At 64.9% G+C, this 46,373-nt stretch carries 43 protein-coding genes and 1 tRNA gene; 22 read left to right on the top strand and 22 right to left on the bottom strand.

Going from position 1 to position 46,373, the window contains the following annotated elements; translation table 11 throughout:
* Positions 1 to 309: 309 nt before the first annotated feature.
* From BLEFHOIH_RS01775 to BLEFHOIH_RS01765, 3 genes are all read right to left on the bottom strand, one after another.
* On the bottom strand, positions 310 to 1,518 hold the full coding sequence (locus BLEFHOIH_RS01775) for an alcohol dehydrogenase catalytic domain-containing protein (protein ID WP_088342789.1): 1,209 nt from the start codon (positions 1,516 to 1,518) through the stop codon (positions 310 to 312).
* A gap of 309 nt (positions 1,519 to 1,827) precedes the next feature.
* On the bottom strand, positions 1,828 to 2,436 hold the full coding sequence (locus tag BLEFHOIH_RS01770) for a response regulator (RefSeq protein ID WP_088342788.1): 609 nt from the start codon (positions 2,434 to 2,436) through the stop codon (positions 1,828 to 1,830).
* A gap of 451 nt (positions 2,437 to 2,887) precedes the next feature.
* Positions 2,888 to 3,733, bottom strand: coding sequence for an aldo/keto reductase (locus tag BLEFHOIH_RS01765; protein ID WP_088342787.1), 846 nt, complete (start codon positions 3,731 to 3,733; stop codon positions 2,888 to 2,890).
* A gap of 267 nt (positions 3,734 to 4,000) precedes the next feature.
* Here BLEFHOIH_RS01765 and BLEFHOIH_RS01760 point away from each other — a divergent pair, with 267 nt between their 5' ends.
* Entirely contained in the window at positions 4,001 to 4,684 is a 684-nt protein-coding gene (locus tag BLEFHOIH_RS01760) for a helix-turn-helix domain-containing protein (protein WP_088342786.1), read from the top strand.
* A gap of 132 nt (positions 4,685 to 4,816) precedes the next feature.
* On the opposite strand, the gene BLEFHOIH_RS01755 is transcribed toward BLEFHOIH_RS01760, so the two are convergent.
* The 3 genes from BLEFHOIH_RS01755 to BLEFHOIH_RS01745 all read right to left on the bottom strand — a co-directional run bounded on the left by BLEFHOIH_RS01755 (position 4,817) and on the right by BLEFHOIH_RS01745 (position 6,115).
* Positions 4,817 to 5,269: an SRPBCC family protein gene (locus BLEFHOIH_RS01755; protein WP_088342785.1), complete on the bottom strand. Its 453-nt coding sequence runs from the start codon at positions 5,267 to 5,269 to the stop codon at positions 4,817 to 4,819.
* Between the two features lie 261 nt (positions 5,270 to 5,530).
* Positions 5,531 to 5,863, bottom strand: a complete 333-nt coding sequence (locus BLEFHOIH_RS01750; protein WP_088342784.1) for a PRC-barrel domain-containing protein — start codon at positions 5,861 to 5,863, stop codon at positions 5,531 to 5,533.
* Between the two features lie 160 nt (positions 5,864 to 6,023).
* Positions 6,024 to 6,115: transfer RNA gene (locus BLEFHOIH_RS01745), tRNA-Ser, on the bottom strand.
* Positions 6,116 to 6,342: 227 nt separating this feature from the next.
* On the opposite strand from BLEFHOIH_RS01745, the gene BLEFHOIH_RS01740 reads away from it, so the two are divergent.
* From BLEFHOIH_RS01740 to BLEFHOIH_RS01680, 13 genes are all read left to right on the top strand, one after another.
* Positions 6,343 to 6,861, top strand: coding sequence for an RNA methyltransferase (locus tag BLEFHOIH_RS01740; RefSeq protein ID WP_088342783.1), 519 nt, complete (start codon positions 6,343 to 6,345; stop codon positions 6,859 to 6,861).
* Positions 6,862 to 6,955: 94 nt separating this feature from the next.
* Complete coding sequence (locus BLEFHOIH_RS01735) at positions 6,956 to 7,459, top strand: invasion associated locus B family protein (RefSeq protein ID WP_125461541.1); 504 nt, start codon at positions 6,956 to 6,958, stop codon at positions 7,457 to 7,459.
* Between the two features lie 35 nt (positions 7,460 to 7,494).
* Positions 7,495 to 8,742: a 23S rRNA (adenine(2503)-C(2))-methyltransferase RlmN gene (gene rlmN, locus BLEFHOIH_RS01730; RefSeq protein ID WP_088342792.1), complete on the top strand. Its 1,248-nt coding sequence runs from the start codon at positions 7,495 to 7,497 to the stop codon at positions 8,740 to 8,742.
* Positions 8,739 to 9,182 (top strand): hypothetical protein, encoded by a 444-nt coding sequence (locus BLEFHOIH_RS01725; protein ID WP_088342781.1) that lies wholly within the window; start codon positions 8,739 to 8,741, stop codon positions 9,180 to 9,182. The genes rlmN and BLEFHOIH_RS01725 overlap by 4 nt, the downstream gene beginning before the upstream one ends.
* A 112-nt stretch (positions 9,183 to 9,294) precedes the next feature.
* Positions 9,295 to 9,483: a twin transmembrane helix small protein gene (locus BLEFHOIH_RS01720; protein WP_088342780.1), complete on the top strand. Its 189-nt coding sequence runs from the start codon at positions 9,295 to 9,297 to the stop codon at positions 9,481 to 9,483.
* Between the two features lie 164 nt (positions 9,484 to 9,647).
* Positions 9,648 to 10,229, top strand: coding sequence for an acyloxyacyl hydrolase (locus BLEFHOIH_RS01715; protein ID WP_170936939.1), 582 nt, complete (start codon positions 9,648 to 9,650; stop codon positions 10,227 to 10,229).
* Between the two features lie 35 nt (positions 10,230 to 10,264).
* On the top strand, positions 10,265 to 10,846 hold the full coding sequence (locus BLEFHOIH_RS01710; RefSeq protein WP_088342778.1) for a cob(I)yrinic acid a,c-diamide adenosyltransferase: 582 nt from the start codon (positions 10,265 to 10,267) through the stop codon (positions 10,844 to 10,846).
* Positions 10,847 to 10,879: 33 nt separating this feature from the next.
* A complete protein-coding gene (locus BLEFHOIH_RS01705; RefSeq protein ID WP_088342777.1) occupies positions 10,880 to 11,638 on the top strand; it encodes a rhomboid family intramembrane serine protease in 759 nt (252 codons plus the stop codon).
* Positions 11,639 to 11,805: 167 nt separating this feature from the next.
* A complete protein-coding gene (locus BLEFHOIH_RS01700; protein WP_088342776.1) occupies positions 11,806 to 12,552 on the top strand; it encodes an electron transfer flavoprotein subunit beta/FixA family protein in 747 nt (248 codons plus the stop codon).
* Positions 12,552 to 13,496 (top strand): electron transfer flavoprotein subunit alpha/FixB family protein, encoded by a 945-nt coding sequence (locus tag BLEFHOIH_RS01695; protein WP_088342775.1) that lies wholly within the window; start codon positions 12,552 to 12,554, stop codon positions 13,494 to 13,496. The genes BLEFHOIH_RS01700 and BLEFHOIH_RS01695 overlap by 1 nt, the downstream gene beginning before the upstream one ends.
* A gap of 36 nt (positions 13,497 to 13,532) precedes the next feature.
* Positions 13,533 to 14,465 (top strand): 3-hydroxybutyryl-CoA dehydrogenase, encoded by a 933-nt coding sequence (locus tag BLEFHOIH_RS01690; RefSeq protein ID WP_088342791.1) that lies wholly within the window; start codon positions 13,533 to 13,535, stop codon positions 14,463 to 14,465.
* Between the two features lie 498 nt (positions 14,466 to 14,963).
* Positions 14,964 to 16,166, top strand: coding sequence for a glutamine-hydrolyzing carbamoyl-phosphate synthase small subunit (gene carA / locus BLEFHOIH_RS01685; protein ID WP_088342774.1), 1,203 nt, complete (start codon positions 14,964 to 14,966; stop codon positions 16,164 to 16,166).
* A gap of 304 nt (positions 16,167 to 16,470) precedes the next feature.
* Positions 16,471 to 17,370, top strand: a complete 900-nt coding sequence (locus tag BLEFHOIH_RS01680) for a hypothetical protein (protein WP_125461540.1) — start codon at positions 16,471 to 16,473, stop codon at positions 17,368 to 17,370.
* A 114-nt stretch (positions 17,371 to 17,484) separates the two neighbouring features.
* Here BLEFHOIH_RS01680 and tesB read toward each other — a convergent pair whose 3' ends face one another.
* Positions 17,485 to 18,339, bottom strand: coding sequence for an acyl-CoA thioesterase II (gene tesB, locus BLEFHOIH_RS01675; protein WP_088342772.1), 855 nt, complete (start codon positions 18,337 to 18,339; stop codon positions 17,485 to 17,487).
* A 315-nt stretch (positions 18,340 to 18,654) separates the two neighbouring features.
* Here tesB and BLEFHOIH_RS01670 point away from each other — a divergent pair, with 315 nt between their 5' ends.
* Entirely contained in the window at positions 18,655 to 19,893 is a 1,239-nt protein-coding gene (locus tag BLEFHOIH_RS01670; protein WP_088342771.1) for an FAD-dependent monooxygenase, read from the top strand.
* 67 nt (positions 19,894 to 19,960) lie between these two features.
* On the opposite strand, the gene BLEFHOIH_RS01665 is transcribed toward BLEFHOIH_RS01670, so the two are convergent.
* Positions 19,961 to 20,158 (bottom strand): Trm112 family protein, encoded by a 198-nt coding sequence (locus tag BLEFHOIH_RS01665; protein ID WP_088342770.1) that lies wholly within the window; start codon positions 20,156 to 20,158, stop codon positions 19,961 to 19,963.
* 466 nt (positions 20,159 to 20,624) lie between these two features.
* Between BLEFHOIH_RS01665 and BLEFHOIH_RS01660 the strand changes: the two genes are divergently transcribed.
* The 3 genes from BLEFHOIH_RS01660 to BLEFHOIH_RS01650 all read left to right on the top strand — a co-directional run bounded on the left by BLEFHOIH_RS01660 (position 20,625) and on the right by BLEFHOIH_RS01650 (position 25,274).
* On the top strand, positions 20,625 to 21,608 hold the full coding sequence (locus tag BLEFHOIH_RS01660) for a GNAT family N-acyltransferase (RefSeq protein WP_088342769.1): 984 nt from the start codon (positions 20,625 to 20,627) through the stop codon (positions 21,606 to 21,608).
* Positions 21,609 to 21,719: 111 nt separating this feature from the next.
* Complete coding sequence (locus BLEFHOIH_RS01655) at positions 21,720 to 24,089, top strand: hypothetical protein (protein WP_088342768.1); 2,370 nt, start codon at positions 21,720 to 21,722, stop codon at positions 24,087 to 24,089.
* Positions 24,090 to 24,098: 9 nt separating this feature from the next.
* Entirely contained in the window at positions 24,099 to 25,274 is a 1,176-nt protein-coding gene (locus BLEFHOIH_RS01650; RefSeq protein ID WP_088342767.1) for a VWA domain-containing protein, read from the top strand.
* Positions 25,275 to 25,298: 24 nt separating this feature from the next.
* Here the strand turns inward: BLEFHOIH_RS01650 and lpxK are convergent, their stop codons facing one another.
* The 5 genes from lpxK to ubiA form a co-directional block, all read right to left on the bottom strand.
* Positions 25,299 to 26,336, bottom strand: coding sequence for a tetraacyldisaccharide 4'-kinase (gene lpxK, locus BLEFHOIH_RS01645; protein WP_088342766.1), 1,038 nt, complete (start codon positions 26,334 to 26,336; stop codon positions 25,299 to 25,301).
* The gene (locus BLEFHOIH_RS01640) at positions 26,326 to 28,350 is read right to left on the bottom strand and encodes a glycosyltransferase N-terminal domain-containing protein (protein WP_245296825.1); all 2,025 of its coding nucleotides are present in this window, start codon (positions 28,348 to 28,350) and stop codon (positions 26,326 to 26,328) included. Before BLEFHOIH_RS01640 ends, lpxK begins: the two co-directional genes overlap by 11 nt.
* Before the next feature lie 212 nt (positions 28,351 to 28,562).
* On the bottom strand, positions 28,563 to 28,796 hold the full coding sequence (locus tag BLEFHOIH_RS01635) for a DUF4170 domain-containing protein (RefSeq protein WP_088342765.1): 234 nt from the start codon (positions 28,794 to 28,796) through the stop codon (positions 28,563 to 28,565).
* 22 nt (positions 28,797 to 28,818) lie between these two features.
* The gene (locus BLEFHOIH_RS01630; protein ID WP_088342764.1) at positions 28,819 to 29,643 is read right to left on the bottom strand and encodes a 3'(2'),5'-bisphosphate nucleotidase CysQ; all 825 of its coding nucleotides are present in this window, start codon (positions 29,641 to 29,643) and stop codon (positions 28,819 to 28,821) included.
* Positions 29,644 to 29,662: 19 nt separating this feature from the next.
* Positions 29,663 to 30,604, bottom strand: coding sequence for a 4-hydroxybenzoate octaprenyltransferase (gene ubiA / locus BLEFHOIH_RS01625; protein ID WP_088342763.1), 942 nt, complete (start codon positions 30,602 to 30,604; stop codon positions 29,663 to 29,665).
* 84 nt (positions 30,605 to 30,688) lie between these two features.
* Here ubiA and BLEFHOIH_RS01620 point away from each other — a divergent pair, with 84 nt between their 5' ends.
* Positions 30,689 to 31,456, top strand: a complete 768-nt coding sequence (locus BLEFHOIH_RS01620; protein ID WP_088342762.1) for a 16S rRNA (uracil(1498)-N(3))-methyltransferase — start codon at positions 30,689 to 30,691, stop codon at positions 31,454 to 31,456.
* Between the two features lie 242 nt (positions 31,457 to 31,698).
* Here the strand turns inward: BLEFHOIH_RS01620 and BLEFHOIH_RS01615 are convergent, their stop codons facing one another.
* The 9 genes from BLEFHOIH_RS01615 to BLEFHOIH_RS01575 form a co-directional block, all read right to left on the bottom strand.
* Complete coding sequence (locus tag BLEFHOIH_RS01615) at positions 31,699 to 32,730, bottom strand: P1 family peptidase (protein ID WP_088342761.1); 1,032 nt, start codon at positions 32,728 to 32,730, stop codon at positions 31,699 to 31,701.
* Positions 32,727 to 33,569, bottom strand: coding sequence for a glycosyltransferase (locus BLEFHOIH_RS01610; protein ID WP_125461539.1), 843 nt, complete (start codon positions 33,567 to 33,569; stop codon positions 32,727 to 32,729). Before BLEFHOIH_RS01610 ends, BLEFHOIH_RS01615 begins: the two co-directional genes overlap by 4 nt.
* A 39-nt stretch (positions 33,570 to 33,608) precedes the next feature.
* A complete protein-coding gene (locus tag BLEFHOIH_RS01605; protein ID WP_088342759.1) occupies positions 33,609 to 34,706 on the bottom strand; it encodes a branched-chain amino acid ABC transporter substrate-binding protein in 1,098 nt (365 codons plus the stop codon).
* A 94-nt stretch (positions 34,707 to 34,800) separates the two neighbouring features.
* Complete coding sequence (locus BLEFHOIH_RS01600) at positions 34,801 to 35,172, bottom strand: DUF6867 family protein (RefSeq protein WP_088342758.1); 372 nt, start codon at positions 35,170 to 35,172, stop codon at positions 34,801 to 34,803.
* A gap of 4 nt (positions 35,173 to 35,176) precedes the next feature.
* Entirely contained in the window at positions 35,177 to 35,899 is a 723-nt protein-coding gene (locus BLEFHOIH_RS01595) for an ABC transporter ATP-binding protein (protein WP_088342757.1), read from the bottom strand.
* Positions 35,896 to 36,741: an ATP-binding cassette domain-containing protein gene (locus tag BLEFHOIH_RS01590; protein ID WP_088342756.1), complete on the bottom strand. Its 846-nt coding sequence runs from the start codon at positions 36,739 to 36,741 to the stop codon at positions 35,896 to 35,898. Before BLEFHOIH_RS01590 ends, BLEFHOIH_RS01595 begins: the two co-directional genes overlap by 4 nt.
* A complete protein-coding gene (livM, locus tag BLEFHOIH_RS01585) occupies positions 36,738 to 38,369 on the bottom strand; it encodes a high-affinity branched-chain amino acid ABC transporter permease LivM (RefSeq protein ID WP_088342755.1) in 1,632 nt (543 codons plus the stop codon). Before livM ends, BLEFHOIH_RS01590 begins: the two co-directional genes overlap by 4 nt.
* A gap of 4 nt (positions 38,370 to 38,373) precedes the next feature.
* Positions 38,374 to 39,288, bottom strand: coding sequence for a branched-chain amino acid ABC transporter permease LivH (locus BLEFHOIH_RS01580; protein WP_088342754.1), 915 nt, complete (start codon positions 39,286 to 39,288; stop codon positions 38,374 to 38,376).
* Between the two features lie 177 nt (positions 39,289 to 39,465).
* Positions 39,466 to 39,702, bottom strand: a complete 237-nt coding sequence (locus BLEFHOIH_RS01575; RefSeq protein ID WP_088342753.1) for a twin-arginine translocase TatA/TatE family subunit — start codon at positions 39,700 to 39,702, stop codon at positions 39,466 to 39,468.
* A gap of 559 nt (positions 39,703 to 40,261) precedes the next feature.
* Here BLEFHOIH_RS01575 and BLEFHOIH_RS01570 point away from each other — a divergent pair.
* From BLEFHOIH_RS01570 to BLEFHOIH_RS01560, 3 genes are read left to right on the top strand one after another with little or no spacing between them, the layout of a single operon-like run.
* Positions 40,262 to 42,790, top strand: coding sequence for an acyl-CoA dehydrogenase (locus BLEFHOIH_RS01570; protein WP_088342752.1), 2,529 nt, complete (start codon positions 40,262 to 40,264; stop codon positions 42,788 to 42,790).
* A 12-nt stretch (positions 42,791 to 42,802) separates the two neighbouring features.
* The gene (locus BLEFHOIH_RS01565) at positions 42,803 to 44,821 is read left to right on the top strand and encodes a 3-hydroxyacyl-CoA dehydrogenase NAD-binding domain-containing protein (protein WP_088342751.1); all 2,019 of its coding nucleotides are present in this window, start codon (positions 42,803 to 42,805) and stop codon (positions 44,819 to 44,821) included.
* Positions 44,822 to 44,832: 11 nt separating this feature from the next.
* Entirely contained in the window at positions 44,833 to 46,140 is a 1,308-nt protein-coding gene (locus BLEFHOIH_RS01560) for an acetyl-CoA C-acetyltransferase (RefSeq protein ID WP_088342750.1), read from the top strand.
* The last annotated feature ends 233 nt before the right edge of the window (positions 46,141 to 46,373 follow it).

Here is a 46,373-nt window from a genome sequence, read left to right as displayed (position 1 = left end):
ACTTTCGGCGTCTTGCCGTCCATCAGCGCGACGCAGGAATTCGTGGTACCGAGGTCAATGCCTATCGCCTTCGCCATCGTACACATACTCCGCTTTGAACCGCCGATTGGGGCGAACTGTAACTATGGGCGTCAGTTCGAACTGTTTTTGGCCTCCCGGCCCTGACACTCATCAGCGCCCGAGGGCGGAAATTTGCTTCCCGGAGACCGCAAGAACACGAGCGGCAACGCGCGCGCCGACCGCACACTCATGCAGTCGGCGCGCAATCGCATCGGCGCGTTGCACGGTCCGCGCCCTCTGTTCAGCCGCTCAGGAGAGGCGAGTCGCCATCTTTGTCGTTCCGTGGGGATCGATGACGAATTTCTTGGGCGAGCCCGCGTCGAAGATTCGGTAGGCCTCGATTGCGTCCTCGAGTCCGATGACCTGCACGTTCAACAGCTTGCCCAGATAGGGCATGCGGTCCCACAGAATCGCCTCCATGAGTTCGCGGTGATAGTGCATGACCGGGCACTGGCCCGCCGTGATATGCGGAGACTTGATCCACGCCTTGCCGAAGCCGAGGCTGTACCGCCCCTGCTTTTCGTCCTCGTTCCTGGCCTGCGGATCGCCGGCCGTGTAGATACCGGGAATGCCCATCGCCCCATTGGCGCGGACCACCTCGAACAGCGTGTTGATCACAGCAGTCGGATCCTCCTCCGCGCCGGGGCCGTTGCCGTGGCATTCGAAGCCCACCGCATCGACGCCGCAATCGACCTCGCGCCTGCCGGTGATCTGCTCGATCTGGTCGGCGACCGGCGTCGAGCTGGAGATGTCTACGGTCTCGTAGCCCGCGTTTTTGACGAGAGCCAGGCGCTCCTTATTGTTATCACCGCAAATGATTGCCGAGGCTCCGAGCAGATGGGCGGATGCAACGGCGCACCGGCCCACGGGACCGGCCCCTGCGATGTAGACGGTCATGCCGGGCTGCACGCCCGCGGTCACGCAGCCATGGAACCCGGTCGGCAGAATATCCGACAGAAGCGTCAGGTCCTTGATCCTCTCCATGGCCTGGTCCTTGTCGGGGAACCTGAGCAGGTTCCAGTCGGCCCACGGGACGAGCATATATTCCGCCTGACCGCCATCCCAGCCGCCGAGATTGAAGCCGTAGGCCGCGCAGTCCACCTCGTCGTTGGCGTTCATGCACGTATCGGTATGGCGCTCCTTGCAGTTTCGGCATTTTCCGCAAGAGACATTGAAGGGGATGGTAACGAGATCGCCTGTCTTGATGAATTCGACGGCTGGCCCGACCTCGACCACCTCTCCGGTGTTCTCGTGGCCGAGCCTCATCCCGGACGGGGCCGGGAAGCGCCCGCGATAAATATGCTGATCGCTCCCGCAAATATTCGTCGCGACAAGCTTGACGATCGCCGCGTGATTGATCTTGCGGCCTTTCGGGTCGGCCATGTCGGGATAGGGGTAATCTACGAGCTCGAGCTCCCTCGGGCCCTGGAACACGACAGCGCGATTGCGTATGGCCATGATGGTTATTCCTTTTGATGATGTGAGCCGAGCATCTCGTGCGGCGCGGGGAATGCTTGCCCAATCGCAAGGAGCCACCATTCCAAGCGCGACGAACAATACCTCGCGCCTCACCCCAGCCCTTACATGAGAAGAGCCTAAGGTCAGGGATGGATCGAACCATGATGCGCCGCCCCCGACCATGACGGCTGTCACCTGGGTCATCATTGGAAGCAGCAAGACGGATGGAGGCACCGAGGGCGCGGGGGGCGCAGGCTGCGGCGCGCCGGCCGCGCTCCGCCCGTCTCAAACGGTGTCAGGGATGATGGCCTATGCCAGGCTGGCGAGGACGGCGTAGCGAACGGCCTGGGCCAGCCGCTTGGTGCCGAGACGCTCCAGCATCCGCCCCCGGTGGGCCTCGACCGTGCGCACGCTGATGCCCAGCTCATGGGCGATCATCTTGGTTGTATGGCCCGAGGCGAGCGCTTCCAGCACCTCATGCTCGCGCGGCGTGAGATTGACGATGCGCCTTGCGGCCTCGGCGGCTTCCTCGGGGGCAGAGCGCCGGGCCGAGCCGGCCAGAGCGTTTTCAATGGCGGCGAACAGCCGCTGGCGGTCGACGGGCTTTTCAATGAAATCGGTCGCGCCCCTCTTCATCGCGGCGACCGCCGTGTGCACATTACCATGGCCGCTAATGATGATGACAGGCAGCGCGATATAATTCTGATTGAGCCAATGCTGCACGTCCAGCCCGCTGAGGTCGGGCATTCTCATGTCCAGCAGAACGCAGCCGGCTTCGAGGCGTGGCACCGCTTCGATGAAAGCCCCGCCCGAGTCGAAGGTCAGGACGTTATACCTTGCAGTCTCGAGCAGGCATTGCAGCGACCACCGGACCGCTGGCTCGTCGTCCACGACATAGATCATCGATTGCGCAGACATTATTCACTCCTGGGCGGGAAAAGGGGCGGACGCCGGACCGATGAGGTCGCCGCCCGCCGCCTGCCGGCTGCCGGCGATCACGAAGCGGGCGGACAAGGCCGCCGGCCCCCTGAGATTGCACGCGGGCTTCGTCGAGGATCTCGCGCGGTAAGCGCTGCGCGAGCGGATGGCGCGCGGCCGTCAGTGGATTGGTGATCGCGGTCAGCGGCTGGGTTGGAACATGGGCCAGGGCGGCTGCCGTCGTGGTTGCGGCACCGGTGTCTCGCCGCGTCAAGGCCTCCGGAAACGGAGCCGTGTCGTTTCGATCAGGCAGAAACTGCCGGTACATGGCGCCCTTCAACTCAGCATTCATGCGCGAATCCTACCGCAACACGGCCGGGTCATGCCGTCGGTCGGTGTATATGAACAATAAAGCGTGAATGAAACTGGAAATGGGGTTTACAGAAGGCGGTCAGATCATGGGCAGCGTTCGTGGCCGAGGTCCCCTGGGGAAGGCGCGGTCGATCACCGCCAGGTCATTCTCACTCAGAAGCAAATCGCCAGCCGCGGCATTCTCGATCGCGTGGGCCGGCGTCGACGCCTTCGGAATCGCGAAAACCGTGGGATGCCGGACCAGAAAGGCCAGCGCAACCTGCATCGGGGTAGCGCCGTAAGCGTCTGCGATCTCTTGCAGAACGCGTCCACCGGGATCGTCCGTATCCGGAAAATCGCCGTGGCCGAACGGGCTATAGGCGGTGACCGCCACGCCATGCCGAGCGCACCAGGGCAACACGGCATGTTCAATGGCGCGCTCCTTCAAGTGGTACAGGACTTGATCGCAGGCGATCGTCTCGCCGATCCCCGATGCGATGCCGTAGGCTTCCTCCAGATCGTCCGTATCGAAATTGCTGATACCCCAGGAGCGGATCTTGCCTTCGCTTTCCAGATCGACGAATGCGGCAATCGTTTCCTCGAGCGGGACGGGACCGCGCCAGTGCAGCAAATAGCAATCCAGCCAATCCGTGCCGATGCGGCGCAACGACCGTTCACACGCCCGCTTCGTCTCGGAGCGGGACGCGTGCTGCGGTAATACCTTCGAGACCAGGAAGACGTCGTCCCGCCGGTTCCTGATTGCCTCGCCGACGAGGATTTCCGCGTCGCCATACATCTCCGCGGTGTCGATATGATTCATGCCTGCATCGAGGCCCGATTGAATAGCCTCGATCGCATTTTGCCGGTCCCCGGCGTCGATATACCAGGTACCCATGCCAATGATGGAAACGTCGTATCCTGTCGGCCCGAACGGACGATACCTCATGATCGGCTCCAGCGTTGAAATTTGGAGCTTAGGCTATCGCGCCTCGCCGCTGCGGGCGCTGACGACCGTCACGGAGGCGCGCGCGGCTGCCCGCCGCTGCCCGCCGCCATCTGGCGCTGCGGGGGTTTGCCGGCCGTCTGGCGAGACTGCGTAAATCTACGACAGAACTTCTGCGATATATTATTGCTATACGTATGATGCCAGTGTCCTGTACTCGCTCGATGCAAAGAATGTTGTTTTTTGCAAGTTGAGCGTCAGGAGGCGCAAATGGATGCAGGATACCGATTGCCGACCACGCGACCCGCCGGCGAAGATTGCAGGCAAAGCCTTCCTTCACCGCTCTACAAATTCGACAGCACAGCGATCACCAAGAAGGGGCGGCGAGGTCAGCAGATCTCTTCGCCAAGCGCCCATACAGGGCACATTTTCTTTGTCACCAGTGGCTTGGCGCGGAAATTTGCGATCCAGCCCGACGGCCACCGCCATATTGTCAACCTGCTGCTGCCCGGCGACATCGTCTGTTTAGATGGCGGGATCGAGGAAACATATTTTCTGGAAGCGGCGATCGACGATACCGTCATCGTGGGATACACGCGGCGCCGGATCGAAGAGCTGATCGCCGCCGATCCGCAATTCGGGCGCGAGATACAGAAGATGGTCCTTCATTCTCTCGCACGCCTGGAGCGTCAACTGCTCATACTCGGCCGGATCACTGCGATCGAAAAGGTGGCGGGCTTCCTGCTCGAGTTTGCAGCGCGGCTGAGCCAGGAGAAACCGAACACCCTGACCTTGCCGATTTCGCGCTACGATATCGCCGATTTCATCGGGATTTCATCGGAGACGGTGTGCCGCTGCATGACTGAGTTGACCCGGAGAGGTGCGATCGCCCTGCCGCAGCCGAGGCAGGTCACGATCATCGACCGGGACATCCTGGAGGATACCGAACACTAAAGGCGAGAACCGGCCAGTTTGTCATTGCTGAGGCTCAGCCTATTGCTTGAGATATATTTCAGATTGAGCGCGCCGCGGGCACAATTTGCACGGAATGTTGGAAATCCGTTCGTGACCCGCCGCCTCGTCCCGCTAAACCCGGGCCTTCACGCCAGCGACGATATCCGCAAGGTCGCGCTCCAGCTCATCTCTCACCGTGATCTCCATCATCGGCGTCATGAACGGGTGGACGGCCCGGCCGACCGATGATCTCGGATAGCTCCGGAAGATCAGCAGAATTCGGGAATCGGCGCCGAACACTCGGTCCATTAAGTGATCGAGCTCGTAGTGGATGTCTTGGTTCCAGGCGGCAACCCTCAAGCGATGGGGCCGATCGAAATCCACGACCTCCATCGTGTGGGTGGAGATATGGTTGAATATGACGCGGGTCTCACGGAAGACTGTCCCCCGGCCGACTGGCCCGTTGGTCAATTTCTCGGTCCGCAACACCGAGCGGATCAGTTCCGGCCAACGCGGCACATCGGCGATGGTTTCGAAAATGTCAGCCAGCGGTGCGTCCAGATGATGCTTTACCTCGATCTTCATAGGGCAACTCACGGTTAAGTTCGACGGCGAGCCGCGACCGGAGCTCGCTCATCCGATAGGTCCAGGCGATATTGGGCATCGAGGCTGTTGTATCGGTCAGCGACAATCTGCGGCTGGATAGGTGCCGTGCGGCAGCTTCAGCGGCCCGAGTTCATGCCCCGGCTCTGCCGCATTGCGTTCGATTCGCCCATTGCCGATGTAAAGCTCAGTCGGCGGCGCCCGCAGGCAAAGACCCGCAGGGCGCCGCCGCAGCAGCCAGGGCTAGCTGGCATACTCAAAAGCTGGGAGCGATTTGAGCGCTTCTTTCGTCGCGCCAGGAAGGATGACCCTGAAATCATCGTCCCCCCGCTCGATCTGAAGGCTGTCATATTCGATGGCAACCAGACGGCCGCCAATTCCAAGAAAGCCGCCGACTTCGATCACCGCGAAGGCGATGCGGCCGACTCTCTCGCGATCGACGATCAGATCGTCAATCGTGCCGATCTCCTCGTCCTTGCCATTTTCCACGGAAATGCCGAGAAGCCCGCTTACTCGGAACCCTCTGTGGACGGCTTTTACGTCCACAACGATAATATCAACCTCGTTCACGCTCATTGGTCCTCCTGCATGGCTCGGGCAGCGCCCTTTGCGTATTGCCGTGACGAACCTTAGCGGGCCGGCGCAGGCTTGCCCCTGATGAGCGTCAGTCTGTTACCGACATGACGTGTATGCTGGGGAGCTCTTCATTCAGGAAGACGTTGCTGGCAACAGCATCTGGCGGAGTGGGGGGGATTCGAACCCCCGATACGGGTTTCCCCGTATGACGATTTAGCAAACCGTTGCCTTCAGCCGCTCGGCCACCACTCCATGCGCCCAAATCGCTGCTGGCGGGCCGGTCGAGCCGTCCGTCAGCCATACCGCCGATCCGGGGTGCAGCGGTCCTTATAAAGGCATTCCCTATTGCGTCGCAAGCTTCCTGCAAGGCCGCCACCGCTTTTTGCGCCGCCGCGCCGCAGCCGCCACGCTTGCGCGCAGCCGCCCCCGCGCGCTATCTCTTGCCGCCAGCGCAGGAAAACCGGCGGCGAGCCAGAGCCATGACCATAAACCCGAGCGAAACCAAACGCGTACGCGGCTATTTCGGCATCGGCGCGGAGCGTATTTCCAAGCCGCTGAACCTGGGCAATCTGATCCGCTCGGCCCATGCTTTCGGCGCCAGCTTCGTCTTCACCATCGGCGCGCACCCGAACGCCTTCGATTTCATCTCCGATACTTCCAAATCCGGCAGCCACCTGCCCTATTACCATTGGGACTCGATCGGCGAGATGGCGCTGCCGCAGGATTGCCGGCTGGTCGGCATCGAGCTGATGGCCGAATCGGAAGAGCTGCCGAGCTTCCGCCATCCGGTCAAGGCGGCCTACATCCTCGGCCCCGAAATGGGCTCGCTGTCGCCGGAGATGGTCGCGCGCTGCGATCATCTTGTCCGTATCCCGACGGATTTCTGCATCAACGTTGCCATGGCGGGGGCGATTGTGATGTATGACCGTGTGCGAACGCTGGGGCGATTCGCGCCCCGCCCGCTGACGGCGCCGCCATCGCGGCGGCGGCCTGTATGAAGAGTTGGTAATTTTCCCTTGGCCGACTGGCCAAGCAGAGTGCATATCGATATAGATACCCCTTGCAACGACTAGAACGCGGAGACCTCAGAGAATGCGACTGGCCTCTGCCTGCTTAGCTGCTGGCTTGATAAGCGCCGCCTCGCCTGCGCTTGCTCAAAACGCAAAGCTGCTGAAGACCTTCGACGACTGGCAGGTGTTCGTTCATGAAGCAAATAATGAAAAGGTTTGCTTCGCTGCCTCCGCTCCCAAGGAAATGACGCCCAAGGGCGTCAATCGCGGCTCCGTCTTCCTCTATCTGACCACCTGGCAGAAGGATGGGGTGAGAAACGAAGTGAGCGTGAAGCTCGGCTACACGCTCAAGCCCGAAAGCACGCCGCTGGTCGCGGTGGGCACGACGGAATTCCAGCTTTATCCCAAAGACGACAAGGCGTTCATGCGCGATCCGGCCGAGGAGCGTAAGCTCCTGGAGACCATGCGCAAGGGCCAGGATCTGAAGGTGAAGGGCCAGTCCGCGCGCGGCACGGCCACGGAAGACAAATATTCTCTAAAAGGCCTCAGCGCCGCCTTGAACCATGTCGAGACGGCTTGCCCTTGAGCTTGACCGCCTGACGGCGCATTTAGGCATATATGATGAGTGACGCGTTCGAGATCGGGCCGGAGACGATTGTGCTGCCGCTGGCGGCGGATGGCCGGATTGCGCCCGCAACGCGGCGCCCGCTGATCGGGCTGACGCGGACCGAGCTTGCCGAGGCGCTCGGGCAGATCGGCATCGCCCCCAAGGAGCGACGCATGCGCGTCGCCCAGCTCTGGGGCTGGATCTACGGCCACGGCATCACCGACTTCGCCGCCATGAGCAATGTCGCAAAGGGTTTGCGCGCCACGCTCGCCGAGCATTTCGAGCTGGACCGGCCGGAGATCGTCACCGAGCAGATTTCTCGTGACGGCACGCGTAAATGGCTGCTGCGGCTGAAACCGTCGCGGCCGGGCGAGAAGCCGCCGGAAATCGAGACCGTCTATATTCCCGAAGCCGACCGTGGCACGCTCTGCATTTCGAGCCAGGTCGGCTGCACGCTGAATTGCACCTTCTGTCATACCGGCACGCAGCGTCTCGTGCGCAATCTGACCGCAGGCGAGATCGCCGGGCAGATCATGCTGGCGCGCGACCGGCTGGGCGAATGGCCCGGCGCGCCGCTCCCCGCCGAGACGCACGGCCTGCCCGAGGGCGAGCGCAAGATCACCAACATCGTGCTGATGGGCATGGGTGAGCCGCTCTATAATTTCGACAACGTCAAGGCCGCCATGGAGATCGCCACCGATGGCGACGGCCTCTCCGTCTCGCGCCGCCGCGTCACGCTGTCCACTTCAGGCGTGGTGCCGATGATCGGGCGGGCAGGCGAGGAAATGGGCGTCATGCTGGCCATCTCGCTGCATGCCGTGCGCGACGAGCTGCGCGACGTGCTGGTGCCGCTCAACCGCAAATATCCGATCGCCGAACTGCTGGACGCCTGCCGCGCCTATCCCGGGCTCGCCAACGCCAAGCGCATCACCTTCGAATATGTGATGCTGAAGGGCATCAACGACAGCGTCGCCGAGGCCAAGGAGCTGGTGCGGCTGCTCTCCGGCATTCCGGCCAAGATCAACCTGATCCCGTTCAACCCGTGGCCGGGCTCGCCCTATGAGTGCTCGGACTGGGACGTCATCGAGCGCTTCGCCGAAGTCGTCAACCGCGCCGGCTATGCCTCGCCGATCCGCACGCCGCGCGGCCGGGACATCATGGCCGCCTGCGGCCAGCTCCGCTCGGAAAGCCAAAAGCTCCGGGCCAGCCAGCGCGGGCCGCTCGCCCCCTTACCCGCAAATGCCGGTGGCCTTGCCTCATGATCTGGCCTGCACTCCGCCGTATCCTCGCTGTCGCATTCGGCTTCATCGTGGCGACGATGGCCGGGGCCATCACGCTGTTCTTCCTCGGCGCCCGCTGGGCCGCGCAGGAAGCGACCGCCTTCACGCCCGAGGCCGCCGACCAGACCTCGCATCTGCTGAATGAATGGCTGGGCGTGGTCGCCTTCTTCTTCACCATCGGCCCGGCGCTGACGCTGCTTCCGGCGATCACGGCGGCCGTGCTGGGTGAGGTCGCGCGCATCCGCTCCTTGCTCTATTACGTGCTCGCGGGCGGCGCGGCCGCGGCCATCATGCCGCTGATCGCCACCCGGCCCGAGGCGATGGGCAGCTCGACCTACGCCACGCCCTATTTCACCATCATCGCCACGGCGGGATTCGCCGCCGGCTTCGTCTACTGGCTGCTCGCCGGCCGCAACGCCTGACGGGCGCCTTCCTTTCCCGCCCATGCGGCATCTGGCCGTCTTCCTCGCCCGGCGATATCGGCGTCTACCTTCGGCGGCTCTCGGGGCCTAAAAGATCAGGAGACCGACAGGGATGGACGAATTCTTTCGCGCGCTGTTGCCGGTCTTGCTGCTTGCCGTGGGCGGCGTGCTGCTGCTCGGCCTCTGGAACATGCTGCGCGGCGGCAATCCTGGCCGCAGCCAGCGGCTGATGCGCTGGCGCATCATCCTGCAGTTCATCGCCATCGTCATCGCGATGGCCGCAATCTATTTCCACCGCTGATAAAATTTTATGGAAGCGTGGCCTTAATTCCGCATACCGAATAAATCGCCGTGTTTGCATCATCCTTGATTTGACTTCCGGGTCATCGATCTGCGAGATCGGAGCGGGCAGTTGCCGTGGGGGCAATGCGTGCGCGTCTTCCGAATTCCAGACCGAGAATCCCCATGCGCCATGCTGCCCACCGCGCGGCTTTCGCCACGCTTTGCCTGCTAGCGATCGGCGCTCCGGCCGCCGCCCAATCCCCGCCGCCTCGCCCATCCGGCTTCGGTCCCACCGTCGATGAATTCCGCCTCGGCTTCGTGTTCGAGGATGTCGAGGACGAAAATGACAGCCGCCCCGGGGAGTATGCCGCCAATGTCGAAATGCTGTTCACACGGCTCGACGGCAATTACGGCAATCGCTGGATCGATGTGTTCCTGCGCCCGCGCCCGCATTTCGGCACACTCATCAGTTTCGATAATGGCGTGAACCAGATCTATGGCGGCTTCACCTGGGATTATCACCTCACCGACTGGCTGTTCATCGAAGGCAGCTTCGGCGGCGCGGCGCATGACGGCATCACGACAGAATATGACGGCGATTCCCTCGGCTGCCCCGTCCAATTCCGCGAATCCGCCTCGGTCGGCTTCGAGCTGACCGAACGCCTGCGCCTGCTCGCCACCATTGACCACATGTCGAATGCGGGACTGTGCGACGCCAATCAGGGCCTCACGAATGCGAGTGTCCGTTTGGGCTTTCGGTGGTAGGCTACGCGGCGATTTGATGGACTGACCGCCGCATCATGGTTGTTCTGACGAAGATCTATACCCGCACCGGCGACGACGGCACCACGGGGCTCGGCGACGGCAAGCGGCTGCCGAAATATCATGTGCGCGTTGCGGCTTACGGCACGGTGGATGAGACCAATGCCGCAATCGGCCTTGCCCGCCACGCGCTCGCGCCCGAGGATCAGGCGCTTGACGCCGCACTGAAACGCATCCAGAACGACCTCTTCGATCTCGGCGCCGATCTCTGCGTGCCCGACCGCGGCGAGCCGCTCCCTTATGAGCCCTTGCGCGTGACCGATGCCCAGGTGACATGGCTCGAAACCGAAATCGACCGCATGAATTCCGAATTGCGCCCGCTCACCTCCTTCGTGCTGCCGGGCGGCACGCATGCGGCTGCTGCCCTGCACATGGCGCGCACCATCTGCCGCCGCGCCGAGCGTCATATGGTCGAACTGGCCGCGCTCGCCGATGAGCCGGTCGGTGCGCCGGCGCTGAAATATATCAACCGGCTGTCCGACCTGCTCTTCGTCGCCAGCCGCTACGTCAATGGCAAAGGCGCGGGGGACATCCTCTGGCAGCCTGGAAAAAATCGGTAGGGACAGGGTATTTAGGGATTGGGGAGAAGGCCGATGTTTGTACCTTTATGGGATATGAATCCCGTAAGGCGGATTCGCTTTCAATGGGTGACGCTGGGTCTGATCCTGGCCAATTGCGCGGTTTACTTCCTCCTGCAGATGGGCCTGCTCTACCCGGTCAGCACTGAAGCGCTGGTCGCCTTCGCGGTCGTCCCGGCCGAGCTGGTGCATCAGGGCTTTCTCAATCAGCCCGTCGTCCATCCGGTCGCGGGCGCCTTGAGGATCCCCGAGGGCCTGACGCTTCTCACCTATATGTTCCTGCACGGCAATATCCTGCATCTGGCCGGCAATATGATCTTCCTCTGGGTGTTCGGCGACAATGTCGAGGACGCCATGGGGCATGTCCGCTTCCTGTTCTTCTATCTGATCTGCGGCATCTTCGCCGGTTTGACCCACGCCCTGGTCAGCAACAATTCCGACGTCCCGATGATCGGCGCCAGCGGCGCGGTCGCAGGGGTGATCGCCGCCTACCTGATGCTGCACCCCAATGTCAGGGTCTGGGTGCTGGCCTTCTTCCGCATTCCGCTGAGGGTCAGCGCAGGGTTTGCACTGATCTTCTGGATCGTGCTGCAAATCATCAGCGTCATCTTCGACGATGGCAGCGGCACGGCCTGGTGGGCGCATATTGGCGGGCTGATCGCCGGCGCGGTGCTGGTGCTGTTCATGCGCGCGCCCGGCGTGCAGCTCTTCAATCGCGCAACCGGCCTCGAGCCGGGCGAGGCGCCGTCCGGCCGCGGCGCGGAACGGGCGTGATTTTCTAGGCAGCTGCGCCTTCTGTGTGCATTGACTAACCGAAGGCGCCGCATTAGCCTCAAATTTCTTTCGCAGTTGCGAAACCAGCTCTAGAGCGCTGGCCCGGCCCGGGTTCGACCGACCGTGGCCGGATGATGCGTTTTTGGGCGCGCGGGGAGGCGCGGTGAATGAAGATCCTGGTCCCGGTCAAGCGAGTCGTCGACTATAACGTCAAGATCCGGCTGAAAGCGGACGGGTCGGGCGTCGACACGGCCAATGTCAAGATGTCGATGAATCCGTTTGATGAAATCGCGATCGAGGAAGCTTTGCGGCTGCGCGAATCCGGCGCCGCCAAGGAAGTCATCGCCGTCTCCATCGGACCGCAAAAGGCGCAGGAGACATTGCGGACCGCTCTCGCCATGGGCGCCGACCGGGCCATCCTGGTGAAGACCGACATCGCCGTCGAGCCGCTGACGGTCGCCAAGATCCTGAAGCATGTTGCAGAGCAGGAAAAGCCCGACATCATCATCCTCGGCAAGCAGGCCATCGACGACGATGCCGCTCAGACCGGGCAGATGCTGGCCGGCCTGCTGGGCTGGCCGCAGGGCACCTTCGCCTCAAAAGTCGTCCCCGCCGACGGCGCGCTGCGCATCACCCGCGAGATCGATGGCGGCCTCCAGACGCTGACGCTGAAGCTGCCCGCCGTGCTGACCACCGACCTGCGCCTCAACGAGCCGCGCTACGCCTCGCTGCCGAACATCATGAAGGCCAAGTCCAAGCCTCTCGCTGAAATCGATCCCGCCAGCCTCGGCATCGATCTGGAGCCGCGGCTGAAAGTCGTGAAGACCTCCGAGCCGGGCGCGCGCAAGGCCGGCGTCAAGGTCACGAGCGTCGCCGAACTGGTGTCGAAACTTCACGACGCGGGAGTGATCTGATGTCGATCCTGCTATTTGCCGACCATATTCAATCCGCCCTCGCGCCCGCGACGGCCAAGGCGCTGACCGCCGCCAAAGCCATCGGCGGTGAGATCGACATCCTCGTCGCCGGCAAGAATTGCGGCGCTGCAGCGGAGGGCGCGGCCAAGCTCGCCGGCGTGCGCAAGGTGCTGATCGCCGAGGCCGATCATCTCGGCGAGGATCTGGCCGAGGAATTCGCCGCACTCGTCACCCCGCTGATGGCCAATTACGACGTGCTGCTCGCCCCGGCGACCACCACCACCAAGAATTTCATGCCGCGCGTCGCCGCTCAGCTCGACGTGCCCCAAATCTCCGAGATCATCGCCGTCGATGGGCCGCGCCGCTTTGCCCGCCCGATCTATGCCGGCAATGCCATCCAGACCGTCGAGGCGCCTGAGGGCCTGAAACTGGTTATCACCGTGCGCGCGCCCGCCTTCGCCGCCGCGCCCGATGGCGGATCGGCGGTCATCGAGACCATCGCCGCGCCCGCGCCGCTCGGCCTGTCCAAATTCGAAAGCGCCGAGCTCTCCTCATCCGACCGTCCCGAACTGACCGCCGCGCGCATCATCATCTCGGGCGGTCGCGGCATGCAGTCCGGCGACAATTTCAAGCTGATCGAAAAGATCGCCGACAAGCTCGGCGCCGCCATCGGCGCCAGCCGCGCCGCCGTCGATGCCGGCTATGTGCCCAACGATTACCAGGTCGGCCAGACCGGAAAGATCGTCGCCCCCGAGCTCTATATCGCGGTCGGCATTTCGGGCGCCATTCAGCATCTGGCCGGCATGAAGGATGCAAAAATCATCGTCGCGATCAACAAGGACGAGGAGGCCCCGATCTTCCAGGTCGCGGATTACGGGCTCGTCGCGGACCTGTTTCAGGCGCTGCCGGAGCTTGAGGCGGAACTGACGAAAGCGGGACTTTAAGCCGGGATAAACCCCTCGAGGCGGAATATGACCAATATGGAAACTCATCCCCCGACCGCCAGCCGCCAGCCCTCCGGTCCCGGCGTCTCCAATGCAGGCATCCGGACCATCGGCATCATCGGCGCCGGCCAGATGGGCAACGGCATCGCCCATGTGATCTCGCTCGCCGGCTATGATGTCGCCATCAACGACCTCTCCGAAGAACGCGTCGCGGCCGCCATGGCCACGATCAACGGCCACATGGCCCGCCAGATCTCGCGCGGAAAGCTGACCGAGGACGAGCGCAGCCAGGCGCTCGCCCGCATCCGCTATGCGCCATCGCTGGAGGATTTCGGCGACATGGACCTCGTCATCGAGGCCGCCACCGAGGACGAGGACGTCAAGCGCCGCATCTTCCAGGCGCTCTGCCCGCATCTGAAGCCAGAGGCGATCCTCGCCACCAACACCTCCTCGATCTCGATCACGCGCCTTGCCGCCGCGACCGACCGTCCCGAGCGCTTCATCGGCATGCATTTCATGAATCCGGTGCCGCTGATGGATCTGGTCGAGATGATCCGCGGCATCGCGACGGAGGAAGCCACCTTCGCCATCGCGCGGGAATTCGTCTCTAGTCTGGGCAAGACCATCGCCGTCTCGGAAGATTTCCCGGCCTTCATGGTCAACCGCATTTTGCTGCCGATGATTAACGAGGCGGTCTATACGCTCTATGAAGGCGTCGGCAATGTCGAGGCCATCGACACCGCCATGCGCCTCGGCGCCAACCATCCGATGGGGCCTTTGCAGCTCGCCGATTTCATCGGGCTGGATACCTGCCTGTCGGTGATGCAGGTGCTCTACGAGGGTCTGGCCGATTCGAAATACCGGCCCTGCCCGCTGCTGGTGAAATATGTCGAGGCCGGCTGGCTCGGCCGCAAGACCCAGCGCGGCTTCTACGACTATCGCGGCAAGGTTCCGGTGCCGACGCGCTAGCGCCGAATCGCCACCCCGGCTGCAAAGCCGGGGCCTCCCGCCTCACGTCTTAGGATGAATACGTCGTAATGCGAGCCGGTGGCGGCTGGCCGGCGCGATGCCGGGCTCGAAGATAGAACTTCCGCCCGCATCTCAAGATCTGCCGCCTGCTCCACCGTAGAAACGCGTCATATTGCGCGACGCATTGACTCCGGCTAGAAAACTCACCACTTTCGCTGCGCCGAAAGATCCACGATCCCACAGCAAGCTTCGCGAATACGAAACCCGCCGACGCGGGTCGAAATCATGCCGCCTCGCGCGCGAATTGGCTGCGCGCTTCATCGGCGGTTAAGGCAGCCTTGGCTAAAGCGAGCCCAGGTTGCGACTGACTTGAGCCGGGCCGCTCCCGCAACCCCGCGGCCCCATGGAAGAGGCATGATGTCGAGCGATGACGCCGGTCAAGGTCAGGTTTCGGGCGATGCCCCATTGTCCCTCTTCAGCGATACGGTTTTTGCACCCATGAGACGCGCCCCTTGCGACAGTTGGAAGGAGCCGGTCTTCACCGCCAAGCTCATCCTTGCCGATGGCACCGTGCTGCAAGGCTTCGGCCTCGGCGCGACCGGCCATGCGGTCGGCGAGCTGTGCTTCAACACGGCGATGACGGGCTATGAGGAAATCCTGACCGATCCCTCCTATGCCGGCCAGATCATCACCTTCACCTTCCCCCATATCGGCAATGTCGGCGCCAATCCCGACGATATGGAGACCGCCAATCTCGCGGCGGCCTCGGGCGTGCGCGGCTGCGTGCTGCGCGCCAACATCACCGGTCCGTCCAATTACCGCGCCATGCAGCATTTCGATGCCTGGCTGAAATCGCGCGGCATCATCGGCATTTGCGGCGTCGACACCCGCGCCCTGACCAGCCTCATCCGCGAGAAGGGCATGCCGAACGCCGTCATCGCCCATGAACCCTCCGGCGACTTCGACATCGATGCGCTGAAGGCGGAGGCGCGCGCCTGGCCGGGCATCGAGGGGATGGACCTCGCCAAGGTCGTCACCGCCGGCCAGAGCTATAGCTGGGACGAGACCGCCTGGGTCTGGGACGAAGGCTACGGCCGGCAGGAGAAGCCCGACTTCCACGTCGTCGCCATCGATTACGGCATGAAGCGCAACATTTTGCGCTGCCTCGCGACCGCCGGCTGCAAGGTCACGGTGCTGCCCGCGACCGCCACCGCCGAGGATGTGCTGGCCCGGGATCCCGACGGCGTCTTCCTCTCGAACGGCCCCGGCGATCCTGCTGCCATGAGCGACTACGCCGTGCCCGCCATCCGCAAGCTCGTCGGCTCGGGCAAACCGGTGTTCGGGATTTGCCTCGGCCATCAATTGCTGGCGCTGGCGCTCGGCGCCAAGACGCGCAAGATGCATCAGGGCCATCACGGCGCCAACCATCCGGTCAAGGACTTCACCACCGGCAAGGTGGAAATCACCTCGATGAATCATGGCTTTACCGTCGACCGCGACAGCTTCCCGCTCGGTGTCGAGGAGACGCATGTGTCGCTGTTCGACGGCTCCAATTGCGGCCTGCGCCTGACCGACCGCCCGGTGTTTTCCGTGCAATACCACCCGGAAGCCTCGCCGGGTCCGCAGGACAGCCATTACCTGTTCCGGCGCTTTATCAACCATATCCGCAGGGAGCGGGATCTGGAGCCGGTCGCGGAGTAGATCGCCCAGGGCGGTGCCGCGCATCCTGACATCTTCGCAAATGATCTGGCCTTGGCGGCGAGCACACTTTCTATGTGCTCGCAATGAACAGCGATGGCCGAGTAATAGTGCGTTTTGACACAAAGATATTGTTCAAAATGCATCAGTCTCACTGCAAATGGCGCTTACTGCGTCAGCTTCGCGGCAATTCTCTGTATTTAAGTAAAATTTGAATTAATTAGGACGTGGGCGACCCAGTCGCTGCATTCACGCATGTAGATTCATTCAAGTCCCATACCGGCTACGCAATTTCATCGAGGTTGACATGCGCTGCGCTGTATTGATCGGCATGGGCGCCGCTGTGGCATTTTCAGGCTGCGCCATTCATCCACGTCCGGAGGATTTTTCACGATCCGATACTTTCGAAATCGTGCAGCGCATCCGTTGCGAATCGCGGCAGGCGATCAAGACCTTCGCGCTGACCCCGGACAATTTCGCCAAGCTGCGTGACGACGAGCATGGCTCGGCCCCATTGAGGCCGGAGCGGGTCTCGCGCCTCATCAAGCCGGGCCTGCGCGACGCCGCGATCGGCTATACGTTCCAGTTCGACATTTTCGAATCCGATGGCACCGAGGCGAGCACATCATTCAACTTCCCGTTTTCAAACGGCAGCTTCTCTCTCGGAGTCGGCGGCGGGGAGACAAAAAAGCGGCAGGCGAAGCGGGATTTCGACCTCGCCGAACGCTTCGACGAATTGCTCTCCGATACCAGCCTGAAATGCGAGCCGGGCAGGGAGAACTGGAAATACCCGGTGACGGGAGAGGTCGGCATGAACGAGGTGGTCGAAACTTTCATTCGCCTCGCGGGGCTTTCCCCGGTCTTCGTCAATCCGGGTACCAGCAAGCGCGACGTCTATTCGTTCACCGACAAATTGACCTTCTCGACGAGCTATGACGGGTCGGTGACCCCGAGCGTCACGCTGCGGCCGGTGACCCATGATTTCCGGCTGACCCAGGCTTCGGCGAAATTCGAAGCGACGCGCTTCGACGTGCATAGCGTGACGGTCGCCCTGAGCGCTCCGCCCGTCGACAAGCCGACGAGCGAGCGCGTGGCGCGATCGCGCAGCCAGGCCGTCCAGCCCGGCGACTCCGACGATGCCAAAGCCTCGGTTCTGCGCACCCTGCAAAATCGCAGGCAGATCGATCTCCTGAGGGAAGGCGACTAAACCGGGATCGGTCTGGTTGGAAGACGTGTGCTGGTCCTTGCCGCCTTGCCCTCTCCCATGGGAGAGGGAACTCGGCTGCGAATTGATTATGGGCTCTTCCAAGCCGCTCCCACGCTAGCCCTGATCCCGCCGCACCCGCACCAGTCCCTCCTGCGCCACCGAGGCGACCAGCACGCCGTCGCGGCTGAAGATGCTGCCACGGCAGAACACCCGCGCGCCCTCGGCGGACGGGCTGTCCTGGACGTAGAGCAGCCATTCATCGGCGCGGAAATCGCGGTGGAACCAGACCGCGTGGTCGAGGCTCGCCATCATCAGCGCCGGGTCGAACGGCCGGCGGGCGTGCGGCACCAGCCCGGCGCTCAGCAGCGTGAAGTCCGAGGCATAGGCCAGCGCGCATTGATGCAGCTTCTTGTCGTCCGGCAGCGCGCCCTTGGTGCGGAACCAGATGCGCTGCTCCGGGTCGGCGGTCTCGGGCGAGAGGTAGCGGTCGAGGCTGACGGGGCGCAGCTCGATCGGCCGCTGCAATTCCCAGAAGCCGCGCATGTTCGGCGGCACGGCATTCTTCATCTCTTCCTCGGTCGGCAATTCGTCCGGCCCCGGCACCACGGGCATCCTGATCTGATGCGAGAAGCCGGTCTCCTGCTTGTGGAAGGAGACGCTCATGGAAAAAATCGCCGCGCCGTGCTGGATGGCGACGACATTGCGGGTCGTGAAGCTGGAGCCGTCGCGGATGCGGTCGACCTCGAAGATGATCGGCACTTTCGGGTCACCGCCGAGCAGGAAATAGCAATGCAGCGAATGCGCCAGCCGGTCCTCGACCGTGCGCGCGGCGGCCACCATCGCCTGCCCGACCACCTGGCCGCCGAACACGCGCTTCCAGTTGTTCTGCGGGCTGTAGCCGCGGAACAGATTGACCTCGAGCTGTTCGAGGTCGAGGACCGAGACGAGGCCGGTCACGTCCGGATTCATGCTTTCCCGCCCGCTTTGCAAGATTCTTCAGGGTTTTGACCGTAAAGGAGAGCCGGACCGTCCGCCCGCTGTCAAGCGGTAAGGAACCGGGCGCCCGGCACCGTTCGCCAGGCGGAATTGAATGCGCGGCCACGCGGCAAGCGGCGCGCTTTCCCCGGTCGGCGCGGCGGTCCATAGATCACGATGATTTTGGATTGTATCAATCCAAAATCATGAACAGTGATCTATTCTTACATTAGGCCGGGATGACGAGCGGAAAGCCGCCCACTTTTCCTCATCCCGCTCTAGTGCATCCGGCCAAAAGGAGACGGCGCGATGGATAGCCAGAGATATGACGTGATCGTCGGCGGAGGCAGCTTTGTCGGGCTGGCGCTCGCGCTGGGCCTCGCCAAATCCGCGCCGGGCACCTTCCGCATCGCCGTCGTCGAGCGGATGCCGGTCAGCGAGGCGCGCGCGGGCGGTTTCGACGGCCGCTCGGTGGCGCTGACCGCCGCCGCCAAGCACATGCTCGAAGCGCTCGGCGTCTGGCAGGCGATCGCCGCCGACGCGCAAGCCGTCACCGCCATCGACATCACCGACAGCAAGCTGGAAATCCCCATCCGCTCGGTGCTCTTGAATTTCGACACCGCGACCGAAGAAGACGGCGCGACGGCGTTCATCGTGGAAAACGCCATCCTGCGCCGCGCCCTCTACGCCGCCGCCGAGACCGTCGCCGACATCACCATCCTGGCGCCGGAGACCATCGCCGCCATCGACATCGCGGAGGCGAGCGCCACCGTCACCCTGGCCAGCGGCCGGAAGCTCATCGCCAATTTCATCGTCGCCGCCGACGGCCAGCGCTCGGCGCTGCGCAAGATGGCGGGATTCAAGATCGTCGAATGGAAATCCGACCAGCTCGCCATCGTCGGCACCATCGCGCATGAAAAGCCGCATGACGGCCGCGCGGTGCAGCATTTCCTGCCCTCCGGCCCCTTCGCCATCCTGCCGATGGTCGACAACCGCTGCTCGCTGGTCTGGACCGAGCGGGCGGATGTGGCGCGCCGCATCCTGGCGCTGGACGAGGCCGGGGCACTCGCCGAGATCGAAAAGCGCATGGGCGGGCGGCTCGGCCGGCTGTCGATCGTGGGGAAACTCTCGTCCTTCCCGCTGAGCATGACGCTGTCGCGGGGCTTCGTGAAGCCGCGCATCGCGCTGGCGGGCGATGCCGCGCACGGCCTGCACTGGATCGCCGGACAGGGCCTCAATCACGGCCTGAAGGACGCCGCCGCCCTGACCGAAGTGCTGGTCGACGGCGCCCGCCTCGGCCTCGATCCGGGCGACCTGACGGTCTTGGAGCGTTACGAGCGCTGGCGCCGCTTCGACAGCGCCTCCGCCGCGATGACCGCCGCCGCGCTGAACCGCCTGTTCGCCAACGATTCCGGCCCGCTGCGCATGGTGCGCCAGCTCGGCCTCGGCATGGTCGACCGGATGCCCCGCCTGAAGGGCTTCTTCATGCGCGAGGCCGCCGGGCTGACCGGCGAGCTGCCGAAGCTGCTGAAGGGGGAGCTGGCCTAGGGGTGCGGCGGGCCTTGTTCTCGCCGATGATCCTGATTCGGTCTCCCTTTGTGCTGCCGCCCCCTGGTCAGTCCTCCAGCTTGCGCGCCTCGTCCGGCAGCATGATCGGCACGCCCTCGCGGATCGGATAGGCCAGCTTGGCGGACTCGCTGATCAGCTCCTGGCGCTCGCGGTCATAGCGCAGATTGGTCTTCGTCAGCGGGCAGACCAGCACCTCCAGCAGGCGCGGGTCCACGGCGTTACTCTGGTCGGCCAATTCGCTCATTCGCATCCCTTTGTCGCAATCCCCTTGCCGCCACGCCGGGGTCAGGCTAAATGCGTTTGACGGCCCCGGCAAGCCGCCCGCGGCGGTAAAATCGGGCTGTCCAGAAAAACCTCAAATGGCTACGGGTTTTCCCGTAATATTTGCCGGCGAGCCGCTAGCGAGGCGTCAAGCTTAAGAAAAACTAACATTACCGGCCCGATTAAGATAAGATCTCCTTACGTTTCAGCTATGGGGAATTGTGTGAGCATCTTGCACGCGCGAGGGCCTGTCCAGCAACCAGAGCGACCGTTGGCATGGGCCCCAAAGCCTTTAAGAAGAAACGCCTTCCCGACCTGAAATTGATTGACGCTCCGGCTTGGCCCGCCCTATGGCTGCCACGCGCGAGGAGCCAAGACAGCCGGAAACCGCCGCTGTTTCGCGCGCGGCACTTGGCCTGCCTGCCTGAATGGCACATTGGGAGAAACGCATGATCTTAAGTCCTCGGCGCATCGTCAGTCGATTCCGTCCGCGCGCGCTCAGGGGCTTGCCGCCATTCTTCCTGCCTTTCCGCAACAAGCGCGGCAAGCGGATGCCGATCATTCCGATCGGGCGGATGCCCAAGATCTACGGGCGCATCGGCAATCTGGAAGTGCGCCTTGCCCGCTCGCGCGGCGACCTGCGCCGGGCGCAAAAGCTGCGCTATGAGGTGTTTTACGAGGAGATGGACGCCATCCCCAACGCCTCGGCGATGATCTCCCGCCGCGACGAAGACCCCTATGACGAAATCTGCGAGCACCTGCTCGTCGTCGATCACGGCGATCTCGTCGCCACCGGCAAGCAGCCCTGGCGCAAGCGGCCGCGCGTCGTCGGCACCTACCGCGTGCTGCGCCAGGACATGGCCCAGGCCAATGGCGGCTTCTACAGCCAGGGCGAATACGACATCAATCCGCTGCTGGCCGCCAAGTCGCGCGATTATGAGTTCGTCGAGATGGGCCGCTCCTGCGTGCTCAAGGCGTATCGCAACCGCCGCACCGTGGAACTGCTCTGGCACGGCATCTGGACCTATGTGCGCGAACAGGGCGCCGATGTGATGATCGGCTGCGCCAGCTTCCCGGGCGTCGATCCCAAGCGCCACGCCATGGCGCTGAGCTTCCTGCACCACAATTCGCTGGCGCCGAAGGAATGGCGGGTCAAGGCGCATGACCGGCTCTATGTGAACATGAACATGATGCCCGCCAAGGACATCGACCCCAAGCTCGCCCTGAAGGGCATGCCGCCGCTGATCAAGGGCTATTTGCGGCTCGGCGCCTATATCGGCGACGGCGCCGTGATCGACCGCCAGTTCGGCACCACCGATGTGCTGATCATCCTGCCGGTCGAGGCTATCACGGCGCGCTATCTGGGCCATTTCGGCGCGGCCGACGAGACCGAATCCGAACTCCAGCGCGCGAGCCGCAAGAAGCTGAGCTGACGCGGATTTCAGCCGCGCGGCGGCTTTTCCCCAGGCGCGCCGCGCGTCTTCCATCGCCCTGCCCTTGGCCTTACACTCCGGCCGGCAGGTTCGGGGGCATGATTTGCGCTAATGGACGAGCTTTGGTCATTCGGCGGCGTCATCGCGCTGTGGCTCGGCGTGAGCTGCAGCCTTTGGTGGCTGCACCGGCGCTCCGTGCATGGCCGGCAGCACCGCCAGATCCAGCAAGCCTCGCGGGCAGCCGGTTTCGCCCGCGAGGCGCAAGGCGTTTTCGACTCCGTACGCGGCGCTGAGCCGCCCGCCGATCCGGCGCGGCAGACCGCCGCGACGCACGCGCTGCTGAAGCGCATCCAGGCGCAGAGCGGGTATTTCGATAAGGTCAATAATCTGCGCGTGCAGATGCAGGCCTCGTTCGGCATCGAGGACCACGCCGCCCTCAGCGAAATCCTGCATATCCGGCGCGACCTGTGGGCGGCGAGCGAAATCCTGCTGGTCGAGGATCTCGGCAGTTTCGGCTCCGCCTTCTCCGAGCCGGGCGCCTATGAGCGCTTTCGCCAGGAGGCCGCCGCGCTGCTGTTCAAGCAGGCGCCAAGCGGTGAGGATGTCATCGATCTGCGCCTGTCGCTGGCGCGCGCCGATGCCGAGAGCTTCATCACCGAGCTCGATGAGGCGATCCGGGCCGCGCGGGAAAAGGACCGGCTGCCGACCCTGGCCGAAATCGTGGCCTATCCGGTCGCCTGGGTGCGGGCGGTGCCCCGGACGGTGCGGACCGCGCGGGCGTTCTGGCGGGAATTCTTCCTCTACGCCGCCGACATCGCGCGAACGATGCGGGATTCCGAGACAATGGCGCGCGGTGCCGGGCAATTGCGGCAGGCGCGGGAGCAATTGCCGCAGCGCCTCGCGGTGGGACTCGACCGCGCCTCGACGGCGGCGCGCGAACGGGCGGCCGGGTTGCGGCGGCATTATGATTTCCTCGCCACCGCCCATGATTTCCAGGCGAAATACGAGCAGGTGCTGCGCCGCGCGCCGGAAGTGACCGAGCGCGGGCGGCAATTCATCGCCCGGCTGGAATTGGCGGAACGATCCGAGCGGCTGCGGCTGACCTCGGCCAATGCCGCGATCTGGCTGATGCGGCGATCGGTCAACGGTTTGGGGCATCTGATCGCCGGGGTGCAGCGCACCCACGCCGCGCTGAGCCAGACGACGCCCTGGGCGCTCGCCGCGGCCGCCGTCGCGCCGGTGCCGGTGCGCGGGCGGGATATACCGGCTTTTGCCTCCTATCAGCGCGCGCTCGGCTATTGGGGTTTGACTGAGGATCGGCGCGGGCCGGTTCCGGCACATGTGGTGACCCCGGGGAAACGGGCGACGGCGAACGCCAAGGATGCCGGCAAGTGGGCAAAGCTGCCTGCCGAGGCGGTTGCGGCTAAGTTTCCTGCGAAGGCCGCCAAGCCGAAGGCCGCGCCTCCGAAAGCGCCACCGCCTCCCGCCAAGGGCGCGAAGGGCAAGCCCGCGACCCCGGTTCCGGCACCTGTGAAAGCACCCGCGCCGGCGCCTCAGAAGCCGGTCGGGCCGCCTGCGAAGGCTATTGTGGCCGCGCCCGCCACATCGGCGGCCAAGCCTGCGATCATTGCCCCACCGCCCGCCGTGAAGACGGCTGCCAAGCAAAAGGACACGCCCGCCGCCTCGAAGATCCAAGTGGTGCCCTCGGAGCCGCGTCCCTCGGCGCTGGCGCGGCTATGGCGTGGAAAGGCAGTCACGCCCCCCGCCGCCACGCCGAAACTGCCGGTAGAACTCGCGAAATCAGCGGCAGCCCGGCCCGAACCGTCCCCTCCTCGCGAGGCCAAGGCCGATATCGTCGTTGGCAAGACGGGGCCGCAACAATCCGAGCCGGTGCGGCCAGCGCCGGGCGAACGGCAAAAGCCAGTCGCGCCTGTCCTTGCCAAGAGCGCCCCCATCGCGCCCGCCCCGCCGCCGTCGGCCAAGGCTCAGCTACGCCCAAAGAAAGACGCCGTCGCCCGCGTCCAGCCCGATCCAGAGCCTGCCAAAATCGCGTCCGTCGCGGTCGTCGAGTCCGAGCCCTTGCCTGTCGCAGCCGAAGCCGAGACCCCACGCGAAAAACCGCGCTCGCTGCTTGCCCGCATGTTCGGGCGCCGCAAGGAACCGCCCGCCGAGCTGCCGCCTTACGTCTCCGAGGAGATCGCCGCCTATCTCGACCGCGCCGCTGCGCCTTCGCCCCCACCCGAGACAGCGCCGACGCTTCTGGCTAAACTGTCTGGCATCGGGGAGGGCGCACCGGAGGAAACCGTGGCCGCCGACGCCGATCCCATCGCTGAGGAGCCCGCCACCGGCGAGCCCCAAGACGACGCCGACGCCGATCCCATCGACGCCCCTGGCGAGCTGACCTTGAGCGTGATGGAATTGCAGACCAAGATGGCGGCCAAGCCGCCGCAAATCCGCAGCTTCCCCTGGCTACGGGGATAGGACGAAACGATGTTCGTGAATTTCTTCCACGGTCTGCGCGACGCCGGCATCCCCGTCAGCCTGCGCGAATATCTCTCGCTGATGGAGGCGCTGCAGGCCGACCTCGCCGACAAGCGCATGGAGGATTTCTACTATCTCTCGCGCACAGCTCTGGTGAAGGACGAGCGCAATCTCGACAAGTTCGACCGCGTCTTCGCCTCCGTCTTCAAGGGCATCGAAACGCTGGGCGAGGCGGCCAACGCCGCGATCCCCGAGGAATGGCTGCGCCACTTGGCCGAGCGGCTGTTCACCGAGGAGGAGAAGGCGCAGATCGAGGCGCTGGGCGGCTGGGAGAAGATCATGGAGGAGCTGATGAAGCGCCTCCAGGAGCAGAAGGGGCGCCATCAGGGCGGCTCGAAATGGATCGGCACCGGCGGCACCTCGCCCTATGGCGCGCACGGCTACAATCCGGCCGGCATCCGCATCGGCCAGAACAGCAACCGCAATTTCCGGGCCATCAAGGTTTGGGACAAGCGCGAGTTCAAGGATCTGGACGACAGCGTCGAGCTCGGCACGCGCAACATCAAGGTGGCGCTGCGCCGCCTGCGCCAGTTCGCGCGCGCGGGCGCGGCGGAAGAGCTCGACCTCGACAAGACCATCCGCTCAACTGCGCATAGCGGCTTTCTCGACCTCGAATTCCGCCCCGAGCGGCGCAACACGGTGAAGGTGCTGCTGTTCTTCGATGTCGGCGGCTCGATGGACTGGCACGTCAAAATCTCCCAGGAGCTGTTCTCGGCCGCCCGCTCCGAGTTCAAGCACATGGAATATTTCTATTTCCACAACTGCCTCTATGAAGGCGTCTGGCGCAACAACTCCCGCCGCCATGCCGAGCGCATCGCCACCTGGGACGTGCTGCATACCTACCCCGCCGATTACAAGGTCATCTTCATCGGCGACGCCTCGATGAGCCCCTATGAGATCGCCATGGCGGGCGGCTCGGTCGAGCATTGGAACGAGGAGCCCGGCGGCGTCTGGCTGGAGCGCGTCACTCAGATCTATAAGAGCGCCGTCTGGCTCAACCCCGTCGCACCGCATCTATGGGATTACACCCCATCGATCGAGCTGATCGGTCAGTTGATGAGCGGCCGCATGTACCCGCTGACGCTGGAGGGCATCGACGGGGCGATGAAGGAATTAATGCGCTAGATCACGATCTTCGATGCAAGGTTCTCATCGCGGCGCGGGGGCAGGCGCCGCGTCGCGGTCCATGGCCTTGAGCAGGAGATGCGTCAGGATCGGCTGGCTGGCCGCTTCGAATTCGATGGCGATGGGAAGGGTGCGGGTCTTGGCCTTCAGCTCGGAAAGGGCCAGGTCGCGGGTGTCGATGCGTACCCAGTCTTTCTCGGTCGTCACCAGCGTCGCTCCGGCGCGCGCGGCTTTGGCGAGCAGATCGGCGGCTTCGGGGCCGGTGAAGGCGTGGTGATCGGGGAAGGGAACAGTCTCCGCGATCTCCGCGCCGAGGCTCGTCAGAGTGGCGAAGAATTTCGACGGGCGGCCGATGCCGCAAAAGGCCAGTATCGGCGAGGATTTCAGCCAGCCGGTGTCGCCGGAAGGCTTGATATGGCCGCGCAGCAGCGGCACCGCGCCGGAGCGCCCGGTCAGGTCGCAGGGCTCGCGGCCGATGGAGACGATCACACCAGCACGCTTCAACTGGTCGCCGAGCGGCGCGCGCAGCGGCCCGGCGGGCAGCACGCGGCCATTGCCGAGACCCGCGCCCGCATCCACCGCGACGATGGCCAGATCCTTGTGCAAAGACGGGTTCTGGAAGCCGTCATCCATGATGATGAGGTCGGCGCCGGTCGCTTCGATGGCGCGCGCGCCGTCCGCGCGGTCGCGGGCGAGATAGGTCGGGGCGGCGCGGGCGAGCAGCAGCGCCTCGTCGCCGACTTCGGCCGCCCCATCGACGGAGGCATCGACCCGGTGCGGCCCCTCGATGCTGCCGCCATAGCCGCGCGTCAGGAAGGCGGGCCTGCCGCCCCAGTCGCGCGCCATGCGGGCAATCGCGATGGCGAGCGGGGTCTTGCCGGCGCCGCCTGCCGTGAAATTACCGATGCATATGACCGGCAGCGAGGAGCGGTAAGGGCTCGCCAGGGCAAAGCGGGCATTGGCGGCCGCGCCATAGACCCAGCCGGCGGGGGCGAGCAGCGCCGCTTTCAGCCGGTCCGCCGGGCGCGAACCGGTCCACCAGCTCGGCTGTTCAAGACGCATAGGCCGCCACCGTGGGACGCTTGGGCGGCAGGAACGGCTCCAGCGCCTCGAGCGTGCGGCCGAGCGCGCCGCTGAGTTCGGAGACGGTGCGTTCCGCGCGCGCGCGCATCAGATCGAGGCTCGCCCGGTCGTCCAGCAGCGCCCGCGCGGTGTGGATCAGGTCCTCCTGCGAGGTGACGAAGCGGCAGCCGCCCTGCTCCGCCAGCGCCTGATACACCTCGGGGAAATTATGCCAGTGCGGCCCGGTGACGACGCCAGCGCCGAGTTTTACCGCCTCGATCGGGTTCTGCCCGCCATGCGGCACCAGCGAGCCGCCGATGAATGCGATCGGGGCGACGGCGTAGAACATGCCGAGATCGCCGACCGTATCGCCGACATAGATCGCGGTTTCCGCGCCGAGCGCCGCGCCCTGCGAACGGCGCGCGGCGGCGAGGCCCTGCGCCTCCAGCATCGCCGCGATGTCGGCGCCGCGCTCGGGATGGCGGGGGACGATCACGGTCAGCAGGCCGGGATAGGATGCGCTAAGCGCCTTATGCGCTTCGGCGACGATCTCGTCTTCGCCCGGGTGGGTGCTGGCGGCCAGGAAGATCGGCCGTCCCGCGACCATCGCCTTGAAGCGCTGCAATTCAGCCGGATCGACCGGCGGGGGCGGCGAGTCGAATTTGATGTTCCCCGCCGAGATCACCTTGCGCGCGCCGAGCGTCGCCAGCCGCTTGGCGAGGCCGTCGCTCTGCGCCAGCACCACCGCGAAGCGCGAGAACAGCGGGCGGCTGACGCCCGGCATTTTGAGCCAGCGCTTGAAGGAGCGGTCGGACATGCGCGCATTGAGCAGGGCGAGCGGAATGCGGCGGCGGTCGGCGTCGAGGATCAGGTTCGGCCAGATCTCGGATTCAGTGAACAGGCCCATGTTTGGGCGCCAATGGTCGAGGAAGCGCTGCACGAAGGCGGGTGAGTCCAGTGGCACGAATTGATGCACCGCGCCGCTAGGCAGCCGCGCGGCGGCGATGCGGGCCGACGTCACGGTGACGGTGGTCAGCAGGATGCCGAGATCGGGGCGCTCCTTGCGCAGGGCCTCGATCAGCGGCAGCACGACATTGGTCTCACCGACGCTCGCCGCATGGAACCAGAGCAGCGTGCCAGCAGGGCGCGAGAGGCTGGCGATGCCCATGCGCTCGTTCAGGCGCTCGGGCACCTCCTTGCCGCGCTGGCTGCGGCGGCGCAGGAACATGCCCGCCGCCGGATGGATGGCGCGGCTGATCGTGCGATAGGCCCGGAGGCTCAGACCAGGCGCGACGCTGCCGCCCGCGCTGACCGGGGTCGCGGCGGCGGCGTCGCGTCCGGCCAATTCATAAGCGCGGCGCGTTGCGAGGTTGAGGCCGTCTTCGACGGCGGCGCGGGCGGCTTCCAGCTCGGTCTCGCCGGCGTCGCGGGCGACTTCGATCTTGGGGCCGGAGATCACGGCGATCTTGGAGAAGGGCAGGTTCAGCGTGAACCGGCTCCAGGTGTTGACGGTCGCGAACCGGCTCGTCGCGATGGCGACGGGGACGATCGGGCGCCCGGACAGGCGCGCCAGGGTGACGATGCCCATGCCGGCCTGGCGGGCGGGGCCGGGCGGAATGTCGGCCGTCATGGCGACCGTGGTGCCTTCGGCGAGCGTCGTCAGCGCGGCCCGGAGGGCGTGGGCGCCGCCGCGATCCTTGCGCCGCTTGCCCGCTCCCGCGCCGCGAATGAGGTCGAGGCCGAAGCTGCGCAGGGCGCGCCCGACGATCTCGCCGTCGCCGTGCCGCGCCACCATGCATTTGACGTCGAGGCCCTTGGGCGACATCGCCGGGATCATCAGGAACTGGCCGTGCCACATGGCGGCGATGAAGGGCGCTTCGGCGAGCAGTTCGGCTTCCTGGCCGTCCGGTTCGCGGATGATGCGCGAGCTTTTCGCGACCAGCCGGATATAGCCCGCCGCGAGGCTTCCGGCCGCCGTCAGAAACGCTTCGGAGCGTGTGAAACGCTTCATCATCAACCGTTCCCTCGACACGGCGCGGGGACACGCCGCTCTATGCTCAGTCTCCTGCCCTCTCCCTTGGGAGAAGGAGCGAGGCGCCGCCCCCATTCGCCTTGGTTTGCCGCACTTTAGCCGCGCAATTGGGAGAGGTCGCGGCAGAGCCGCAGGGCTCGGAAAGGGTTTGCGTTTTACCGTTAACCGATCCTTCCCGGCGCCGCCGGACGCGGCTAGCCGTCCTCGCGCGGGTCGAGCAGGCGGTGCATGTGGACGATGAAATAGCGCATCTGGGCATTGTCCACGGTGCGCTGGGCCGCGCTCTTCCAGGCGTCATAGGCCGTTTTGTAATTCGGATAGATGCCGACGATGTCGAGATTCTCGACATCCTTGAATTCGACGTCGCCCAGCTTCGTAAGCTCACCGCCGAATACCAGATGCAAAAGCTGCTTCGGTGTGCCGGTCATCGCGCCTCGCCGACCCCAATCGCTAAACCTCTTTGGCCGCCACCGGCCGGGTGCGCGCCACCAGCAGATCGTGCAGCGCCGGGGCGGCTGCGACAAGACCATTGATGCGCGTATTCGGCTGGTTGAAGGTGATGGCCGCGCCCGTGGCGTCCGTCACCTTGCCCCTTGCTTCCTGCACCAAAAGCGCCGGGGCCGCAAGATCCCATTCCGACTTGCCGGTCAGCGAAAGCGTGGCGTCGGCGCGTCCGGCGGCGATCAGGGCGAGGCGGTAGGCGACCGAGTTGAACCAGATGTTCTGAGTGTTCGGCCAGGGCTCGGTCCAGATCTTGTGCTTGAAGAAGCCCTTGGTGGCGATCATGCGGCATTCGGCGATGTCGTCGCGCGGTGTGACCGAAATCGGCATGCCGTTGAGAAAAGCGCCGCCGCCGCGCCGGGCGGTGAACATCTCGGCGGTCGCGGGATTGTAGACCGCCGCCAGCACCGGCTGGCCGTAATCGACGAGAGCCGCCGCGATGGTCCATTCCGGCGTGCCGGCGAGGAAGGCGCGGGTGCCGTCGATCGGGTCGACGATCCAGACCTGATCGGCATCGAGGCGCCGGGCATTGTCCACGGTCTCCTCGGACAGCCAGCCGTAATTGGGCCGCTCGCCGGTCAGCCGCTCGCGCAGCATCTTGTCGACCGCGTAATCGGCTTCGCTGACGGGGCTGTTATCGGCCTTATGCGTGCCGACGAGGCCGCGCCCGAAAAAACTCAGCGCCAGCGTGCCCGCCGCGCGCACCGCGCCGAAAAGCAGCGCCTCGTCAGCCGCAAGGCTGTCCCGGCCGATCTTACCGTCGGTTCCATCCATCAAATGTCGCTTTCATTGTTCATAGAGCCATGTCGGCCAGCAATGCGAGGAAGACAAGTGCGCCAAAGTCCCGATTGGAGCGGAAGCGCTTGAGGCAATTGGCCGGGTCGTCGACGTCCAGCGTCGCGGTCTGCCAGACCAGATGCAGGCTCGCGAGGGCGAGGCCCGCAAAAAACGGCCAATGCGCCCCGGCGCCGATTCCGGCAATTCCGAGGAGCACGATCGTCGCCCCGTAAAACAGCGTCAGCCAGGGCTTGGTTTTCGGACCGAATTTGAGCGCGGTGGATTTCAATCCAAGCAGCGCGTCATCATCCTTGTCCTGATGCGCGTAAATGGTGTCATAGCCGATGGTCCAAACAATGGCAGCGGCATAGAGAAATAAGGCGGGTGCGTCGATCCGTCCGAAGACGGCGGCCCAGCCCATCAGCGCGCCCCAGGAAAAGGCGAGACCCAGCACGATCTGAGGCCAATATGTGATGCGCTTCATGAAAGGGTAGAGGGCGACGATGCCGAGCGAGCCAATCCCGATCACAATTGCGAAAGCATTGAATTGCAGCAGCACGGCGAGGCCGGTAAAGCTCAGCGCGACCATGAAAACGGCGGCCGCGAAGACACTGACTTGCCCGCTGGGGATCGGCCGGGTGCGGGTGCGCGCGACCTGCGCGTCGAAATCACGATCCGCGATATCGTTGTAGATGCAGCCCGCCCCGCGCATCACCGTCGCGCCGATGGCGAACAGCAGCAGCAGCCAGAGATCGGGCCGCGTCGTCCCCGCTGCGACCCAGGCCAGCGCCGCGGACCACCAGCACGGCCAGAGCAGCAGCCATGTCCCGATCGGCCGGTCCGCCCGCATCAGCCGCAAATAGGGCTGCATGGCGAGGGGCGCAAAGCGGTCCACCCAATTGCCTGGCGGGGCATCGCTGGCTTGCATATTGCCGGTCTGTGCGTTGGGGACTGGCATTGCGCCGCCTGACTTGGAATTTGGCCGCAGTCTATCCCGAAGGGGTCTTGCGAGAAAGCGCCGCCCGCGTTTATCTGCGGCAGCATGAGCAAGAAAGCAATATTCGGGGATGGCGGCAAGGAGCATGAGGCTTCTATCCGCTTGTTTGTTGAGGCGCTCTTGGCCGCCGGAGCCGCTGTCGAATGCACGGCCGGCCAAGCGAATTACCTCGGCAATGTGCTGCGGATGCGCGCCGGGCAGCATGTCCTCGTCTTCAACGGGCGCGACGGCGAATGGCTGGCCGAGATCACCGCCATGAAGCGCAGCGCCGCTGTTCTGACCGCGCGCGAGCAGGTGCGACCGCAGGCGGAGGGGCCGGATCTGCATTACCTGTTCGCGCCGCTGAAGAAGGCGCGGCTGGATTACATGGTGCAGAAGGCCACCGAAATGGGCGCGTCGGTGCTGCGGCCGGTGATGACGCGGCGAACCAATGCCGAGCGGGTCAATCTGGAGCGGATGCGCGCCAATGTTGTCGAGGCGGCGGAGCAATGCGGCGTCCTGCGGGTGCCTGAGGTGCTTGCGCCGGTGAAGCTCGAGGCGGCGCTGGGAGACTGGGAGCCGGGCCGCGCGCTGATCTTCGCCGATGAGGCAGCGGCGGTCGCCTCACCGCTGGAGGTGCTGCGCGGCGTGCCGCAGGGACCGGCGGCGCTGCTCATCGGGCCGGAGGGCGGGTTCGACGACGCAGAGCGTCAGATGCTGCTGGGGCTGCCTTTCGTGCACGCCGTGTCGCTGGGGCCGCGCATCATGCGGGCGGATACGGCGGCGGTCGCGGCCCTGGCGCTGATGAACGCGGTTCTCGGCGACTGGCGCTGAAGGCGTTTCACGTTCGCAGCCGACCTCCCTCTGCCGATGCGATATTCTCCGCCGTCGTCCCGGGCGGCCGACAGGCCGGACCGGGACCCATGGGCAGAACAGCCGGCACAGTGCGCGCGGACAGACGAGTGGGCCCCGGCTCTAACGGCAGGGGCGACGCAATTAAATTGGGGGTCCAGCGACGTGCGACGGGGTGGTGCCTCGCGGCTCGCTCTCGCGCACATCGGCCTGCGGGGTCCTGCTCAGACCTTGCGAGGAAACACATCGCGATAAGCGGGCAGGTCGGACGCGCCGGGGATGCCACCGGCTTCATAGACACCGCGCGCGATGGCGCGGGCGAGCGTGTTCGCCGCATAGGCGCCGAGTTCGATGAGGCCGGCGGGCGGGGCGGCCATCGGGTGGTCGCCCACGGAGAGTGCGAAGGCGATGTCGCCATCCACAGGCGTATGCACCGGCACGATGGCGCGGGCCATGCCGGTCTGCGCCATGATCGCCAGCCGACGCAACTCGGAATTGGTCAGCGCGGCATTGGTGGCGATCACCGCGAGCGTGGTGTTCTGCATCGGACCGGCCTTCAGCACCGGCACCTGCCATTCCTCTTTCATCACCGCCGGTAAGCCGAGCCCGCCGAACTCGCCGCCGATCTCGAAGGGCGCAGCCCAGAAATGCGGCGTATCCCCGATGGTGACGGCGCCCGCCGCGTTCACCGCCGCCAGCGCGCCGATGGCCAGCCCGTCATCGCGGATCAGCGAGGCGCTGCCGATGCCGCCCATCATGCGCTGGCCAGATTTCGCCCAGGCGACCGCCGCGCCGAACCCCGCGCCTGCCGTCCCAAGAGCGAAATCCTCGGCAGCATCGGTCGCGGCCTGATAAGCCATGTCGCGATAGGGCGAATGCCGGCCCCAGTCCTTATCGCCGCCATTCAGCAGGTCGAACAGGATCGCTTGCGGCACGATCGGCACCCGCGCCGCGCCGACCGCGAAGCCGGCCCCCTGTTCACGCAAAAAACTCTGCACGCCGGTCGCGGCGTCCAGGCCAAAGGCCGAGCCGCCGGAAAACACGAGGCCATGCAATTCGTTGACGAGGCCGCCATGCGTCATGGTCTCGGTCTCGCGCGTCCCCGGGCCGCCGCCGCGAATATCGGCCGCGCCCCGCGCCCGTCCCGCCGGCAGGATCACCGTGACGCCGGAGCGCAAACCGGCATCCTGCGCTTGCCCGACCGTGATGCCGGGCACGTCGGTGATCAGATTCCTCGGTCCGGGGCGCCAGTTCATGAGGTGTCCGTCATTGTGATGCCGAGCCGCCGGCATTCCTGGTCTATGAAACTGCCAGTGGGGGGCGGCTTCAGCTTCAAATCCTTGATACGTTCGTTCCACAGATGCACGGTGATCGTCCGCTCGGAAAGCGCGGCGCGGATATCCTTATCGGGATCGAACGCATCGGCGGCCTGTTTCCAGTTATTCGGGTAAAACACCTCGGGAGCCGCCCCGTATCCTATAATGCAGTTCCGGCGCGCAAAATAGCTGAGCGCGGCCGGCCCAATGATACCCCATTCGAGCTGCTCGAGCGTCCGGGAGGCCCCGAGCGCCCAACGGAACCATTGGTGCGTTTTCTTCTTTCTCCGCCACCATGGAGCGATCACCGGGTTGGAACCGGCGAACCGGAGAATATCGTGCAAGGTCGGCGAGGTCTTCGGCAGCCGCAGCAATCCGTTGCAGATCGTGGTCTCGTCTTGGAAGCCGAAAATATGCTCCTGATCCGGAACGGGCCGAAGGAACAGGAAGTCGCAATCGCACCAGCAGCCGCCGCCCTTGGCGAGCAGATAGTAGCGAAAGAGATCGGCGCCGAGCGCGTAGCTGCCGTTCCGGGCCTTCAGCACCCTATGCTCGGGCATGATTTCGCGGCCGTCCCGGAGATCCACGCCCGCCGGGACGTTCGAGACGCCATGATAGGTGTAAAGCACTAAGGAATGGCCGCAGGCGACCGCTGACGTCAGGCACAAACGCTCGAGATAGCTGAGGGTGCCGCCGACCCAGAGCGCGTTCAATTGCAGCTTACTCACAGACAAGGACCGGGATCGATTTGCAGTCGGTGGGCAAAAAGAAGCCCGCACGCGGCGGGCCTCTCATTTCAGATTTTCACGCGGGCCAGCTTAAAGCTGGTCGTAAGCGCCGTCCTTCCAGCTATAGACGACGTAGGGGGGCAGGTTCGGGTCACCCTTCTTGTCGAAGCTGAAATTGCCGATGACGGTCTTGAACTCGGTGCCGTTCAGGGCGGCGACGACCTTCTCGGCATCCGTCGAGCCGGCTTTCTCCACCGCCTGCTTCCAAACCTGGAGCGCGGCATAGGTGTAGAGCACGTAGCCTTCCGGGTTGACCTTCTTGGCCTCGAACGCCTTCACGACTTCAGCCGCGGCGGGGTTCTTGCGCGGGTCGGGCGAGAAGGTGAAGAGCGTGCCTTCGCCGTCCTTGCCGGTGATCTGCCAATATTCGGTGGTGACCATCGAGTCGCCGCCCATCAGCACGGTCTTCATGCCCTGCGAGCGCATCTGGCGCACGATCAGGCCGGCTTCGGTGTGGTAGCCGCCGAAATAGACCACATCGACATTGGCCTGCTTCAGCTTGGAGACGAGGGCGGTGTAGTCCTTCTCACCGGCGGTGATGGCCTCGTAGATGGCCTCTTCCTTGCCGGCCGCGTTCAGAGCCTTCTTGGTCTCGTCGGCGAGGCCCTTGCCATAGGCGCTCTTGTCGTGGACGACGGCGATGACCTTGTCCTTGAAATTCTTGGCCAGATAGCCGCCGGCAACGCCGCCCTGCTGGTCGTCACGGCCGCAGACGCGGAAGATGCTCGGACCGGCGCGTTCGTCGGTGAATTTGGGATTGGTCGAAGCGGGCGAGATCTGGACGACACCGGCCTCGGCATAGACCTGCGACGCCGGGATCGACGAGCCGGAGCAATAATGGCCGACAACGAAGGGCAGTTTCGCGCCCGCCAGCTTTTCGGCGACCGAGCGGGCCTGCTTGGGATCGCAGGCGTCGTCGCCGACTTCCAGCTTCAGCTTCTTGCCGAGAACGCCGCCAGCGGCATTGAAGTCCGCAAGGGCCGCGTCCGCGCCGGCCTTGAACTGGCCGCCGAAGGTCGCTTCCTTGCCGGTCATCGGTCCGGCGACGCCAACGGTGATGTCCTGCGCCATGGCCGGGGCGGACAGCCCGAGCCCCAAAACAGCGGCAGCGAGTAAGTATCTTCTCATGAACTTGTCCCTTTAGTTGCCATCTGTACTTCGATTTTATGCAATCCGGCAGGCTTAGTCATTTGCGACCAACAAGGCAAGACAAAGGCGCGGCTCAGCGCTTCTTCCAGCTCAGCGGGCCGGTCCGTTCATAGAGCCAGCCATATTGCGAAGCCATCTGCCGGGCGCGTTCGAGCCGGTAGCCAAAAGCCGCCAGCGCGATCAGGATGAGGGTGTCGACGAGGTAGTAATGCGGTGAGATCAGAGAGCCCTGCAAAGCGCGCCAGCTCGCATAGGTGGCGTTCAGGAACAGGCCCCAATGCAGGAAGCGCACCGCGATGCCGAGCAGCAGCATGTAGACGACGAGGCGCCCGAAGGATTTCCAGGAGCGGGCCAGCGCCCGGCCGGTCAGGAACGCCGCGCCGCCGCCGAGCACGATGGTGACGAGCAGAAAGGCCACCCAGGATTTTTCGACGATCAAGCCCATCGGTTTAACGCCCGCCTTCGAGATAGGCGGCCTTAACTTCGTCGCGGGCCAGAAGCTCGCGGCCGGTGCCGGATAGCGTGATCTTGCCGTTTACCATAACATAGCCCCGATGCGCCAGCTTCAAGGCGTGATAGGCGTTTTGCTCGACGAGAAAAACCGTCAGCCCCTGCTTGGCGTTCAGCTCGCGGATGACCTGGAAGATCTGCTGCACGATCAGCGGGGCAAGGCCGAGCGAGGGCTCGTCCAGCAGCAGGAGGCGCGGCCAGCTCATCAGCGCGCGGCTGATCGCCAGCATCTGCTGTTCGCCGCCCGACAGCGTACCGCCGCGCTGATTGCGGCGCTTCGCCAGCACCGGGAACAGCGAGAACACCATCTCCTGCGCTTCGGCGAATTTGGCCTCGGGCGCCAGAAGCGCGCCCATCTGCAAATTCTCCATCACCGTCATGCGCGGAAAGATGCGCCGGCCTTCCGGCGCGTGGGCGATCGACATACGGGCGATCTCATGCGTCGGCAGCTTGGTGATGTCGGTGCCGTCGAAGACGATCTGGCCGTGGCGCGCCTGCGGCTTGCCGCAGACGGTCATCATCAGCGTGGTCTTGCCGGCCCCGTTGGCGCCGATCAGCGTGACGATCTCGCCCGGCGCGACATCCATGTTCACGGAGCGCAGCGCCTGGATATTGCCGTAGAAGGCGTCCACCCCGCGGACGCTGAGCAGCGGCGCGGTCATCGGCCGACCTCCGCTTCCACCAGTTCGACCTCGTCCTCGGCGACGCCGAGATAGGCGGCGATGACTGTCGGGTCGTTGCGGATGAATTCGGGCGCGCCGTCGGCGATCTTGCGGCCATAGTCGAGCACGACGATGTGGTCGGAGATGCCCATGACGACGCCCATGTCGTGCTCGATCAGGAGGATGGCGAGGCCGTGCTCGTCGCGGATCCAGCGCAGCGTGTCGTTGAGCCCGGCGGATTCGCGCGGATTGAGGCCGGCGGCGGGCTCGTCGAGGCAGAGGATGACGGGCCGGGTACACATCGAGCGGGCGATTTCGAGCCGGCGCTGGTCGCCATAGGCGAGATCGCCGGCGGCGTCGTCTGCACGGTCGATCAGGCCGAGCTTTTCCAGCCAGTAGGAGGCGAAATCGACGGCTTCGGCCTCGGCCTTGCGGTAGCGCTTCAGGCCGAGCAGCCCGGCGAAGGAGAAGAAGGACGCCTCGTTCAGCGGGCCGTGCTGGGCGACGAGCAGATTCTCCAGCACCGTCATGCCGCTGAACAGGCGGATGTTCTGAAAGGTGCGCGCGACGCCTGCGCGGGCGGCGATCTCGTGATCCTCCATGCGCTCCAGGAGGAACGGCTCCGGGTGCGCGGGATGGCGAAGCTGGATCATGCCTTCGGTCGGCTTATAGAAGCCGGTGATGCAGTTGAACACCGTCGTCTTGCCGGCGCCGTTCGGGCCGATGATGGCGGTGATCTCGCGCGGCTTGGCGGCGAACGACAGATCGTCCACGGCGACGAGGCCGCCGAAGCGCATGGTCACATGATCGACTTGCAGAATGGGGGGGCCCGCCTCGCTCATCCTGCGCCTTCCTTGACCAGCCCGCCCGAAATCACCTTGTGCTCCTTCAATACGACGGTCGGCGCGCGTCCCGAGACCAGCCCGCGCGGGCGCCAGACCATGATGACCACCATCGAGGCGCCGAAGATCAGCATCCGGTAATCTTCAAGGTCGCGGAAGAATTCGGAGCTGCCGATCAGCGCCACCGCCGCGACCACCACGCCGATCTGGCTGCCGAGCCCGCCGAGCACGACGATGGCGAGGATCAGCGCCGATTCATGAAAGGTGAAGGATTCCGGGCTGATGAAGCCCTGCCGCATGGCGAAGAAGGAGCCGGCAAAGCCGCCGAACATGGCGCCGATGGCGAAGGCGGTCAGCTTGGTGGTGACGGTGTTGATGCCAAGCGACCGGCAGGCGATCTCGTCCTCGCGCAGGGCTTCCCAGGCGCGCCCGATCGGCAGGCGGCGCAGGCGCTGCGAGGCGAAGTTCACCATCAGCGCGAGCGCCAGGATGATGTAATAGAGGAAGATGATGCGGTAGACCGCGTCATATTGCAGGCCGAAGAATTCGTGGAATTTGGTGCCGCTGCCGCCGAAGCGGTCGAAGCTCAGGCCGAAGAAGCTGGGCTTGGGGATCTGCGAAATGCCGTTCGGGCCGTTGGTCAGCGATTGCCAGTTCAGCAAGAGAATGCGGATCATCTCGCCGAAGGCCAGCGTCACGATGGCCAGATAATCGCCCCTGAGCCGCAGCACCGGGAAGCCGAGCATGATGCCCCAGAAGGCGGCGAGGATGCCGGCCAGCGGCAGGCAGATCCAGAACGACCAGCCGAACGAGGTCGAGAGCAGCGCGTAGGAATAGGCGCCGACGGCGTAGAAGGCGACATAGCCGAGATCGAGCAGCCCGGCGAGGCCGACGACGATGTTCAGGCCCCAGCCGAGCATGATGTAGGTCAGGATCTGGATCGCGGTGTCGAGCGCGTAGCGCTGCTGTGGCCCGGCGACCAGGACCGGCAGGATGACGGCGATCACGAGAAGGGCCGGGGCGAATTGCTGGCCGAATTCGGCGAGCGTCGTCTTCTCGGCCCGCGCGGCGGGCGGCACGGCTTCGCGGCTCGCCGGGATGGCGGCGGAAAACAGCCGGCGCAGGGCCATGATGATCCCCATCGCGCTCAGCACGATGAAGACCGCGATCACCAACTGGCCGGTCAGCTCGACGAAGATGCGCGAGCGCGAGCGCCATTCATTGTCGCCGAAAATGTCGGATAGGGTTTCGGCGAGAGCGAGGCGCGAGCCGGGGACGATGAAATAATAAGCGCCGAGCAGATAGGCGGCGATGACCAGCGCCGTCATCACCGTGCCGAGCGTCCCCGCGGGCAGCCAGCGCTGCATGATCTCGCGGCCGAGGCCCCGCCAGACGAAGAGGTCGAACAGGAAGCGGACGACGCCCACGGTCGCGGCCAGGCTGAAGGCGGCGCCGAAGCGGTAGATCAGCGCGAGGCCGCCTTGCGCATTTTCGGTCTTGATGCCGACGATGGCGATGAACAGGATCAGCGCGATGCCGGATGCGATGATCGCCTGCTTCAGCGCCTCGCCGACATCCGGCGCCTCTATGCTTCTTGCCCCCGTCGCCATCACCACCCCCTCGGCCATTCGGCTAAACCTTCTCGATCTCGGGCTTGCCGAGCAGTCCGGAGGGGAAGAAGATCAGCACGATGGCGAGGATCGAGAAGGCCGCCACGTCTTTATATTCGGTGCTGAAATAACCGGCCCAGAACACTTCGATCAGCCCGATGATCAGCCCGCCCAGCATGGCGCCCGGCAAGGAGCCGATGCCCCCCAGCACCGCCGCCGTGAACGCCTTAATGCCGGCGACGAAGCCGATGAAGAAATCGATCACGCCGTAATAGAGCAGGTACATCAGCCCCGCGACGGCGGCGAGGCTCGCGCCCATCACGAAGGTCAGCGAGATCACCCGGTCGACATTGACGCCGAGCAGCGCCGCCATGGTGCTGTCCTGCTCGCAGGCGCGCTGCTGGCGGCCGAGCGAGGTCTTGGCGATGATGAAGGAGAAGGCGGCCATCAACAGGGTCGTCGTCAGGATGATGACGATCTGGATGTTGCTGAGCGAGACGGAAAAGGTGCCGGTGTCGGTCAGGATATGGCCGCCCGTGATCACCGGCGGCAGCGGTTTGACGCGCGCATCCTGGGTGAGCTGGACGAAATTCTGCAAGACGATCGACATGCCGATGGCGGTGATCAGCGGCGCGAGGCGAAAGGAGGCGCGCAAGGGCCGGTAGGCGACGCGCTCCAGCGTCCAGCCCCAGGCGGCGGTCAGCAGCATGGAGAAGAACAACACCAGCATCAGCGCCAGCGGCACCGAGGTCACGCCGAGCGAGACCACCAGCAGGAACGAAATCAGCGCCATGAAGGCGCCGATCATGAAAATATCGCCATGGGCGAAATTGATCATGCCGATGATGCCATAGACCATCGTGTAGCCGATGGCGATCAGGCCATAGATGGACCCCAGCGTGATCCCATTGATGAGCTGCTGCAGGAAATATTCCATGGGAGTCGGCGAGGTCCGCGGGTGGGTTGGCTTGCTAAGGGCGCGTTCGAAACGGCCAGACGGAATTCTTTATTAGCAAGGCAGAACGCATTGGCGCAATGACTGAATTTAGGCGCGCCGCATCCGAAATAGGCAGCAGCGGGCCCTCGCAGCCCGCAACCGCTCCCGCCCCGGCGATCAGCCGACCTTCTGGTCTTCCTTGCGGAAGGCTTCCGCCTCGCGGCTGCGGCGCTCGGCTTCGAGCTCGAGCGGCGGCTTGGCGGGCGTCTGCGGCTCGTCCTCGTCGGCGATGCCCTTCTTGAAGCTCTTGATGCCCTTGGCCAGGTCACCCATCAGATCGGAGATTTTTCCGCGCCCGAACAGCAGGATCACCACCAGAAGAAGGATCAGCAAATGTGGAAAACTCAAACCCATGTCATGTCCTCGTTCGGCTGGAGCGACCGGCCCAGCTTGCCTCAGGCGGGGGGCCTGGAACAACCATCCCCCTCTCGTCCATGCATAATTAGCGCTTGTGACGGCCGGAAGCGAGACATAATCGCAGGGTCGGCCGATAGCAATCCCGCCGCAAGCGCCTGCTGAACAAAGCCCGTTGCGCGGGCGATTGTTCCGCCGCCCCGCTTCCCCGGCAGGTTGCGCGCCGGTCATCACGCTTCCCGCATTGGTAGCATGAAACGGCATTCGCCTCAACCAAAGCGGGGGGCGGCGTGCCGGAGTGCCATCAGGGCGACATGATCGCCTTGCGATTTAAGCCAATTCTCATCTCCCCGTGGCAGGATCCCGGGGCGTCGGGCCAGTATCTTCAATGGCGTGCGGGTCGCCTCGCGGCGGCTGGCGTGCTAGTCTCGCCGCCTCGCTTATCCGGAAAACGCCGGGCGATTTGGGAGACAGATACAGGTTGACGTTTGCGTCAATTGGCTCCACTTAAAGTCTCGGACATCGCCGTTCAGCGGCCAGCGATGGGAGGAAAATAACCATGGCGGCACTCGTTTTTCTGCTCCTTTGCCTCGGCGCAGCCATTGCCCTTGCCCTTTGGCGGGCCCCTTTATGGGGCTGGGCCGTGCTGGTCGCCGTCGCCACCTTCCTCATTCAGGCCGGTTTCGTCTTCGGCCCGATGGGCGGCTTCAGCCTCACCAAGCTGATCGGCTGGCTGCCCGCGATCGCCCTGGGCGTCCTCTCCTACCGTCCCATCCGCCAGCAGGTCGTCACCAAGCCGGCCTACCGCATGGTGAAGCGCATCCTGCCGCCGGTCTCGCCGACCGAGCGCGAGGCGCTCGAGGCTGGCACGCTCGGTTTCGACGCGGAACTGTTCGCGGGCGAACCGGACTGGACCAAGCTGCGCGCCGTCCGGCCGATGAGCCTCACCGACGAAGAGCGCAAATTCCTCGACGGCCCGACCGAAGAGCTCTGCCGCATGTCGAATGACTGGCAGGTCCGCGCCGAGCGCCGCGAAGTGCCGGAAGAGATCTGGAATTTCATCAAGCAGAAGGGCTTTTTGGGGATGCTGATCTCCAAGGAGCATGGCGGCCTCGGCTTCTCAGCCCAGGCCCAGTCGCTGATCCTCGGTAAAGTCTCCTCGCGCTCGCCGGACATCTCGGTCGTCGTCATGGTGCCCAACTCGCTCGGGCCGGGCGAGCTGATCGAGAAATTCGGCACGCCCGAACAGAAGGAGCATTATCTGCCGCGCCTCGCCAAGGGCATCGACGTGCCCTGCTTCGCCCTGACCGGCCCCTATGCCGGCTCCGACGCCGCCTCGATGCGCGACATCGGCGTGGTGACCAAGGGGATGCATGACGGCAAGGAAGTGCTCGGCCTGAGGCTGAACTGGGACAAGCGTTACATCACGCTCGCCCCGAACGCGACCCTGCTGGGCCTCGCCTTCCATATGTCCGATCCGCAAAACCTGCTCGGCAAGGGCGAAGATCTCGGCATCACCCTGGCTCTGATCCCCGCAGACCATCCCGGCGTGCAGATCGGCCGGCGGCATCTGCCCGGCGGCAACGCCTTCCCGAACGGCCCGACCTGGGGCGAGAACGTCTTCATCCCGCTCGACTGGATCATCGGCGGCCCTGAGCGCGCCGGCCAGGGCTGGCGGATGCTGATGAGCTGCCTTGCGGCGGGCCGGGCGATTTCGCTGCCCGCCTCCGGCACGGCGGCGACGAAGGCCATGCTGCGCGCGACCTCCGCCTATGCGCGGGTGCGCTCCCAGTTCAATATCCCCATCGGCAAGATGGAGGGCATCGAGGAGCCGCTCGCCCGCATCGTCGAGGCCGCCTATCTGCTCGAATCCGCCCGCGCGGTGACGGCGTCGATGGTCTCCGGCGGCGACAAGCCGGCCGTGATCTCGGCGCTGATGAAATACAAATGCACCGAATGGGCGCGCCAGGCGGTCAACGACGCCATGGACATCCAGGGCGGCAAGGCCATCTGCGACGGCCCGTCGAACTTCGCCCAGGCCGCCTATCAGTCGATCCCGATCAGCATCACCGTCGAGGGCGCCAACATCCTGACGCGCTCGCTGATGGTGATCGCGCAGGGCGCGCTGCGCAGCCATCCCTGGCTGTACAAGGAAGTCGAGGCGGTCCAGAACCCCGACGAGGACGAGGGCTTCGAGGCCTTCGAGACGGCCTTCGAAGGCCATGTCGGCTTCGCGATGGCCAATGTCTTCGGCGCCTTCTTCCACAATGTCACTTTCGGCCTGTTCGCCGCCGCGCCGAATGTTCGCTATAACGGGCATTGGTACCGGCAGGCCTCGCGTGCGGCGCGCAATTTCGCGCTCGTCACCGACCTCACCGTCGCCATTCTCGGCGGCGGGCTGAAGACCAAGCAGCACATCACCGGGCGCCTCGCCGATGCGCTCGCCGACCTCTATTTCCTCTGCTGCATGCTGAAGCGCTTCGAGGATGACGGCGAGCCGCAGGGCGACCGCGCCGTGCTCGATTATGCGGCGCAGAATGCGCTCGCCCGGTTCTATGCCTCTCTCGCCCGGGTGATCGCCAATTTCCCCAATCCGGTCGTTTCGGTGCTGATGCGGATCTGCGTCTTCCCGCTCGGCAACACGGCCTCTCCGGCCCGCGACCGCCGCTCGAAGGAGATCGTCTCGCTGGTGCTGGAGCCGAGCGCCACGCGCGACCGGCTGACCCGCGAAATCTTCGTCAGCCGCGACCAGAACGAGGCAACCGGCGCGCTGGAGGCGGCCTTCGCCAAGGTGATCGAATCCGACGAGGCCAACCACAAGCTGGAGCGCGCCGTCCGCAGGGGCGAAGTGCACCGCTTCCTCGGCAACGATTTCATCGGCGAGGCGGTGGCCAAGAACGTCATCACCCCGCAGGAGGGCGATCTCCTGCGCGAGCGCGAGCGGCTGGTCGCCAAGGTGATCGCGGTCGATCATTTCGACCCGGACGAGATCACCGGCAAAAGCGCCATCGGCCACAATTCACGGCCCGCAAGCGCATTCGAGAAGCCGCCCCATGTGGCCGGCGGCGAAATTCACGCGGCAGAATAGCGGAGAAGAACGATGGCGGAATCGCTTCTTAATCTGAAACATTGGCGTTTCGAGATCGATTTTGAAAAGCTCGCCTGGGCGACCTTCGATCAGGCCGGCGAGAGCAACAACACGTTCGGCGTCGAAACCGCGACCGAGCTTGAAAGCATCGTCACGGCGGTCGAGGCGGCGGTGAAGCGCGGCGAGATCCGCGGCCTCACCTTCCTTTCGGCCAAGAAGTCGTTCATCGTCGGCGCCGACATCCGCGAGTTCGACAAGCTGACGCGCGAGAAGGATGTCGAAGACGTCGTCCGCCAGCTCACCTCGGTCTTCGACCGCATCGAGCTGCTGACCATCCCGGTCGTCGCCGGCATCCACGGCTATTGCCTGGGCGGCGGCCTCGAATTGGCGATGGCCTGCCATTACCGCATCGCCACGCGCTCGGAGGAAACCCGGCTCGGCCTGCCCGAGGTCAAGCTCGGCATCATTCCGGGCCTCAACGGCACCGTCCGCTTCCTGCAACTGGCCGGCCCGCTCGACGCCATGCCCGCCATGCTGACCGGCCGCATGCTGCGCCCCGGCGCGGCCCGCGCCATGGGCCTCGTCGACCAGCTCGTGCCGAGCCCACTGGAGCTGCATTGGGCCTGCCGCAAGGCCATGCTGAAGAACCGGCGCTCGGCCGGCGCGTCCTGGTGGAAGCGGCTGATGACGCTGGGGCCCATCCGCAGCCTGCTCGCCAACCGGATGCGCAAGGAAACCGCCGCCAAGGTGCGCGAGGAGCATTACCCCGCCCCGTTCAAGCTGATCGACCTGTTCGACCGCTTCGGCGGCGACCGCCGCGAAATGGCGCTGGCCGAGACCCGCGCCTTCGCGCCGCTGATGGTCAGCGAGACCTCGCGCAACCTGCGCCGCGTCTTCCGCCTCTCGGAAATGCTCAAAGGCGAGGCGCCGAAGAACGGCCCGAAATTCCAGCGCGTGCATGTGATCGGCGCGGGCACCATGGGCGGCGACATCGCGGCCTGGTGCGTGATCTCCGGCTACGAGGTCAGCTTGCAGGACATGGCGCCTGAGGCGGTCGACAAGGCGCTGGCGCGGGCGAAATCGCTGTTCAAGAAGCGGCTGCGCGGCAAGATCGAGGTCGAGACCGCCGTGGCGCGGCTCTATGCCGACGTGAACGGCGACCATGTTCCGCGCGCCGACGTGGTCATCGAGGCGGTCGTCGAAAAACTCGACATCAAGCAGAAGGTGCTGGCCACGGCCGAAGCGCGGATGAAGCCCGGCGCGCTCTTGGCAACCAACACTTCCTCGCTCCCCATCGAGCAGATCGCCACCGGCCTTGCCGATCCGGGCCGTCTGGTCGGGCTGCATTTCTTCAATCCAGTGCCAGCGATGCCGCTCGTCGAAGTGGTACGCAGGCCGAACAGCCGCGAGGATGTGGTCCGGCAGGCCTGCGCTTTCGTGGCCGCCATCGGCAAGTTCCCGCTGATCGTCAAGAGCTCGCCCGGCTTCCTCGTCAACCGCGTGCTGGGCCCCTATATGTTCGATGCGCTGCGCCGCGTCGAGGCGGGCGAGGCCAAGGAGAAGATCGACGCCGCCGCCGAGAAGTTCGGTATGCCGGTGGGGCCGATCGAACTGGCCGACACGGTCGGGCTGGATATCTGCCTGAACGTCGCCGCCGTGCTCGGCTCACCCGCGCCGGCCAATTCGCAACTGGCCCGGCTGGTCGCGGCGGGCAAGCTCGGCAAGAAAACCGGCTCGGGCTTTTACGACTGGGTCGACGGCAAGGCGCAGAAGGCGCCGGGCGAATATGACCAGCGCGAGCTGGAGCAGCTCGGCAAGGAGCTGGTCAAGCCGCTGATCGACGAATGCGAGAAATGCCTCGCCGAGGGCGTCGTCGCCGATGCCGACCATGTCGATGCCGGCGTGATCTTCGGCACCGGCTTTGCGCCCTTCCGCGGCGGCCCGCTGAATTATCGCCGCTCGCAAGGCGCGCCCAAGCCGGTCAACTCACAGCATGAAGCGGCCGCCGCGCCCAGCGCCGCCGCCGAATAAGGAGCAACATCATGGTAGGACAATTGCGGCGCGTCGCGATCATCGGCGGAGTGCGCATCCCTTTCTGCCGCTCGAACACCGCCTATTCCGAGCTGAGCAATCTCGACATGCTGACCACGGCCCTGAACGGGCTGGTCGATAAATTCCATCTTGAAGGCGAGCTGATCGACGAGGTCGTCGGCGGCGCGGTCGTGACGCATTCGAAGGACTTCAACCTCGCCCGCGAGGCGGTGGTGGCGACCAAGCTCGACCCGCGCACGCCCGGTATCACGCTGATCCAGGCTTGCGGCACCAGCCTGCAGGCGGCACTCGGCAGCGGCGCCAAGATCGCCACCGGGCAGATCGAATCCGCCATCGCGGTCGGCTCGGACACCACGTCCGATGCGCCGATCGTCTTGCAGCGCAAGCTGGCGCAGCGGCTGGCAAAAGTGTCGCGGGCCAAGAGCTTCGGCGAGAAGGCCAGCGCCTTCATGAAGGGCTTTTCGCCCTCCGAGATCGCGCCCGTCGCGCCGAGCGTCGCCGAGCCGCGCACCGGCCTCTCAATGGGCGAGCACACCGAGCTGATGGCGCAGCAATTCCACATCAGCCGCGCCGCGCAGGACCAGCTCGCCTATGAGAGCCATAAGAAGGCCGCCAAAGCCTATGACGAAGGCTTCATGGACGACCTGCTCGTGCCCTGCGCCGGTGTCTACCGCGACAACAACCTGCGCGCCGACATCGACCTCGCCAAGATGGGCCAGCTCAAGCCCGCCTTCGAGCGCTCCGAGCGCGGCACGCTGACGGCCGCCAATTCCACGCCGCTGACCGACGGCGCCTCGACGGTGCTGCTCGCTTCGGAGGAATGGGCCGACCGGCATGGGCTGAAGCCGATGGCCTATCTGACCCACGGCTATACCTCCGCCATCGACTTCGTCGGCGGCCAGGGCTTGCTGATGGCGCCGACGATTGCGGTTTCGCGGATGCTGGATCAGGCCGGGCTGACCTTGCAGGATTTCGATTTCTACGAGATCCACGAAGCCTTTGCCGCGCAGGTGCTGGCGACGCTGCAAGCCTGGGAGTCGCCGGAATATTGCAAGGAGATCCTCGGCAAGGACAAGCCGCTCGGCAGCATCGACCGCTCGAAGCTCAACGTCAAAGGCTCCAGCATCGCCTTCGGGCATCCGTTCGCGGCCACGGGCGGGCGCATCCTCGGGACGCTGGCCAAGATCCTGCAGCAGAATGGCGGCGGGCGCGGGCTGATCTCGATCTGCACCGCCGGCGGCATGGGCGTCGCGGCGATCCTCGAAGGCGTCAACCCGACGCAGCATACGGTGCATTAGGCTGGGGGATCGGGAAAACCAGCCAACATTTAGTGCGAAATCCCGGGAAAGCGGGGATCCAGCACTCCGCAGCGCCAGAACAGGTGCGGACCACGGAGGGCTGCGCTGCTTTTTTGTCATCCCCGCGGAGGCCGGGATGACAAGGAAAAGAGAGGTCTTCCGCTCCAGATGGGGGTCATTGCCGTTGGACGCGCTGTTGCCCCTGGCCGCAGCCCCCACCCTTTTCCCCCGTC

It is taken from the genome of Rhodomicrobium sp. R_RK_3, assembly GCF_002198715.1.
Classification (GTDB): domain Bacteria; phylum Pseudomonadota; class Alphaproteobacteria; order Rhizobiales; family Rhodomicrobiaceae; genus R-RK-3.
The sequence above is the reverse complement of the archived record's forward strand: the minus strand, read 5'-3'. Positions and strand labels throughout refer to the sequence as shown.

What these genes read in the sequence shown, in the direction of transcription:
- BLEFHOIH_RS01775 (WP_088342789.1), bottom strand. Translation starts at nt 1,518, where the DNA reads ATGGCCATACGCAATCGCGCTGTCGTGTTCCAGGGCCCGAGGGAGCTC.
- BLEFHOIH_RS01770 (WP_088342788.1), bottom strand. Translation starts at nt 2,436, where the DNA reads ATGTCTGCGCAATCGATGATCTATGTCGTGGACGACGAGCCAGCGGTC.
- BLEFHOIH_RS01765 (WP_088342787.1), bottom strand. Translation starts at nt 3,733, where the DNA reads ATGAGGTATCGTCCGTTCGGGCCGACAGGATACGACGTTTCCATCATT.
- BLEFHOIH_RS01760 (WP_088342786.1), top strand. Translation starts at nt 4,001, where the DNA reads ATGGATGCAGGATACCGATTGCCGACCACGCGACCCGCCGGCGAAGAT.
- BLEFHOIH_RS01755 (WP_088342785.1), bottom strand. Translation starts at nt 5,269, where the DNA reads ATGAAGATCGAGGTAAAGCATCATCTGGACGCACCGCTGGCTGACATT.
- BLEFHOIH_RS01750 (WP_088342784.1), bottom strand. Translation starts at nt 5,863, where the DNA reads ATGAGCGTGAACGAGGTTGATATTATCGTTGTGGACGTAAAAGCCGTC.
- BLEFHOIH_RS01740 (WP_088342783.1), top strand. Translation starts at nt 6,343, where the DNA reads ATGACCATAAACCCGAGCGAAACCAAACGCGTACGCGGCTATTTCGGC.
- BLEFHOIH_RS01735 (WP_125461541.1), top strand. Translation starts at nt 6,956, where the DNA reads ATGCGACTGGCCTCTGCCTGCTTAGCTGCTGGCTTGATAAGCGCCGCC.
- rlmN (WP_088342792.1), top strand. Translation starts at nt 7,495, where the DNA reads ATGAGTGACGCGTTCGAGATCGGGCCGGAGACGATTGTGCTGCCGCTG.
- BLEFHOIH_RS01725 (WP_088342781.1), top strand. Translation starts at nt 8,739, where the DNA reads ATGATCTGGCCTGCACTCCGCCGTATCCTCGCTGTCGCATTCGGCTTC.
- BLEFHOIH_RS01720 (WP_088342780.1), top strand. Translation starts at nt 9,295, where the DNA reads ATGGACGAATTCTTTCGCGCGCTGTTGCCGGTCTTGCTGCTTGCCGTG.
- BLEFHOIH_RS01715 (WP_170936939.1), top strand. Translation starts at nt 9,648, where the DNA reads ATGCGCCATGCTGCCCACCGCGCGGCTTTCGCCACGCTTTGCCTGCTA.
- BLEFHOIH_RS01710 (WP_088342778.1), top strand. Translation starts at nt 10,265, where the DNA reads ATGGTTGTTCTGACGAAGATCTATACCCGCACCGGCGACGACGGCACC.
- BLEFHOIH_RS01705 (WP_088342777.1), top strand. Translation starts at nt 10,880, where the DNA reads ATGTTTGTACCTTTATGGGATATGAATCCCGTAAGGCGGATTCGCTTT.
- BLEFHOIH_RS01700 (WP_088342776.1), top strand. Translation starts at nt 11,806, where the DNA reads ATGAAGATCCTGGTCCCGGTCAAGCGAGTCGTCGACTATAACGTCAAG.
- BLEFHOIH_RS01695 (WP_088342775.1), top strand. Translation starts at nt 12,552, where the DNA reads ATGTCGATCCTGCTATTTGCCGACCATATTCAATCCGCCCTCGCGCCC.
- BLEFHOIH_RS01690 (WP_088342791.1), top strand. Translation starts at nt 13,533, where the DNA reads ATGGAAACTCATCCCCCGACCGCCAGCCGCCAGCCCTCCGGTCCCGGC.
- carA (WP_088342774.1), top strand. Translation starts at nt 14,964, where the DNA reads ATGAGACGCGCCCCTTGCGACAGTTGGAAGGAGCCGGTCTTCACCGCC.
- BLEFHOIH_RS01680 (WP_125461540.1), top strand. Translation starts at nt 16,471, where the DNA reads ATGCGCTGCGCTGTATTGATCGGCATGGGCGCCGCTGTGGCATTTTCA.
- tesB (WP_088342772.1), bottom strand. Translation starts at nt 18,339, where the DNA reads ATGAATCCGGACGTGACCGGCCTCGTCTCGGTCCTCGACCTCGAACAG.
- BLEFHOIH_RS01670 (WP_088342771.1), top strand. Translation starts at nt 18,655, where the DNA reads ATGGATAGCCAGAGATATGACGTGATCGTCGGCGGAGGCAGCTTTGTC.
- BLEFHOIH_RS01665 (WP_088342770.1), bottom strand. Translation starts at nt 20,158, where the DNA reads ATGAGCGAATTGGCCGACCAGAGTAACGCCGTGGACCCGCGCCTGCTG.
- BLEFHOIH_RS01660 (WP_088342769.1), top strand. Translation starts at nt 20,625, where the DNA reads ATGATCTTAAGTCCTCGGCGCATCGTCAGTCGATTCCGTCCGCGCGCG.
- BLEFHOIH_RS01655 (WP_088342768.1), top strand. Translation starts at nt 21,720, where the DNA reads ATGGACGAGCTTTGGTCATTCGGCGGCGTCATCGCGCTGTGGCTCGGC.
- BLEFHOIH_RS01650 (WP_088342767.1), top strand. Translation starts at nt 24,099, where the DNA reads ATGTTCGTGAATTTCTTCCACGGTCTGCGCGACGCCGGCATCCCCGTC.
- lpxK (WP_088342766.1), bottom strand. Translation starts at nt 26,336, where the DNA reads ATGCGTCTTGAACAGCCGAGCTGGTGGACCGGTTCGCGCCCGGCGGAC.
- BLEFHOIH_RS01640 (WP_245296825.1), bottom strand. Translation starts at nt 28,350, where the DNA reads ATGATGAAGCGTTTCACACGCTCCGAAGCGTTTCTGACGGCGGCCGGA.
- BLEFHOIH_RS01635 (WP_088342765.1), bottom strand. Translation starts at nt 28,796, where the DNA reads ATGACCGGCACACCGAAGCAGCTTTTGCATCTGGTATTCGGCGGTGAG.
- BLEFHOIH_RS01630 (WP_088342764.1), bottom strand. Translation starts at nt 29,643, where the DNA reads ATGGATGGAACCGACGGTAAGATCGGCCGGGACAGCCTTGCGGCTGAC.
- ubiA (WP_088342763.1), bottom strand. Translation starts at nt 30,604, where the DNA reads ATGCCAGTCCCCAACGCACAGACCGGCAATATGCAAGCCAGCGATGCC.
- BLEFHOIH_RS01620 (WP_088342762.1), top strand. Translation starts at nt 30,689, where the DNA reads ATGAGCAAGAAAGCAATATTCGGGGATGGCGGCAAGGAGCATGAGGCT.
- BLEFHOIH_RS01615 (WP_088342761.1), bottom strand. Translation starts at nt 32,730, where the DNA reads ATGAACTGGCGCCCCGGACCGAGGAATCTGATCACCGACGTGCCCGGC.
- BLEFHOIH_RS01605 (WP_088342759.1), bottom strand. Translation starts at nt 34,706, where the DNA reads ATGAGAAGATACTTACTCGCTGCCGCTGTTTTGGGGCTCGGGCTGTCC.
- BLEFHOIH_RS01600 (WP_088342758.1), bottom strand. Translation starts at nt 35,172, where the DNA reads ATGGGCTTGATCGTCGAAAAATCCTGGGTGGCCTTTCTGCTCGTCACC.
- BLEFHOIH_RS01595 (WP_088342757.1), bottom strand. Translation starts at nt 35,899, where the DNA reads ATGACCGCGCCGCTGCTCAGCGTCCGCGGGGTGGACGCCTTCTACGGC.
- BLEFHOIH_RS01590 (WP_088342756.1), bottom strand. Translation starts at nt 36,741, where the DNA reads ATGAGCGAGGCGGGCCCCCCCATTCTGCAAGTCGATCATGTGACCATG.
- livM (WP_088342755.1), bottom strand. Translation starts at nt 38,369, where the DNA reads ATGGCCGAGGGGGTGGTGATGGCGACGGGGGCAAGAAGCATAGAGGCG.
- BLEFHOIH_RS01580 (WP_088342754.1), bottom strand. Translation starts at nt 39,288, where the DNA reads ATGGAATATTTCCTGCAGCAGCTCATCAATGGGATCACGCTGGGGTCC.
- BLEFHOIH_RS01575 (WP_088342753.1), bottom strand. Translation starts at nt 39,702, where the DNA reads ATGGGTTTGAGTTTTCCACATTTGCTGATCCTTCTTCTGGTGGTGATC.
- BLEFHOIH_RS01570 (WP_088342752.1), top strand. Translation starts at nt 40,262, where the DNA reads ATGGCGGCACTCGTTTTTCTGCTCCTTTGCCTCGGCGCAGCCATTGCC.
- BLEFHOIH_RS01565 (WP_088342751.1), top strand. Translation starts at nt 42,803, where the DNA reads ATGGCGGAATCGCTTCTTAATCTGAAACATTGGCGTTTCGAGATCGAT.
- BLEFHOIH_RS01560 (WP_088342750.1), top strand. Translation starts at nt 44,833, where the DNA reads ATGGTAGGACAATTGCGGCGCGTCGCGATCATCGGCGGAGTGCGCATC.